This is a genomic window from Paenibacillus massiliensis subsp. panacisoli DSM 21345, assembly GCF_000426545.1.
Lineage (GTDB): Bacteria > Bacillota > Bacilli > Paenibacillales > Paenibacillaceae > Paenibacillus > Paenibacillus panacisoli.
Genome location: NZ_AUFO01000001.1, coordinates 230,686 through 288,356, shown reverse-complemented (window position 1 = coordinate 288,356; position 57,671 = coordinate 230,686). Strand labels below are relative to the sequence as shown.

General features: G+C 48.1%; 45 protein-coding genes, 1 tRNA gene, 1 pseudogene and 1 riboswitch (2 of these 48 only partly in view). Of the genes and pseudogenes, 17 read left to right on the top strand and 30 right to left on the bottom strand.

The genetic code is table 11. From position 1 onward, the window contains the following. On the top strand, positions 1 to 2,758 hold the 3' portion of the coding sequence (locus tag K331_RS0101245; protein ID WP_028588865.1) for a DNRLRE domain-containing protein. Its footprint begins 86 nt before the window's first position; the window shows 2,758 of its 2,844 coding nt (coding positions 87-2,844); the start codon falls outside the window, past its left edge; the stop codon is at positions 2,756 to 2,758. A 198-nt stretch (positions 2,759 to 2,956) separates the two neighbouring features. Next, positions 2,957 to 3,029: transfer RNA gene (locus K331_RS0101240), tRNA-Val, on the top strand. A gap of 102 nt (positions 3,030 to 3,131) precedes the next feature. Here the strand turns inward: K331_RS0101240 and K331_RS28660 are convergent. Then, positions 3,132 to 4,087, bottom strand: a pseudogene (locus tag K331_RS28660) (IS30 family transposase). A gap of 361 nt (positions 4,088 to 4,448) precedes the next feature. Between K331_RS28660 and K331_RS30825 the strand changes: the two are divergent. Beyond that, positions 4,449 to 5,357: a hypothetical protein gene (locus tag K331_RS30825; protein WP_051289524.1), complete on the top strand. Its 909-nt coding sequence runs from the start codon at positions 4,449 to 4,451 to the stop codon at positions 5,355 to 5,357. 343 nt (positions 5,358 to 5,700) lie between these two features. Here the strand turns inward: K331_RS30825 and K331_RS0101220 are convergent, their stop codons facing one another. From K331_RS0101220 to K331_RS0101195, 5 genes are all read right to left on the bottom strand, one after another. Further along, positions 5,701 to 5,976, bottom strand: a complete 276-nt coding sequence (locus tag K331_RS0101220) for an HPr family phosphocarrier protein (RefSeq protein WP_028588864.1) — start codon at positions 5,974 to 5,976, stop codon at positions 5,701 to 5,703. 190 nt (positions 5,977 to 6,166) lie between these two features. Continuing rightward, a complete protein-coding gene (locus K331_RS0101215) occupies positions 6,167 to 7,366 on the bottom strand; it encodes an MFS transporter (RefSeq protein ID WP_051289575.1) in 1,200 nt (399 codons plus the stop codon). Positions 7,367 to 7,439: 73 nt separating this feature from the next. Further along, on the bottom strand, positions 7,440 to 8,474 hold the full coding sequence (locus K331_RS0101210) for an ROK family protein (RefSeq protein WP_028588862.1): 1,035 nt from the start codon (positions 8,472 to 8,474) through the stop codon (positions 7,440 to 7,442). 390 nt (positions 8,475 to 8,864) lie between these two features. Beyond that, on the bottom strand, positions 8,865 to 8,966 hold the full coding sequence (locus K331_RS32415) for a YjcZ family sporulation protein (RefSeq protein ID WP_208115152.1): 102 nt from the start codon (positions 8,964 to 8,966) through the stop codon (positions 8,865 to 8,867). Positions 8,967 to 9,322: 356 nt separating this feature from the next. Continuing rightward, positions 9,323 to 9,961, bottom strand: coding sequence for a cell wall hydrolase (locus K331_RS0101195; protein ID WP_028588860.1), 639 nt, complete (start codon positions 9,959 to 9,961; stop codon positions 9,323 to 9,325). Between the two features lie 333 nt (positions 9,962 to 10,294). Here K331_RS0101195 and K331_RS0101190 point away from each other — a divergent pair, with 333 nt between their 5' ends. Next, positions 10,295 to 10,723, top strand: a complete 429-nt coding sequence (locus K331_RS0101190) for a MarR family winged helix-turn-helix transcriptional regulator (RefSeq protein WP_025677395.1) — start codon at positions 10,295 to 10,297, stop codon at positions 10,721 to 10,723. A gap of 251 nt (positions 10,724 to 10,974) precedes the next feature. Further along, entirely contained in the window at positions 10,975 to 11,562 is a 588-nt protein-coding gene (locus tag K331_RS0101185; protein ID WP_028588859.1) for an NAD(P)H-dependent oxidoreductase, read from the top strand. 207 nt (positions 11,563 to 11,769) lie between these two features. On the opposite strand, the gene K331_RS0101180 is transcribed toward K331_RS0101185, so the two are convergent. The 12 genes from K331_RS0101180 to K331_RS0101120 all read right to left on the bottom strand — a co-directional run bounded on the left by K331_RS0101180 (position 11,770) and on the right by K331_RS0101120 (position 28,021). After that, complete coding sequence (locus tag K331_RS0101180) at positions 11,770 to 12,147, bottom strand: (2Fe-2S) ferredoxin domain-containing protein (protein WP_028588858.1); 378 nt, start codon at positions 12,145 to 12,147, stop codon at positions 11,770 to 11,772. Positions 12,148 to 12,371: 224 nt separating this feature from the next. Further along, positions 12,372 to 12,568: riboswitch (cobalamin riboswitch) on the bottom strand. A 295-nt stretch (positions 12,569 to 12,863) separates the two neighbouring features. Continuing rightward, entirely contained in the window at positions 12,864 to 14,843 is a 1,980-nt protein-coding gene (locus tag K331_RS0101175; protein WP_028588857.1) for an ABC transporter ATP-binding protein, read from the bottom strand. Next, positions 14,815 to 16,572: an ABC transporter ATP-binding protein gene (locus tag K331_RS0101170; protein WP_028588856.1), complete on the bottom strand. Its 1,758-nt coding sequence runs from the start codon at positions 16,570 to 16,572 to the stop codon at positions 14,815 to 14,817. Before K331_RS0101170 ends, K331_RS0101175 begins: the two co-directional genes overlap by 29 nt. A gap of 1 nt (position 16,573) precedes the next feature. Continuing rightward, the gene (locus K331_RS30820) at positions 16,574 to 17,125 is read right to left on the bottom strand and encodes a PadR family transcriptional regulator (protein ID WP_051289522.1); all 552 of its coding nucleotides are present in this window, start codon (positions 17,123 to 17,125) and stop codon (positions 16,574 to 16,576) included. A 564-nt stretch (positions 17,126 to 17,689) separates the two neighbouring features. Then, the gene (locus K331_RS0101155; RefSeq protein WP_028588855.1) at positions 17,690 to 18,415 is read right to left on the bottom strand and encodes a LutC/YkgG family protein; all 726 of its coding nucleotides are present in this window, start codon (positions 18,413 to 18,415) and stop codon (positions 17,690 to 17,692) included. Beyond that, a complete protein-coding gene (locus tag K331_RS0101150; RefSeq protein ID WP_028588854.1) occupies positions 18,408 to 19,940 on the bottom strand; it encodes a LutB/LldF family L-lactate oxidation iron-sulfur protein in 1,533 nt (510 codons plus the stop codon). The genes K331_RS0101155 and K331_RS0101150 overlap by 8 nt, the downstream gene beginning before the upstream one ends. Then, positions 19,937 to 20,662: a (Fe-S)-binding protein gene (locus K331_RS0101145; RefSeq protein WP_028588853.1), complete on the bottom strand. Its 726-nt coding sequence runs from the start codon at positions 20,660 to 20,662 to the stop codon at positions 19,937 to 19,939. The genes K331_RS0101150 and K331_RS0101145 overlap by 4 nt, the downstream gene beginning before the upstream one ends. A 190-nt stretch (positions 20,663 to 20,852) precedes the next feature. Then, positions 20,853 to 21,611, bottom strand: a complete 759-nt coding sequence (locus K331_RS0101140; protein WP_028588852.1) for a DeoR/GlpR family DNA-binding transcription regulator — start codon at positions 21,609 to 21,611, stop codon at positions 20,853 to 20,855. A 5-nt stretch (positions 21,612 to 21,616) separates the two neighbouring features. Continuing rightward, positions 21,617 to 23,101 carry a rhamnulokinase gene (locus tag K331_RS0101135; RefSeq protein WP_028588851.1) on the bottom strand — a complete coding sequence of 495 codons (1,485 nt, stop codon included), beginning with the start codon at positions 23,099 to 23,101 and terminating at the stop codon, positions 21,617 to 21,619. After that, positions 23,098 to 24,318 carry an L-rhamnose isomerase gene (gene rhaI, locus K331_RS0101130; protein WP_028588850.1) on the bottom strand — a complete coding sequence of 407 codons (1,221 nt, stop codon included), beginning with the start codon at positions 24,316 to 24,318 and terminating at the stop codon, positions 23,098 to 23,100. The genes K331_RS0101135 and rhaI overlap by 4 nt, the downstream gene beginning before the upstream one ends. A gap of 276 nt (positions 24,319 to 24,594) precedes the next feature. Further along, on the bottom strand, positions 24,595 to 26,664 hold the full coding sequence (locus tag K331_RS0101125) for a bifunctional rhamnulose-1-phosphate aldolase/short-chain dehydrogenase (protein WP_028588849.1): 2,070 nt from the start codon (positions 26,662 to 26,664) through the stop codon (positions 24,595 to 24,597). A 205-nt stretch (positions 26,665 to 26,869) separates the two neighbouring features. Then, the gene (locus tag K331_RS0101120; protein WP_028588848.1) at positions 26,870 to 28,021 is read right to left on the bottom strand and encodes an iron-containing alcohol dehydrogenase; all 1,152 of its coding nucleotides are present in this window, start codon (positions 28,019 to 28,021) and stop codon (positions 26,870 to 26,872) included. Positions 28,022 to 28,305: 284 nt separating this feature from the next. Here K331_RS0101120 and K331_RS28635 point away from each other — a divergent pair, with 284 nt between their 5' ends. From K331_RS28635 to K331_RS0101100, 3 genes are all read left to right on the top strand, one after another. Beyond that, on the top strand, positions 28,306 to 28,548 hold the full coding sequence (locus K331_RS28635) for a hypothetical protein (protein ID WP_226383516.1): 243 nt from the start codon (positions 28,306 to 28,308) through the stop codon (positions 28,546 to 28,548). Between the two features lie 185 nt (positions 28,549 to 28,733). Then, positions 28,734 to 28,934, top strand: a complete 201-nt coding sequence (locus K331_RS0101110; RefSeq protein ID WP_028588847.1) for a hypothetical protein — start codon at positions 28,734 to 28,736, stop codon at positions 28,932 to 28,934. Positions 28,935 to 29,496: 562 nt separating this feature from the next. Continuing rightward, positions 29,497 to 29,799 (top strand): restriction endonuclease subunit S domain-containing protein, encoded by a 303-nt coding sequence (locus tag K331_RS0101100; RefSeq protein ID WP_018886871.1) that lies wholly within the window; start codon positions 29,497 to 29,499, stop codon positions 29,797 to 29,799. Between the two features lie 116 nt (positions 29,800 to 29,915). Here the strand turns inward: K331_RS0101100 and K331_RS0101095 are convergent, their stop codons facing one another. The 5 genes from K331_RS0101095 to K331_RS0101075 form a co-directional block, all read right to left on the bottom strand. Beyond that, positions 29,916 to 30,359 (bottom strand): hypothetical protein, encoded by a 444-nt coding sequence (locus K331_RS0101095; protein ID WP_133567291.1) that lies wholly within the window; start codon positions 30,357 to 30,359, stop codon positions 29,916 to 29,918. Further along, complete coding sequence (locus tag K331_RS0101090) at positions 30,356 to 31,024, bottom strand: uracil-DNA glycosylase (protein ID WP_028588846.1); 669 nt, start codon at positions 31,022 to 31,024, stop codon at positions 30,356 to 30,358. Before K331_RS0101090 ends, K331_RS0101095 begins: the two co-directional genes overlap by 4 nt. A gap of 196 nt (positions 31,025 to 31,220) precedes the next feature. Next, positions 31,221 to 32,393: an aminotransferase-like domain-containing protein gene (locus K331_RS0101085; protein ID WP_028588845.1), complete on the bottom strand. Its 1,173-nt coding sequence runs from the start codon at positions 32,391 to 32,393 to the stop codon at positions 31,221 to 31,223. Between the two features lie 352 nt (positions 32,394 to 32,745). Beyond that, entirely contained in the window at positions 32,746 to 33,909 is a 1,164-nt protein-coding gene (locus K331_RS0101080) for a glycosyl hydrolase family 28-related protein (RefSeq protein WP_028588844.1), read from the bottom strand. A 244-nt stretch (positions 33,910 to 34,153) separates the two neighbouring features. Next, positions 34,154 to 35,743 carry a sensor domain-containing diguanylate cyclase gene (locus K331_RS0101075; protein WP_028588843.1) on the bottom strand — a complete coding sequence of 530 codons (1,590 nt, stop codon included), beginning with the start codon at positions 35,741 to 35,743 and terminating at the stop codon, positions 34,154 to 34,156. Between the two features lie 269 nt (positions 35,744 to 36,012). Here K331_RS0101075 and K331_RS0101070 point away from each other — a divergent pair, with 269 nt between their 5' ends. Continuing rightward, positions 36,013 to 37,041 (top strand): CdaR family transcriptional regulator, encoded by a 1,029-nt coding sequence (locus K331_RS0101070; protein WP_028588842.1) that lies wholly within the window; start codon positions 36,013 to 36,015, stop codon positions 37,039 to 37,041. Positions 37,042 to 37,133: 92 nt separating this feature from the next. On the opposite strand, the gene K331_RS0101065 is transcribed toward K331_RS0101070, so the two are convergent. From K331_RS0101065 to K331_RS28630, 3 genes are all read right to left on the bottom strand, one after another. After that, positions 37,134 to 38,285 (bottom strand): glycerate kinase, encoded by a 1,152-nt coding sequence (locus K331_RS0101065; protein WP_028588841.1) that lies wholly within the window; start codon positions 38,283 to 38,285, stop codon positions 37,134 to 37,136. A gap of 214 nt (positions 38,286 to 38,499) precedes the next feature. Next, positions 38,500 to 39,795: a GntP family permease gene (locus tag K331_RS0101060; RefSeq protein WP_018886863.1), complete on the bottom strand. Its 1,296-nt coding sequence runs from the start codon at positions 39,793 to 39,795 to the stop codon at positions 38,500 to 38,502. A 147-nt stretch (positions 39,796 to 39,942) separates the two neighbouring features. Next, a complete protein-coding gene (locus K331_RS28630; RefSeq protein WP_036633857.1) occupies positions 39,943 to 40,527 on the bottom strand; it encodes a TetR/AcrR family transcriptional regulator in 585 nt (194 codons plus the stop codon). A gap of 292 nt (positions 40,528 to 40,819) precedes the next feature. On the opposite strand from K331_RS28630, the gene K331_RS0101050 reads away from it, so the two are divergent. Continuing rightward, positions 40,820 to 42,037, top strand: a complete 1,218-nt coding sequence (locus K331_RS0101050; RefSeq protein WP_028588840.1) for an MFS transporter — start codon at positions 40,820 to 40,822, stop codon at positions 42,035 to 42,037. A 224-nt stretch (positions 42,038 to 42,261) separates the two neighbouring features. Here K331_RS0101050 and K331_RS0101045 read toward each other — a convergent pair whose 3' ends face one another. Then, positions 42,262 to 44,367, bottom strand: a complete 2,106-nt coding sequence (locus tag K331_RS0101045) for an alpha-glucuronidase family glycosyl hydrolase (protein WP_036633854.1) — start codon at positions 44,365 to 44,367, stop codon at positions 42,262 to 42,264. Between the two features lie 767 nt (positions 44,368 to 45,134). Here K331_RS0101045 and K331_RS0101040 point away from each other — a divergent pair. Beyond that, positions 45,135 to 46,889 carry a M4 family metallopeptidase gene (locus K331_RS0101040; RefSeq protein WP_028588838.1) on the top strand — a complete coding sequence of 585 codons (1,755 nt, stop codon included), beginning with the start codon at positions 45,135 to 45,137 and terminating at the stop codon, positions 46,887 to 46,889. 351 nt (positions 46,890 to 47,240) lie between these two features. On the opposite strand, the gene K331_RS0101035 is transcribed toward K331_RS0101040, so the two are convergent. Further along, the gene (locus K331_RS0101035; protein WP_028588837.1) at positions 47,241 to 48,566 is read right to left on the bottom strand and encodes a 6-phospho-beta-glucosidase; all 1,326 of its coding nucleotides are present in this window, start codon (positions 48,564 to 48,566) and stop codon (positions 47,241 to 47,243) included. A gap of 163 nt (positions 48,567 to 48,729) precedes the next feature. On the opposite strand from K331_RS0101035, the gene K331_RS0101030 reads away from it, so the two are divergent. Together K331_RS0101030 and K331_RS0101025 are read left to right on the top strand one after the other, a co-directional pair. Then, entirely contained in the window at positions 48,730 to 49,698 is a 969-nt protein-coding gene (locus K331_RS0101030; protein WP_028588836.1) for a LacI family DNA-binding transcriptional regulator, read from the top strand. 389 nt (positions 49,699 to 50,087) lie between these two features. Further along, positions 50,088 to 51,635, top strand: coding sequence for an FAD-dependent oxidoreductase (locus tag K331_RS0101025; protein ID WP_028588835.1), 1,548 nt, complete (start codon positions 50,088 to 50,090; stop codon positions 51,633 to 51,635). Positions 51,636 to 51,797: 162 nt separating this feature from the next. Here K331_RS0101025 and K331_RS0101020 read toward each other — a convergent pair whose 3' ends face one another. Continuing rightward, positions 51,798 to 52,775 carry a carbohydrate kinase family protein gene (locus K331_RS0101020; RefSeq protein ID WP_028588834.1) on the bottom strand — a complete coding sequence of 326 codons (978 nt, stop codon included), beginning with the start codon at positions 52,773 to 52,775 and terminating at the stop codon, positions 51,798 to 51,800. A gap of 82 nt (positions 52,776 to 52,857) precedes the next feature. Continuing rightward, positions 52,858 to 53,841 carry a LacI family DNA-binding transcriptional regulator gene (locus K331_RS0101015; protein WP_028588833.1) on the bottom strand — a complete coding sequence of 328 codons (984 nt, stop codon included), beginning with the start codon at positions 53,839 to 53,841 and terminating at the stop codon, positions 52,858 to 52,860. Positions 53,842 to 54,044: 203 nt separating this feature from the next. Here K331_RS0101015 and K331_RS0101010 point away from each other — a divergent pair, with 203 nt between their 5' ends. The 4 genes in view from K331_RS0101010 to K331_RS0100995 are tightly spaced (at most 21 nt apart) and all read left to right on the top strand, a layout consistent with a single transcriptional unit that may run on beyond the window. After that, positions 54,045 to 54,986, top strand: a complete 942-nt coding sequence (locus K331_RS0101010) for an ABC transporter permease (protein WP_028588832.1) — start codon at positions 54,045 to 54,047, stop codon at positions 54,984 to 54,986. 11 nt (positions 54,987 to 54,997) lie between these two features. Beyond that, positions 54,998 to 55,879 carry a carbohydrate ABC transporter permease gene (locus tag K331_RS0101005; protein ID WP_028588831.1) on the top strand — a complete coding sequence of 294 codons (882 nt, stop codon included), beginning with the start codon at positions 54,998 to 55,000 and terminating at the stop codon, positions 55,877 to 55,879. Between the two features lie 21 nt (positions 55,880 to 55,900). Beyond that, complete coding sequence (locus K331_RS0101000; protein ID WP_028588830.1) at positions 55,901 to 57,511, top strand: ABC transporter substrate-binding protein; 1,611 nt, start codon at positions 55,901 to 55,903, stop codon at positions 57,509 to 57,511. A gap of 17 nt (positions 57,512 to 57,528) precedes the next feature. Further along, positions 57,529 to 57,671: the 5' end (the start) of a glycoside hydrolase family 32 protein gene (locus tag K331_RS0100995; RefSeq protein ID WP_028588829.1), read on the top strand. The gene runs 1,327 nt beyond the window's last position; the window shows 143 of its 1,470 coding nt (coding positions 1-143); its start codon is at positions 57,529 to 57,531; its stop codon lies off the right edge, out of view.

Genomic DNA, 57,671 nt, shown 5'->3' with positions numbered 1-57,671 from the left:
GTTAACATTAACTAATAAAAACATAAATACTAATCTTGCATTAAACAAGCCATACACAAAAACACAGAATGCAACATTTGTCAGTGGCGCTGCTGACACTAATAATAGGATGTTTACAGATGGGAATCGAAATAACTGGTTCCGCTATTTCACAACATCAGGCGAAGAAATTGTGGTTGACTTAGGAAGCATACAAAAAATTGGGGGAACAATGTTTTTCACAGGCATGTCTAGTGGTGCCCCAACCCCTAGTTATGTTGAAGTGCTTGGAAGTGTAAATGGTGTCGATTTTGTTAGTTTGGGTTACGAAGGAACAGGCACTAATGGTGTTCAATCATTTGTCTCTAGTTTTGCGTCTGAATCATATCGGTATGTAAAGTTCAATTTAATACGCACCACCCCTTATTCTATTACTGTTGGTGAGGGCGAGGTATACTCTGGTCAGGAATACTCCGAAACACGAGAAAAGATATATGATATTTCTCATTTGGGTATCCTTAGGACCAATAATGTATATTGGATGGAAGACACTCCACTTGGAACATCAGTCAAGGTAGAAGCATCCTTCTCTCATGATGGCGGTGTTACATGGGAGCCTCGGTACAGTCTAAGCAATGGAGGAACATTCCAACAGCCATTGGGGTTAGACCTTAGTAATACCCACCTTAAAATAAGAACCACGCTATCAACAAATAACATAAATGTGCCTGTTTTTAGTAATTTAACTTTACTCTTTGACAATGAAGTTAAGACTGATGAGAATAATATAGTCATTTCAAGAAGTTTTGTTTCACCTAATATCATTCATCCCAATATGACATCAGCAACAACACCTACTCCATATGTGATCACATCTTTTAATAATTACAATATTTCAGCCTTTCCACCGTGGAAAGCATTTGATGGTGTTGTGGGTACAGTCAACGCTGAATCGTGGATATATGGGGGAACGGGATGGATTACTATAGACTTGGGTGAAGACAATAATAAGCCAATCGCTAAATATGCCATTCATAGAATTAACACTGCTTCAGGTGCTCTTGATTGGACACTTGAGGGTAGCGTTGATAATACTACCTGGAATATTTTAGATCAGGTTGTAGGTGTAAACTACACTAATAATCAAGTAAGCCGTGTTATTGATTCAAATATATCAAACAGAAAAATAGCTTATCGTTATTACAGACTTAATATTACAAGGTCAGTAAGCAATAGTAGTAATGCTCTTGTAGAGTTACAATTGTTCGAGTTGGCTGATGGAAATGGATATCAGATAAGAAGTTCACTAAAAGTGCCTCATCGTATCTCTTTTCATAGTAAAATTCGCATTCCACCTCACAATAAGGCTACAGGAAAAATCGTGGTAACACCTCTTTCTAAATTTGCTATTTCATCAAAAGTTGTTATTAAAAAGCCACATGATCTAAGGTCTCGAATTAATATACCTGTGAGTAATCGAGCATCAGGTGTTATTGACATAGTAAGACCTCCAACAACCACAGTAGAACTTGCTCCTGTTAAAGATGCATTTGTCCGTGAAAGTATCCCTAAGCTAAACTATGGTACTGAGCAGGATTTATTCACTGGATTCAATACGAACTATAACGAGCGTTACCGTTCATTCTTAGGATTTGATATCAGTACTATTCCTGATAACTCGTTAATTAAAAGTGCTCACCTAAAGCTTTATCACGAAGCAAGTTCTTCTGAAGTCCAGAGGGTTGAGCTGTTTGAACTTGAATCAGACTGGACTGAAAGAGGAATAACATGGGATAATCAGCCTTCCCCAACCAGTAAGGTTATGGAAATGGATGTTGGGAATGTTGGGAGGTATTTATACTTTAACCTTACCGAACTGGTTACAAATTGGTATGAGGGAAGCAAGGATAATAATGGCATCCTAATTAAAGCTCAAAATGAACTTGATTTATTCTACAAACGATTTTATTCAAGAGAGAGCAGATATTTTCCTTTACTAGTTGTTGAATATGTAGATAAAATTATTTACTCTTTTGGCAGAGACGAACTCAGAATCAACAAGATTCAAGTAAAACAATTAAAATCCAGCGATACGCCTTCGAAACTTAATGTAAAGCAGGTATGGTTCGACTCAATCATTAACTCTCGCTTAAAAGTAAAGAAAATGGGATATTTGGATTCTCACCTATCTATTAAAAATCCAAATCTGTTATCAAATATTACTGTAAAGCGAGCAGATCGATATGATGTCCATTCAAAGCTAACTGTTAGAGTTAAGTCTGATAAGTACATAATAACAAGCATCAGAATATCTCGACCATTCCAATCTGGTACAATTAAGGTTGCTCGAAATAGTCAATATGCTATAGCATCCAAAATCAAAATCATCGGATCTACTACAGTAGGACTTCGTTCCAAGTTGATCGTAACCAAAGATAACATTAAAGGCAAAATCTCCGTTATCCATACCAGCAAACTAGTGTCCAAAATCAATGTTATTGCATCTAGAGAGCACTTCCTAAAAGGCAACATTGTTATTAAAAGAAGCAGTCAACTAGAAATCCCTTCACGGGTCAAAGTCTTCTATATGGCAAACTTGAAGTCTAAGATATCCGTCCATTCAGGCTTCCTTAAATCAAGAATTAAAGTGCCCTATCGAGCCAATCTAGATGTGACCAGTAAGATTAAGATAAGAGTAAGATCAGCTCGAGATCTGAAGAGTAAGATTAGAATTCATGATTCTTTTGAGAATGATTGGGGATATGTGTATATGCTATAAAGGTGAATAGATACCATAAAGTCACTCTTAAGCACAACCGTTACTCGGTGGTATTCAGCCGGGGAACGGTTGTGTTTTTCTGAGGCCTGCTTTGATTATAGAACGAAATGTATCTGTATCTGGCAGCCTAATTCAGTTAATAATACAGTTGACAACGTTGAGAATCTACGCTATTATGTTAATTATCGTTATATATCTGATCTGTTAGCTCAGCTGGGAGAGCACTATCTTGACAGGGTAGGGGTCAGTGGTTCGAGCCCACTACAGATCATTGCTGGAAACCCTTACTACGTAAGGGTTTTTTATTATTTTTACGCATATTATCCACTCTCAGATAGGGTTCTCAAGAACAATGATTTTCAACGACGGATTGTCAAGCCAAGTGCGACAGTTCCTCTGAAAAGGATTCATGAGCGGTTCCCCAGCCCAGACATTTACGTGGTCTGTGATGGATCAAGTGCAGAGCGTTTTCTAGAGCTTCATCCGTGATTTGCGCGAAATCCGTCCCCTTGGGGAAAAACTCTCGCAGGAGGCCATTGGCATTTCATTCGAGCCGCGTTGCCAGAAGGAATACGGATCTGCAAAATACACCTGCACCTCATGAATAGCTTCTAGGCTGGTGTAACAGGCGAGCTCCTTGCCACGGTCTGCGGTAGCAGTTGGAAACACATGGGCAGGGTACTGCGAAGCCGCTACCCTAAAGACAATCTCCATCGACAACGCGGTACGGTCTGGCATACGAATTGCTGTATACAAGCGGGTCTTTCGTTCAATGAACGTAGCTACGCAGCCCTTGCTTTTCCCACGGCCCGAGACCACCGTATCCAGCTCCCAATGGCCGAAGGTTTCCCGGTTACGAATCTCTTTCGGACGCTGAGAGCTGGGCTTTCCCACAGCAAACTTGTCGTGTGTCTCTGCTGGCTTGTGCTGCTTCCCTTTGTGCCTGAGGACAGCAAGCACGCCTTTCACCAGACGGCCTGTATACAGCCAGCGATAGATCGTTTTAAAACATACCATCGATTAACCCTCCTGACGCAATCGCTCTACGATCTGCTCCGGAGACTAGGTCGCCTGAAGCTTTTCTTCGATGCGACTCACCAGTTCTAGGCTCCACTTACCTCCGGGGACTGAAGCCTTACGGCGCTGGACATAGCTCTCTTGAGAGTTCTGTGCGCAGTACAGATGCTCTGCTACATTTCGGCGGAGTTCACAGCCAATGGTGGCATGATGTCTGCCAAGTTCCTTGGCAATCGCTCTGGTACTTTTCCCCTGCTGGTGGAGGATTTCTAGCTTGCTACGCTCGATTATGCTAAGATGTGTGTTGCTCATGGTGGGTTCTCCTTGTGTGAATGGGGTTGGGGAACTTTCATTCTACACGAATCCGGCCATGGGCTCTTTTGTATATTTATTTCCAGTAGGTGTCGCACTTCATATTACAATCAGTCCAACAAAAAAATTAATAATGCCAACAACTATTAAGAATGTTGCTATTAATGCGAAAATTATCTTTCTGAACTTCTTCATAGGCTACCTAACGTCCTCCTGTTATTTCAGCAAGTTATCGCTTGGAGTGTTTCCGATATTATTAACTACTATATATCTTTATTGGCTTATTTTGCAATTAAGATAGTAATATATTCCTAGGTCTGTTAAGCTATATAGGACTGTCATAAATTAGGGGGATATACCTTTGAAGAAACATATTTTTCTCTGTCTAGCCTCAGCTACAATTATCTTATCAGGCTGCGGCTCACAAAAAGCGAGCACTGAACCTTCAAATGCGGCTTCTGCTCCAATCTCGGCAGAGTCCTCAAATTCTGTCGTAGAGAAAGTACTCACCGACAATGAAAAAATGGCGCTGGAATACATTAATGTCTTTCTAAATGGCTCAGATCAAGAAGCCAGAGAGGCTTTTATTTCAAACAAGATCCATCCAGATGTGCAATCATTATTTCAACTGGTGGTAAATGTCCAAGTTCCTGAGGTTGATAAGCTGAACGATCCCAAGGTTATTGAATCAACTGAGTATACGGACGCTGAAGGCGGGAAAGACACAGCTATTCTTATCCAAGGAAAAAAAGGAACGAATCCAACCAGTGAGCTAATTGTCCTATTCAAAGACAATAAGATTACATGGGGTATTCACTCGAATGACGAGGACTTCGCTAAGCTAAGAAGTAGCTTTAAAGAACCGATACCCGAGACTGCAGACGAACCATCTCCGGAGAAAAAACTAAGCGAGATACGTAATTACATCGTTGCAGATCTTTGGAATGCTGGCTTTGTTGATGTAAGCTCGTACATACATACAGGCACCAGTAGCACAGGTCAAGACCTGGATGTAGAATTCACTGTGGATCTGTTAGGGAATTCCATGGCTAAGAAAGCCGAATATGATGAATATGTAAAAAACTTAGACGAGAAGTATGCTCAAGCTAAGAAAATATGGACAAAGCTCTCTGAGGAAGCGGATCGTTTATATCAACACATTCAAGATAACCCACCGAAGGCAAATGATCCCAACTCTAATTTTGACACTGGGAAATTCAAGCAGTACATGAGCGCCTTTACTGATGAAGTGGACAGTTTGAACAACTGACATAGGACATTACTAAAACAGCCCTGCCGACCATCGATGGTTAGCAGGGCTGCTTTGATTTCATGGGGTTGTCCATTTTTAACCTCCCCTATGTAAACGGACCCATTTGCCAGTCTAAGTGTAGAAGTACTTGAGGGACTTGCTTGTGCAATTTCCAAATGAACCGAGCCTATAAGAACTATAAAAACAAAAAAAAACACAAAACCTTTTTCAATACATTCCCAGCCTCTATTGAAAAAGCCAGCCCCAGACACGCCCTCCGGTATCACAACATTCTCCAATGAATATCGTGACCTCCAGAGTACGTAGCCTGTGACTGGCCCTTCGTCTCATATCCTACAATCTACACATACATCTCAGCATGACCTTCGAACTCTGGCAGCAAATACTCCAGCGCTTCCAGATCATCCATGCCGACTGTGATGAGACGTGCCGACGTACCAGCAGGGATTGCGATCAGCATCATCCCGAGCAGACTTTTCACATCTATAATTCGTTCACCGTTCTCATCTCTATATTGAAGTGTAATCCTTGCTGCAAAGCGGGAAGCATCCGTACAAATACGGATCATATCCTCTCTGTCCAGATCACCTTGAATGATAAACTCATGTACCCTCATAACTCATGTCTCCTTAGTTCTTTATGCGCTTCGTCAATGTGACTAATATTATATCGTCAGATAGGCGTTATAACATTAGTAACATATCACGATGGTACATCAGATGCAATCATTCAAGGAAGGAAATGATCCTCCATTTGTCCAATATCGTATGCGTTCAGAAGCACGAGGGTTATGTGGAAGCATTATACTAGATCAATTGCTGTCTGCGCTTCAAATACACATACAATATCACACCAGACACAGAGCAGATAGCCGCACACAAGCCGATGAAGCCGTACCCTGCCTGCAGTCCACGCAGCAAGCCAAGCTCCGTTGTCTCACCATACGCTGCTTTGAAGGCATCAATGACCCAACCAATCACATAGTTACCGATGACACTACCGATCCCCATGAGTGTAACCGTGAATGTAATTGCTGTATCGCTGCCATGAGGATATCTTTTGGCAATCAGCGCCATGACTGTCGGATAGATAATAGCAATACCTGCGCCGGATACCGCAAATAGGAAAGCCATCTCTTCTCCACCAGCAATCGCCACGAACGTGCAGATCGCCGAGAAAGCGGAAAACAGAATAAGCGAGAGGACGAACCCGATCCGGTCAGTCAGTGGCCCAAGCAATAACCTTCCCAGTGAAAAGGTCAGAAAGAAGGCTGACAGCATACCCGAGGCTTTGACCGTATCCCAAGCATAGGCCTTCTCCAGAAAGTTGACGAGCCAGCCTCCCACTGCCATTTCGGATACGACACCGAACGATAGGATCATAACTACAAGCCACAGAACAGGATCACGAGTAAGCTGCTTGAGCGATACCCGATCCTCATGTGGCAGATCATCACCAGGAAATGTACTTCGTAGTGCCGCAATAATCGGCAACAAACATAGTGATAGCGTAACCAGATACATGCCACGCCAGTCCAGCACATGCCCGAACACGGTCAAGGACATTACGCCGGTCGCCAGTAGCGGTGCAACGGTTGAACTAAGACCGTAGAAGAAATGAGAGAGATTCATCATCATCCCCGTATTCTTCACGAAAATTCGCGCGCCAAGGATGGCCAATGCGATCTCCAGCATGCCGTTCCCGATATACATAAAGAAATATGAAGAAGCAAAGAGCGGATATGTATGAGATAAGTAAATAAATACCCCTGACAAAATCATGGACGCAAAAGCAAGCACGCTCACTGCCTTGATTCCCCATTTGCGGACCAATATAGCCGTGAACGAGCAAGCAATCAGATATCCCAACGCATTCAGGGACAGTAACGTTCCCAGTTGCTTCTCATCAAGATGGAAGTCGAACTGGATACGTGGAATTGCGGGCCCTTTTACATTTTCAGAGATCCCAAAAACTATGAATCCCAAAAAGATGGTAGCCAGTTGCATGGCGTATAGCTTATTGAACTTTCGTGCCTGTGGTTCGGAATTCAAAATAAGTCCCTCCAGTTGTCCTTAGATATTACCATCTCTTCTCAATTCGCTCCATACGATACGTCAGACTTTCCAAGGCCACAGCAATGAGCCCGGCCACATATTCACTTGCAGTATCTCTACGAATGATGAGGTTCGGCATATGCTCCTGCGGGATCATAGTCAGGCAGTCTTGCGTGAGTTCATCCAGCATAGACTCGTCCATCGTGTCGCCAGTAATTACGATTGCAGCCGGATTGATAATCGCGATAATGGATACCAGCGTCTTTCCGACCAGCATGCGCAAGCCCTCTCTTGTATTAAGCAGACGTAGCTGCTCCTCCTTTGATACACCAAAGGGCAGAAAGGACACCTCACCTCCAAAATGGGTGCTACCCGAGAGCGGATGTCCCTCAATCATGAAGCCTGCCCCTGGAAAATGTGATTTTGGAAAAGTTACGACTGCAAAATTCGTCTCCTCTGCAAATTGCTGCTGATTGTACAGACCATACACGGTCAGGTTCATGTCGTTGCCAATGATCACTTCCACATCAGTGTACTGCTCCCTTAGCCGTGGACCTAGCGGCTGATCAACCAGCTCAGGGACATCACAAAGACCAATAACACCGTTATGCGCTACACCTGGAATGCCGATACCGATGGCCTGCACATGTTGATATTGATCCATTAGCTTATTGATTAGAGCTTCTACGATAGCTGGCGTAATGCTCTCCATAATGACACTCTGCTCATCTATAATCTCTCCATTCAGATTGGCCAAGGTATGCGAGATCGAGTGTATGCCACCTTCTGTACGGATGATTAGACAGAGGACACTGCCGTAGTCTGCGTTGAATTGATAACGGCTTGCAGGTCTTCCTCCGCTAGATTCATCTGGGCCAAGATCAATAATCTCCCCTGTCTGGAGCAATTCGTTCAGAATTGTGCCGCAGGTAGCGATGCTGAGCTTCGTCAGGCTGGCAACCGACGCTTTGGTACCCACACCAATGGAACGCAGCGTATTTTTGACCAGCTCCACATTAAGCCGCTTCATCTGCTGCGTATTATGCGAGATGGGATTCATATTACTGGGCAGCCTCCTTTCTTGAACTATTTCAGCCTTTCTCAGTTTCATTTAGTTTTTAAAAGTATTTTAATAAATGAAGTGTAGATGGTACCTTCAGAAAAGTCAATGCTTAATGATGATATCTAACGCCAATATGAAAAAAGCAGACCTCGCCTTAGAGGCGCTGCCTGCTTCAACAAATGCATTCAATCGTGCTGCCCGCTCCGATCCGGGATGTGCAGCCATTTCCTCAGATATCCTGAAGATTTTCACTGAAAGCTCCATTCCATCTGCTGGGACTGACTACACACCCCTAAGCTGCCGATTGCTGCGTGTATATTGCTATTCTGAAATTCGCTCAGCCATAGAACCATGACTGGCTATTCATCTAGCCCTCTCTGACAGTCCTTACACCCAGAAAGCCTTAGTGATGATAACGAGCAAAATGAACAGAACCAGAATGGCACCAACTGATGTCCATCCGCCATAGCCTTGGTTAACTTCTCCCACGTTAATTCCCCTCCTTTCTCTAGGGGCTTGATATAGATTATGTAGGATGCCGAGCCAAGGACAGGGCACTATGACAAAAAACAGCCTAATCAGGCATTGGCTCACGTGACCCGTAGCCACATAGTCCAAAGGCCGTACTCCTTGAGCAGGGCATTTGCTATCGCTGACTATTAATAAGAGACCGCCTCGCAGGCGATCCCTTGCTCTAATGCTTTTGCTATGTCGAACTAAACTCGCTTTGGGAGAGCTTTGAATCCATTACTATATTCGTTAACTACATTTAGTTAAATTAGCTTCATCGGCCACTTGGCAACATTATCACTCATTGATAATGGCAGACACTACACCTAGCCTCTTCAGTTCGTAAATGTATGCCGCCCCAGTGACATAACGGCTGGACGATTGATGCTCCACTCGGAAGTGGCAATCGCCGGATTGTAATAAAATAATGATCCATTCGTCGGGTCTACTCCGTTCAGGGCTTGCCTCGCTGCACGATAGGCGCTGTGGTTGGGAGCCAGACGATATTGACCATCCTGTACTGCCGTGAACTGTCGCGGCTGCAATATGACATCTGGAATTGAGCTTGGAAATAGATCCGATTGAACACGATTCAGAACAACCGCTCCCACTGCTACCTGCCCTTCGAACGACTCCCCTCTCGCTTCACCGTGAATGATGCGGGCCAATTGCTCCAATACTGTCTGCTTCACCTCACCATAGGAGTCCATTTTGGCCTGTGTTGCAGATCCCACGACACCATCTGCTGTCAGACGGTGATCCCGTTGAAATTGCTTGACGGCCGCCTCGGTCTTGACACCAAAGTAGCCTGTAAAGCCTGCATGAAAATATCCGAGCGCATGCAACTGCTCCTGCAGCTTCAATACATGCTCGCTCTGCATTCCTTTACTTAGTGCTTGGGCTTGCGCCGTATTGGGCATCACTAGCAGACTGCACAGACACAGAAGCGTCAACATGACGATCCATTTTTTCATGAGCTTATCTCCTCTTCTTCCTTTTGATACATTCGTGATCAGACTCATGCGCACATTCCTTCCAATTCGCATGAACCATCTGCCACATCCGTTGCAGTGTAACATATCCTTTTCCGCTGGATAACCTTCCATAGTCCTAACCTGCCTACTCCAATTTTCAGGAACAAGTTCCCAGCTTAACCTGCTTCGAAAATGGGTAAACAGCATGTCTTCGCCTCTTTAAATTCAGCAAACAACGATTTATATTTATAGGACTGTGGTTACATTTTTGTTACTTTATTCACGGGTCATAAAATACTTGCATTTACATAGATATCTATGTATCATGCAAATATGATACATTTTAATGCCGCATCCCTTATAGGGAAAACAAGAGATGCCATGAACAAGCTGATTGTAGCCGAGCTTGAGAAGCATCAGATCTTTGATATTGTCCCCTCTCATGGAGATATCCTGCTTCATCTCTACCAAGAGGATGGATTGTCTATCAAGACACTGGCTGACAGGATTCACCGTACCCAACCAACTGTGACAGTCCTGGTAGATAAGCTACAAAAGTTCGGCTACGTTCAGCGAATCAAGAGCCATCAGGATAGTCGTGTAACGTTAATTCATCTGACGGATAAGGGAAGAGAACTGGAGCCTGTATTTCGAGACATTTCAGACACCTTGAATCAAGCCATTTATGGCAGTCTAAGCCCGGCCGAGCAGGAGCAACTGGAAGTATGGCTAGGCGATATTTTGCAGCGTTTATCGACATAAGATGTGCGCTGTCTTTTTTTAACGAAATACATTGATGTCTATGCAATCAATGATTATCATGCGGCATAATGCACGCGCCACAGGCCATTCGTCGAAATGAGGTTGAACGATCATTGCGCAACAGAAGTTGCAAACAAGCACTTCAGGATTGAAGGCATTGGCCCATTTCAAGGCAGAGTCGCCATGTTGGATAGCTATGCAAAATGCTCATATAATATAGTACCTATATTCAATTTAATGGAGGAATCTAGATGAAACATGTAATCGTATTTGCACACCCGCACACTGACAGCTTTAACCGAGCCATTCTGAACACTACAGTTCAGGCCCTGGAGAGTAACGGGCATGAGGTCATCGTTCGTGACCTGTATGAACTGAATTTTGAGCCTGTACTGACTTCTGCAGACACAGCCGCGATGAGAGCAGGACAGACACCTGAGGATATTAAGACCGAGCAAGACTACATCACGGCAGCAGACGTCGTGACCTTCATTTATCCGATCTGGTGGACAGGGCTGCCAGCCATTCTGAAGGGATATGTAGATCGGGTATTTGCCTACGGCTACGCATATGCTTATGAAGAGGCAGGCATTGCCAAGCTGCTCAAGGGTAAACAAGGCCTTATCATTAATACGCACGGAACACCGAAGGAGGTATACGACTCCATTGGCATGACGGATGGTCTGAAGATTACGTCCACGAATGGTATTTTTGATTTTGTCGGTATTGAATCCGTGGACCACCTTCTCTTTGGTGGAATTGGTAGCCTGAGCGAGGAAGCCTATGCTGATATTTTGAGCCAGATTAAAAATCGTGTCAGCACACTGTTCCCTCAATAAGTGGAGCAGCTCAAGCTCATGAAGAAGCAATCTCCTCAGACTGCACTATCGGCATTAGCAGAGCTTGATCAGTTGCACTAACAGCTACAATTCATGAACAAGGAAACAATATAAAGAAAAAACAGGGCTCAGAGGTTAATCACTGTATCACATGTGATATGACTCTGGCCCTTTATCTTCTTACAGAAACATGGCAAGGCTTCCCCTCTACTTGGCAACAGCCTCGGCACTGAAGCGCTCGAATCTGTACTTGAGTAGTCGCTCAGGCAGAGCCTGCAAGCGTTCCTCGTCTCTGGAGGCAACCGCCCAGTCGATTAGAGCATCATAGTCCGCCTCTTCTTCTATCCGTCCAAGCCAGATCGGGCCTTCCGGTGTCTGGATGGACACGACATTCGCAATGTCACACGGGCCAAGACAGCCGGTAATCGTGAGCTGTACGGATTTCAGCAGCTTCTCTTCCTTCCATCTACTCTTCAGCCGATCCATGGGAATACCTGGCTTGCCCTTCTCCGTTCGTCCGCAGCAGCAGCCGTTGCAGACCATCACTTGTCCTAATACTCTTCGTTTCGTTGTCACCTGTTCCATTTGCCCATTCACTCCTGTCCAATTGATTCCCCTCAACACACAACAACACCCCTGCATCCTTATCGGATCAGGGGTGTGTACATACGGAAATAAGCCTGCCAATACTGAGCTACCACAACAGGAGCCTCAGCATTAGGCAATCCTTCCTCCGGCATCTGGCATAGCGGGGCTTTCCCACACCATCTACGAGATGCTATGTACACCGTTCCTTTCCTCGAAGGGGGTGCTGCTATCGACTTCAGGTAGGTCTTCTGGCTCCCGGATCAGTACACCGTCTCCTGTCTTCCCCAGCCTCAATGGCAGAGTGACTTGTCTTGGAGATGTGCTCCCCGGTTACAGCGGCGGGACCGCTAGGGATTCTCACCCTATTCCCTGTTACCCTTTGTGAGATCACAAAGGCACCTGAATTCTAAGTATGTTCTAGCTATACAAGCTATGCCAACATTCCACAAATCTTACTGTGAGCTGAATCTGTACAGACTGGCCATGAGCTTATTCTGCAATCAAGACGGCACAGTCGCTGTATAGCCAACAGCTAATGGTATTGACACTTCTCCTCATTATATAGAATGATTCCAGCCTTGACGAGCCCCATTTAGACTAAGAGCTCAAGGCTACCGCTTCTGACATGAATCATAACGCATTATGTTCATTCCAGCACTTCATTTACTCTTTAGACTGTGATAGTCCCAGTCTTCGCGAGCGCTCAAGACGCATTAGCTGACATTCGTAAATTGGCTGGTATAGAGCGATGCATAGAACCCCTTTCGCTCAAGCAGGTCTTGATGCGTACCCTGCTGAGCAACTCGGCCATCCTTCATAACCAGAATCAGATCTGCATCCTGAATAGTACTCAAGCGGTGGGCAATGACGAAGCTCGTTCGGCCTTCCATCAATGTCTTCATAGCATCCTGAATATACATTTCTGTACGCGTATCCACGCTACTCGTCGCTTCATCCAGTATCAGAATGGCAGGATCGGCCAGAATCGCTCTGGCAATCGTTAATAATTGACGTTGCCCTTGGCTCAGATTGCCTCCAGCTACCCCCAGATCGGTATCATAGCCGTCAGGCAGACGTGAGATAAAAGCATCAGCATTCGCTAGACGTGCGGCCTGTACCACCTCATCATCGCTCGCATTCAGTCGTCCAAAGCGGATGTTTTCCCGGATAGAGCCTGAGAAGACATGCGCATCCTGCAGCACCATGCCCAGTTGTCTGCGGAGACTGTTTTTGTCCATTTCGTCAATCGGTATATCATCAATACGAATACTGCCGCTGTCGATATCGTAGAAGCGTGTCAGCAGGTTGACGATCGTAGTCTTCCCAGCGCCGGTAGGTCCCACAAGAGCAATCTTTTGCCCTGCCTTCGCCTCAAAGGATACATCCGTCAGTATAGGATTGTCTGCACTATAGCTGAAGCACACCTTGCTGAAGACGACATCACCCCTTAGCTTACTGCTGCTGGTCAACTGGACCTGTTCTCTAGTCTGCGCAAGAGCATGGGATGGCCTACTCGCATGCTGGATCACACGGTCCTGATCTTGATGACTGTCATGATGCTCTTCCCGTTCGGTCTGTCGCTCATCATACTCGGTCTTCATATCCATAATCTCGAACACTCTTTCCGCCCCGGCCACTGCGGATTGGATCAGATTATACTGGTTGGCAAGCTCGGTTACAGGGCGACCGAATTGTTTGGAATAGTTCAGGAAGCTCACAATGACACCAACTGTAGTCCAATCGTGAAAGGCCATCCAGCCTCCAATAGCTGCAATCAGCGCAAAGGTAAAGTTATTCACCAGGTTCATCACGGGCCCGACCATGCCGGAATAGATCTGGGCTCGTTTACCAACTCTGTTGACCTGCTGACTAATGGTGCGAAAGCGAGTGATCTCGTCCTGCTCGCGCCCGTATTGCTTAACGACCTTCTGACCACCGACAATCTCCTCGATGTATCCGTTCAGCTCTCCAAGGTGGCGCTGCTGCTCTTTGAAATACTTTCGGGTTGCACGTGTAATCTGACGCGTAACCAGCAGCACCAGTGGAATGCTTAGCAGCGCCACGGCTGTAAGCGGAACATTCAAGAGCAGCATAATAACCAATGAGCCGATCAGCGTAATCACACTATTCAATAGCTGTGTAACGCTCTGATTCAGGGAGTTCGATATATTCTCAATATCATTTGTCGCCCTGCTCATCAGCTCACCATTACTTCGAGTGTCGAAGAACCGCACAGGCAACAGATGATACTTGGCGAAAAGGTCTCGACGCAGCTCCTTGACCGTTCCCTGGGAGACGCTGGACATGACATAGGCCTGAATCCAGGTGAGAGCACTACTCAGCAGGTACACCCCCAGGATCAGCAAACATATACGCACCAAGCCGTAATAATCACGTGGAATAATATAATCATCAATGGCTCGCCCGATGAAATATGGGCCTGCAAGTGTGGCCAAGGCTCCCAGCAGCGTAGCCGCATAGACCATGAATAGTCCCGCCCGCTGGCGGCCTAAATAGGTCCAGATGCGCTTTAGCGTAGCCATTGAATTCTCAGCACGAACTACGGGGACGGGACCTTGCCCGGGACCAGGGCCACCACCAGATCCTCTACCGGGAACGAACATCCTCTGGGCTGGTGGCAAGCCTGCCTGAGCTCTATTATCGCTAGCTTTGTGCTCCGTTGGCTGTGACATAGCCATGCCCCTCCTCCCTATGCTGTGATCGGTAGATGTCTTGATAGATCGAGCTTGTTTGCAGCAATTCTTCATGTGTCCCCTGCGCAGCAATTCGCCCATCCTCCAGCACGAGTATCAGGTCTGCTCCAGCCGCAGTAGACAGACGCTGCGCAATAACAATGCAGGTCGTATCCTTCATCAAGTCCTCAAGAGCTGCCTGGATACGCGCCTCTGTCGCCAGATCCACTGCACTCATGCTGTCATCAAGGATGAGAATGGACGGTCGCGTCAGGAGCGCACGGGCAATAGAGAGTCGTTGCTTCTGCCCCCCGGACAGGTTGACACCCCGCTGTCCAAGTTGCGTATCGTAGCCTTCAGGCATATTTGTAATAAAATCATGAGCTTGTGCCGCCTTTGCCGCCGTGATCACTTCCTCATCCGTTGCTTCCGGACGACCATAGCGAAGATTGTCACGGATCGTGCCGCTGAACAGAAGTACCTGCTGCATGACCATCCCGATACTCCCCCGTAGATGATCCAACTGCATACTCGGTAACGGTGTCCCATCGATCCGAATTTCACCTGCACTCACATCATAGAAGCGTGGAATGAGCCCGACGAGTGACGACTTCCCGGAGCCTGTTGCACCGACAATGGCTACAGTCTGGCCAGGGTCTACCGTGAAGCTTACGTCCTTAAGCACCTGTTCACTTCCTGCCTCATCGTAGGCAAAGGACACATGCTCAAATTCAAGTCGCCCTCTGTGGATCACAGCTGTTGCTGCATCCGGCTCCTCTGTAATCTCAGAGCTGGTCGCCAGTACTTCATTAACACGATCCGAAGATACCTTGGCTCTGGAGATAAAGGCCAGCATACCGCCCAGCATGAGCATCGACATCATCAGTTGTGTCATATAGTTAATGAAGGCGATCAAATTGCCGACAGCCAGCGTGCCTCCCCAGTGCTGCAGTCCGCCGAACCACAGGACCGCCACAATACTGGCATTTAGAACCAGAGTAAGGACAGGCAGATTCAGTGCAATCAGCCGTACCGCCTTGATTGCAGTCCCCGTGTACTCATTATTCACTTGATCGAAGCGGTCTTGCTCGTAATCTGCCCGAACGAAGGCCTTGATGACCCGAACACCGAGCAGACTCTCCTGTAGCACCGTATTGACCCCATCCAGCTTGGATTGCATGGCCGAGAATAAGGGAAACGAACGCTTGATGAGAAAAAACAGGATCAAAATCAGCACAGGCACCGATACCAGCAGTACCGAAGTCAAGCTCGGACTAATTGCAATCGCCATGATCAGACTTCCGATCAGCAGCATGGGAGTACGCACAAACATACGCAGGATCATCTGGGAAAAGTTCTGTAGCTGCACCACATCATTGGTTAGCCGGGTAATCAGTGAGCCGGTCTTCAGACGATCGAGATTACGGAATGACAACGACTGAATTTGTTCGAACAATCGAATGCGCAGGTCATTACCAAAATTCTGTGAGGCTATGGCAGCAAAAATATTACAACCCACACCCCCCAGCAGACCAATGAAGGCCACGCCTATCATCAGCAGTCCGTTCCGCTGAATGTGTGCGATATCTCCCTTCATAATTCCGTCGTCCACGATGCTCGCCATCAACAGAGGCTGCAATAGGTCCATCGACACCTCCAGCACCATTAACAAGGGCGCCAGAATGCAAAAAAGCCAATAAGGCTTCATGAACGATCTCAATTTCCACATACTAGCGTTCCTCTTTCTCTGCATTGGAGTCTTTATCGCTACGGGCAGGCTGCTGCTCCAGCCATTCCATCAGCTCCTGTCTCAGCTTGCCGAAGAGTCGGTTCAGCTCGGTCAGTCGCTCAGGCTCATCCCAGTAGTCGAGCTCGGCATCAGCGATACAGCGTACCAGCTTGCCGCTCTCTGTGTCTGGGTCCTTCCAATCCGAATCCTTACGATCCGTAATGCCTCGGAACTCCGGACGATTGGGTACATGACTCTCCGCGGGATGACACTGCTCATGCTCCAGAAGGAAGGCCGCCCCCGCTGCAGTTATAGAATAGACCTTCTTGTCATTTTGCTCCTCCATGCTGATTAACTCACGTTCCTGCAGCATTTGCAGCACTGGATAGATCGAGCCTGGACTTGGAATATAGCGTCCACCCGATCTGATTTCCAGTGATTTCATCATCTGATAGCCATGCATTGGCTCGGTGCGTAGCAGGTCCAGTAGAGCGTATTTAATTCTGCCCTTCCCGAAGAAGCGACGATTGGAATGCATATGTCCATGACGCAAGTAACTCACCTCATTTCAAATAATAGCTTAGGAGTAACCACTTAGTACCTTGACTAAATCAAACTGGAGCGGGAGTCGTTGCAAGCGAGGAGCCCTGTCGACCGTTGTTAAGCTTGCTGTTCTTTGATCGAAGAGAACACCGCGGTTGAACAGTAAGCTTCAAGGCGGACTCGTCGTTTCTCTAAGGCTTTCCCGCTTTCCGCTAACGACGACGCTCATCAGAACTTTCAATCTGTATCTGATTACGATATATCGTAAAGCTAATATAAGATTACTGTATACGATATATCGTTATAATGTCAATATATTCATATCTGGACTCATATCGCTGATGGCTGGGGATAAAAAGACGAGGATGACAACAGCCTACATCTACATCTACATCTACATCTACATTTACATCTACATTTACACCCATATCTACATCCACATGAAGACTCGACACCAACATCAAAAAAGCCGACTCAGTAATCACCACAGTGATCCCAAATCGGCTTGGTTGTTATCATATTCAGTCAAGATTCTAGGAGATCTCGTATCCTACGTTGAGTTGTATATTTCGTCTTAACCAACCAGTAGCACATGCACAATCCCTGGTCCATGTACCCCGATGGTCAGATCATTCTCAATATCAGAAGATCGGCTAGGCCCGGATATAAAATGTATACCGGCTGGCAGTTGCTCACGCCCGGCCTCATCAAATGTCGTAAGGACCTCTCCCAGCCGGGTCACCAATCGATCCACAGGAATGATGACAATTAACGCTGTCGGTAATAGGCTCACCGATCTCCCCTTATCCGCCGAGGATAATACCGTTACGGAGCCGGTGTAGGCGACGGCGTGATCTGCTACGACGATGCCGAAGTCAGCCTCAGCGGCTCGACTCATCCAGGCTGTGTCTTTCTCCGTATTCCATACGGAGATCTGGGAATGGGGCAAGCGCTCTTCCAGTTTCAAGGCAGCCAAGGTGTCCTGATGCTGTCTTACGATATAGTGTGCGTTCATCTGCTCCGCCAGCCTCTGAATGTATTCCCCCACCTCTGACCAATCAGTGAGCCGCTCAACCTGACCACCTACACTCAGGAAGTTGGATGTGAACTCAGCAATACGTTCCTCCTCGCTCCACTCGAATTCCCGCCAGAAGGCAGGTGAGCCTCGAAAAGGATGACGAGGGGGCTCCGTCACGCGCGGTCGACCGAGTCGGTCGGCAATGTGCTGCATGAACTGCTTCTGTCTGCTTCTGGATTGCTCCTCCATCCTCTGCAGCCATTCCTGATGCTCGCTATTCACGCTTGCCGCCTCCCTTCTTTGCTCGGGCTTGCTGGATACGATCCTGCTTAATCTGCTCCATGCGCCTTAACGTATCTTGCTGCATTGGCCGGGCGTGCTCACGCAACTCCTGCTCCAGTGTCTGCCAGCCCTGCCGGAACGAGCGATCCGCAAGTGATGGGGCGACACGATAGCTGTTCCAGCCCTGAAGCGGGCCCAGTCGCAGCGAGATGCCACCCTGCCGGACCAGCGGCTTCTGGCCGAGCTGACCCAGTCGAACAGCCGCAGTGAAGCGCCGGGAACTTGTCATGACAGCGGCAAAGCCCTTCATGCCGAGAGACTCCAGCTTGTTGCCGTGTCCCTGCTCCACCTTGCGCCGACGCAGGTATACCAGCATGTCATGAAGGGGGATCTTGACCGGACAAGCTTCATAGCAAGCTCCGCATAGACTGGAGGCGCTCGCGATATCATTCCATTCATTCACGTTGCCATTGAGTGCAGGCGTTAGCACCGCGCCGATCGGGCCGCTATATGTCCCGCCGTAGGCATGCCCACCGATATGGCGATATACAGGGCAGGCATTCAGGCAAGCACCACAGCGGATGCAATTTAGTAGCTCCTGAAACTCCGGGTTCCCCAGCTGCAGAGAGCGACCATTATCGACGATGATAATATGCATCTCTTCTGGCCCATCTGCATCATCAGTCCTGCGCGGCCCTGTAATACCTGACATATACATGGTCAGCTTTTGACCCGTAGCCGAACGAGGCAGCAGCGTCGCCATGACCTCCAAATCGGCCCAGGACGGTATGATCCGCTCCATGCCCATTAATGTAATCTGCGTCTTCGGTAGTGTCGAGACCATACGCGCGTTGCCTTCATTCTCGAACAACACCATAGAGCCCGTCTCTGCAATCGCGAAATTACAGCCCGTCATGCCAATATCGGCCTCCAGGAATTTCTCCCGCAGCTTTTTGCGTACAAATCCAGCCAGGATCGTCGTATCCGCCTCTAGCGTCTCCCCGGCCTCCTTCGAGAGTAGCTCGGCGATCTGATAGCGATTTTTGTGAATGGCCGGAATTACGATGTGGGAGGGAGGTTCATTAGCAAGCTGAATGATGTATTCACCAAGATCTGTCTCTATCGCTTCAATATCCACAGCTTCGAGCGCATGATTCAGATGCAGCTCCTCCGATACCATCGACTTCGACTTCACGACCGTTCGCGCTTGGCGACGCTTAGCTATATCAAGGGAAATTTGCACAGCCTCAGCCGCATGCTCGGCAAAATGGATATGAACCCCATTCGCTCGTGCCTGCTCTGTGAACAGATTCAAGTAATAATCCAGGTGAGCGATTGTATGCAGTCGGATTTGTCTGCCGCGCTCGCGCCATTCCTCCCAATGACCATGCTGCTCAGAGGCCATCTTCTTGCCATTGCGCAAACGTTCGGTCGTGAAGCGAACAGCCTTGCGCAGGAAATCATTATTTAGCGCTAACTCTGCGCGATCCTTCACATCCTCGGTCATCATTTTGCCTGTGCTCATGACTGCACCCCCTCATACAACAGCTCTGCAAGATGCATGACTCGCACCGGCTCATTGCGATAGCGCAGATGACCCGCAATATTCATCAGGCAGGCCATATCAAGACCTACCAGTACCTCCGCCTGAGATTCCAGGATATGATCACCCTTCTCCGTGACCATAGCTCCCGATATATCCGGCATCTTCACCGCGAAAGTACCACCAAAGCCACAACAATCCTCCGCAAAGGGCAGAGGTACCAGTTCCAGATCCTTGACGGAGCGGAGCAGCTCCAAGGGCTCGTCCTTTACTCCCAGCAGACGGCTGCCATGACAAGAGGGGTGATAGGTCACCTTATGTGGAAATACAGCCCCCAGATCCTTTACATCCAGCACTTTAATTAGAAACTGTGTGAATTCATAGGTCTTCCGTTCCAAGTCCCGCGCCTTCTCCAGCCATTCAGGCTCATCCTTGAACAGCTCTGGATAATGGTGCAGCATATAGGTGCACGAGCCGGAAGGAGATACAACAAAATCACTATCCTCGAAAGCACTTACAATAGTTCTTGCTGCTGTCCTTGCTTCGTCCCAATAGCCGCTATTGTAAGCGGGCTGACCACAGCATGTCTGCACTTGTGGGAACTCCAGCTGTACGCCGTAGCGCGCGAGTAGTCTGACCATCGCCTCGCCGACACGGGGATAGACTGCATCGCTCAAACAGGTAATAAACAGGGATACTTTCATCATCTCACCTCTCTCATCTGCTGCCGCCTCGTAGCCCTGATATAGCAGGAAGCCATGCCCATTACCGGACCTGGCTTCCTGTCAGTAGCCTGGACAGCTCTCCGAATTTAGCGCTGTCACCTGCTGAGCCAGGCTCCACGATACACGGAGTGACTCTAACAGCATAAGCAAGCGAACCCGGATAATGCCCCTATACTGTCGTAACGGTTATGGACCATTCCTTCAGCCCGGCAAGTATATCTTCGTGTATTCCTTGATCTGTAACAATGGTATTCACTCGCGAGAGATCGGTGACATGCGTCAACGCTTGCTGTCCGAATTTGCTGGAGTCCGCCAGCAGTATGACCTCGTCCGCAATTTCAACCATTTTTTGCTTGATTCTCGCCTGCAGCTCATTGGATTCACTTACGCCGCGCTGCAGATGAACGCCCTTACAGGACAAAAATACTTTATCCACGTAATACGTATCCAGGGAACGCTCCGCCAGCGGCCCAACGAAGGACAACGAGCGCTGTACCAGCAGTCCGCCTGTCGAGATCACATCAATTTTATCCTTGGTGCTTAGCTCAGTCGCTACACGAATTGAATTCGTAAGCACGGTCAGCGGCACATCCGGCAGCTTGGAAGCCATATACCAGGCTGTAGAGCTTGCATCCAGCAATATACGGTCCTTGGGACGGATCAGCTGGATCGCCGCTTCCGCGATACGACGCTTCTCTTCCGCATGCATGATTTCACGCTCGGAAAATGGAATCTCTGGCTGCTCCTCCTTGATGCTGACGGCTCCTCCATGGGAACGCCGCAGTCTTCCCGCCTCCTCAAGCCGATCCAGATCACGACGGATCGTCTCTTCGGTCACCTTGCACAGCTCACTTAACTCAGATACACGTATACTTCCTTTTTCATTGACCAGCTGTACGATCAGTTCATATCGCTCTGCAACCAGCATTCCACTCACTCCAACTCTGAAATTTGCAATCCGGCCATACCCACGAACCGTCCATAAGCATGCTCCCAGGCTTCAATGTCCCTAGGCTCATATTCCGTGACGGGAAAGGAATGACGGATCACACGACGCGCCTCCCAGATGTCGGAGAACACACCCTGTGCCATCCATTGTACCGCTAAATTGCCGATCGCGCTCCCCTCTGCCGGACCTGCCCATACGATTTTTCCAATCGAGTTCGCAGTCCACTGGCATAGCAGGGCATTGTGTATGCCACCACCGACCATATGCAGACCATTGAAGCGCTGCCCCGACACCCTCTCCGTCAGCTCCAGAATATAGCGATATTTCAAGGCCAGACTCTCCAAAATGCAGCGTACATAAGCTCCCGGTGTCTCCGGTGCAGCTTGCCCCGTCTGACTGCAGTACTGCTGAATGCGCGTGGTCATGCTACCCGCTGCCAGAAACAGATCATCATCCGGGTCGATCAAGGTAGCGAACGCAGGTGCCTGCTCCGCTAGCTGAACCAGCTCAGGGAAGGAGTATACGATCCCTTCACGATCCCACTCCCGCTTCAGCTCCTGCAAAATCCAGAGGCCCATAATATTCTTCAACAAGCGGTAGGTGCGACCCACACCACCTTCATTAGTGAAATTATAACGGAAGGCCGTCTCCGTAATCACTGGCTGCTCTACTTCTGTGCCCATGAGGGACCATGTGCCGCAGCTCAGATAGGCGAAGGAGCGTTCCAAAGCTGGCACAGCAGCTACCGCAGAGCCTGTATCATGCTCAGCTGCTGCAATGACTGGTATAGAGTCTATTCCTAGGTCACTTCCGATGCTGTGACGCAACTGACCGGCAGCAGCACCCGGGTCTACCACGGAGCCGAACCACGAATCAGGGATTCCCACCCGACCGAGCAGCTCCCGGTCCCAATCGCCAAGACGCGGATTATAGAGCTGCGTGCTAGTCGCATTGGTGAACTCATTAAGCATCTCACCCGTCAGGAAATACCGTAACAGATCCGGAATCATGAGAAAATGTGCGGCTTCATTAAGCATTGGTGAGCCTGCCTGTTGCATAGCCACCAGCTGATAGATGGTATTGAATGGCAGGAACTGAATCCCTGTCTTCTCAAAAATATGCTCGGCACCCGCCTGAGAGCACACCTGCTCCATCACTCCCTGCGTGTGGGGATCACGGTAATGATAGGGATTACCCAACAGTTCACCGTTCTTCCCGATCAGCCCAAAATCCACCGCCCAGGAATCAATGGCAAGACTCGCTGGCTGTACCTGCATATGCTTGGCCTTGAGCAATCCTTGTAGCAATTCGTGATACAGGCGCAATATATCCCAATGCAGACGGTCGCCGACCTTGACCGGGTCGTTGGAAAAGCGATGAATCTCCTCCACCTCGATGCGGTCGTCTGTCAGACGTCCGAGGATCGCTCGGCCGCTGCTTGCTCCCAGATCATAGGCGAGTACATTCACCAGCTGGCACCGCCCTTGCCTCTGGCAGTAATCTGCTGGGCATAGTCACTAGACAAATACGCCTTCATCGGATCTGCAGGCAATCCCTGCTCCTCGCGAACAGCTCGCAGTAACGGAGCCACATCGAATTCGAAGGCTTGACGGACAGCATCCTCGGCTGCAAGCACATCCCCGCGCTCCGCTGCTTCCGCTACCTCTGCATGATTAATCAGCAGCGCCTTCGCATATTGAGTCTGTACGTTCAATACAGAACGAATCATGGCCGGAATCTTCTGTTCAATATTATGGGATTGGTCGATCATATAGGCAATATTGCTCACGGTATCCTGAATCGCCTGATCCGAATCTCCAGCTGCATCCAGAATCTGATAGAAGATCAGGAACAGCTCATAAGGGTTGATCGCACCCACAATGAGGTCGTCATCAGCATATTTATAGCTGTTAAAATGGAATCCTCCCAGACGCTGTTCATCAATCAGGTAGGCTACGATATGCTCGATGTTCGCTCCCGGCAGGTGATGACCTGTATCAACGAGCACCTGTGCCTGTGGTCCAAGCTTGAGCGCGTAGTTGAAGGCCATGCCCCAGTCAGCAATGTCTGTATGATAGAAGGCTGGCTCAAATGCCTTATATTCGATCAGCATGCGCATCTGTGGAGTCAGTGCATTATACATGGTCTGGAGCGACTCCAGCATCCATTGCTTGCGCTTGCGAATATGCCCTTGTCCCGGATAATTCGTACCGTCCGCGAACCAAAGACTGATATCCCTGGACCCCGTCTCCTTGGCCACGTCTACGCACTCCAGCAGATGCTCGGTGGCCTTCTTGCGAATCGCTGCATCCGCATTCGTCACGCTACCCAGCATGTAATCATCTTCCTGGAACAAGTTCGGGTTGATCGCACCGATCTTGAGCCCCAGGCTCTCTGCATGACTGCGAAGCTGTCCATAATCGTCGACTTTATCCCAAGGAATATGGATCGCTACCGAGGAACACAGACCTGTTACCTTGTGTACCTGGGCTGCATCCTCCAGCTTCTCGAACGGATTGCGTGGCACCCCTGTCTTCTGGAATACCTTGAAACGGGTACCTGAATCTCCGTAGCCCCATGATGGAGTCTCGATCTGCAGCTGCTTCAGCTTCTTCTTCACTACATCCAGCTGAACTCCTCTAGCCTGCTGTATTTCTTCAAATAATTGATATGCCTTATCCGACATGCTGAAGTCCTCCTCTGATTATCGTTCTATATGACCCGGAGCAGCGGATGAAAAGAAATATTCGGAACTGATTCCTGTAACCATGATCCGTAACGTCCTTCATTTCCATCCGCCACTCCTGCATGTGTATGGCTTGTGTATGGGTTGTGTATGGCACAACGATTCATTACTACATAATCATTCATCATTTTTATGAATACGCTGAGAATAGCTTGATCGCCGGAATCCTGTAGTTATCTCACCGCTCAGGACGTGACTTACCGCTGAGTCGACAGATTAGCGCGTAAATGCCGCTGGTACACCGCCATCAATGGTCATCATACAGCCCGTCGTCTTCGCTGCTTTGGAGGAAGCGAAGAAAGCAACGCCCTCTGCGATATCTCTAGGATAGATGTTGACCAGAAGCGTCGTGCGTTTGCGATAGTGCTCCTCTAATTGGTCAGGCTCGATGCCATAGGCCGCAGCTCGTTCATTTCTCCAGTTGGAATTCCAGATCGCAGAGCCTTGCAGAATCGCATCTGGCAGAATCGTGTTGACCCGAATGCCAAGCTCTCCGCCTTCAGCTGCAATACAGCGTGCCAGATGTGCTTCCAGCGCTTTGGCAGAGCTGTAGGCAGTTACATTTTTGCCGGCAAATACGGAGTTTTTGGAGCCGATGAAGATCATGCTCCCGCCCAGCGCCTGCTCCTTCATAGTCTTGAAGGCCTCGCGTGCTACCAGAAAGTAGCCTGTACCGAGCACATTCATATTCAGGTTCCATTCTTTGAGAGATGTCTCATCAAATGGGCTGGAGGTGGCGAGTCCCGCATTGTTCACGAGGATATCCACACCGCCATAATGAAGTGCTGCTTCGGCATAGGCTGCTGTAACCTGCTCCTCATTCGTTACGTCCATCCGTACAGCCAGAGCACGATGCTCTCCAAATTGGGCATTGATCTCGTCGGCAACCTTTTGAGCGCCCTCGAGGTTCAGGTCAGCCAGCACTACATGTGCGCCTTCCTCGACCAGACGACGTGCCGTCTCACTACCGATTCCGCCTGCGCCGCCTGTGATCAGGGCCACCTTACGGGAGAATTCAGCTTCAGCTGGTGCCAAAGACAGCTTGTATAGCTCCAGCGGCCAGTATTCCACGTTGTACGACTCATTCTCGCTCAGCGATACGAAATTACCGAGCGCCGTCGCACCACGCATCACCGCAATGGCCCGATGATACAACGCTCCGCTGACCTTCGAGTTGCTCCAGTTCTTACCCGTATTGATCATGCCGATCCCCGGAATCAGAATGACGCGCGGAGCTGCCTCGAACATGACATCTCCTTCATGCTTGTTCCGCTCGAAGTAAGCCTTGTACTGCTCCTTGTATGCAGCAATTCCTTCGGCCAACAGCTTTCTCAGACCTTCTACGTCGCTAGCATCTGGAGTCCAGTTAATGAACAGCGGCACGACCTTCGTATGCACCAGATGATCCGGGCAAGCTGCTCCTACCTGCGACAGCTGCGGCGCATCCTTACCCGATACGAATTGCAGCACGTCGTCCGCATCGTCAAAGGTCAGCATCATCGTCTTCTCGTCGCTGACAGCTCCGCGGATGAATGGCATCAGGGACGCAGCAATACGGCTACGCTCTTCCGCTGGCAATGGCTTGCTCTTGGCTCCACCAAAGAGCTGCTCCTCATTTACACGTGCCTCGATATACGCCTCAGCCTTGTTGATCATCTCGATCGTCTTGGCGTAGCTTTCCTCAGCCGTATCGCCCCAAGTAACCAGACCGTGCTTCTCCATCAACACAAGCTCTGCCTGCGGGTTATTCCGTACCCCTTGAGCGATCATCTTCGATAATGTGAAGCCTGGACGGATGTAAGGCACCCATACGAAGCTATCTCCGAAAATCTCACGCGCGATCTCCTGGCCGTTATCCGCACAACACAAGCTGATGATCGCATCCGGATGTGTATGATCCACATGCTTGAACGGCAGGAACGCATGTAACAGCGTCTCGATAGAAGCACGAGGATGCTTCGGATCTACCATGCAATTCGCCAGATACGCAACCATATCCTCATCAGACATTTCATCTAGCTCGTATAGCGGACGGACATCCTCCATCCGAAGCCCTGTGAAATTGCCTTCCTTCATTGTAGCCAGATCAGAGCCGCTGCCCTTCACATACATGACTTCGATATCGCGACCGCGGAAATCCTGGATTACCGTCTTACTGGAGGTATTGCCTCCACCCCAGTTACATACCCGGCGGTCTGTCCCCAGCAGATTGGAGCGGTATACCAGCTGTGCCAGTCCCTCCTGGATCCCAGATGCCTTCTGTGCGTCCCACAAACTCTGTACCATACCCATACCTCCGAATATTTTTATTTGTTAGCGTTATCATGAACTTAAAAAGACTATATCATCTTTGTTTGTCTTTGAAAACACAAATAAACAAAAATATTCAAAGTGATTTTATTCTCAAACTCAAAATAAAACCGTAACAAACCTCACTATGGTTCGTTACGGCTTTATTTTTTTTCGTTTTCTCTGTTGTTCACTTGGTTAATTACAGAATTTTACGGAACATTGCAATAACTTCATCCTTGGTAGGTGTAAAAGGATTTCCCGGTGCACAGGCATCCTTCATTGCATTGTCAGCCAGCAGCTCCAGATCGACTTCATTCACACCCAGCTCAGACAATGTGGCTGGAATGCCCACCTCTTGTGACAAACGCTTGATGGACTCAATGACATAATCCGCACACTCCTGATCCGTCCGCTCTTCAACATTCAGGCCTATCGCTCTTGCAATCCCGCGGAAGCGGTGTGGCACATGCTTGGCATTCTCCTCCTCCACATAGGGCAGCAGCATCGCATTGCACACCCCGTGAGGCAGGTCATACACGCCGCCCAGCTGATGTGCCATCGCATGAACATAGCCAAGACCAGCATTATTGAACGCCATACCGCCAAGAAATACAGCATAGACCAGCTGCTCTCTGGCCTCTAGATCATGGCCATTCGCCACTGCACGCGGCAGGTATTGGAAGATGAGTTCCACCGCAGCCAGCGCCGTAGCATCTGTCACAGGATAAGCGCCTGGCGTGACCAGAGCTTCAACCGCATGCGTAAGCGCATCCATACCTGTCGCTGCTGTCAGATCTGCCGGCTTATCGACCATTAATTCCGGATCATTGACCGAGATGGATGCGAGGCTGTTCTTGTCCACCATGACCATCTTTACCTTGCGTTCCTCATCCGTAATGACATAGTTGATGGTGACCTCACTGGAGGTGCCTGCTGTCGTATTCACCGCGATAATCGGGAGTGATTTATGCGCAGATTTGTGAACGCCTTCATAATCTCTGATATGTCCGCCATTCGTTGCAATAATTCCTATGGCCTTAGCCGTATCCTGCGGTGAGCCTCCTCCAATGGAGATCAGCGAGTCGCAGCCTTCCGACTTCAGGAATTTAACACCATCATGCACATTTTTACAGGTAGGATTGGGTCTTACATCGCTATAGACTGCATAAGGGATCGCAGCTTCATCCAGAATCGTTAGTACCTTGCCGGCAATGCCACTCTTCAGCAGAAATGCATCCGTAACTACAAGTGGCTTGGAGAGCTTCATCTCCTTCAGGCTAGGTCCAATCTCCTGCAGGCAACCTTTACCCATCACATTCACGGGCGGAACGTAGAACACATGCGTACTCATGGTTATCCTCCTCTGACACGATTATAGGCCTTTGCGTATACAATGAGCCAATTCCCATCATAGACGGGCCCGTGCCGGATGACTGCGAACAAAATCATAGTCGGGTTAGCCATTCTGGGCTACTGTAAGTTGCCGATTCTACGCAATTAGGACAAGTGCACAGCGAAAAGAGGCCTTAAATCTCGCTTTTTTTGGGTAAAGGCATAGGAGTCTCTCCGTCTACGGACATATACTATCCTGAGTATCCAAAGTCCGCATAACTTACCCGGAAGCAGGTGATTGACTTGGCGAAAAAGGGGATTTCCGGCAAGAAAGCAGCTCCTTCACAATCGAACGGCTTACAGTTCCTGGACGATCTTTCGGCGGATGACCTGGCCATTCTCGGCTCCTTTTTTGGCGTACTAAGCGACATGTTCGATCTGCTGTCCTTAATCAAAATCAAGTATAGCAACGAGAAAGGGCCTATTAATGCGGATCTGTATGACATCACGCTGCTGGACGAATGGAATAGAAGGCGACAACGTTGAACATAACCCCTTCATTCACGTGGGGGCTCACGGTGGACAAGCTTGTTAGCGAGGCCTGGGGATGCGACTGGAATTATTTATAATCCTGATATGTAAAATTTGATTCATTGGCTCAATATCTATAAACAATGAATTGCTTTCCGTCGAAAATGATAGTATGAGCATCGGAAAGGAGGCACACAGTAATGCATGAGCATGATCATGAGCACAATCATCCCGTACTGGATCATCCCCAGGCAGTCATCCTCAAGCTGGTTGATGAGACCATCGTATTCGGATGGTTACGACCGCTACCAGGAACGGATCAATGGATACTGTATGACGATCATAATATGTATCAACTCTCTAATCAGGATATCAAGAGCGTTACCAAGGTTATCGTCTAAATCGTGGTGGGATATTGCTGAAGCTGAGCTAGTGCTACTGCAGTCCCCGAATCAGCCCGAATATGGCAATCCATAATACAATGCTGATGAGGATTCCCCAAAACATACCTTTAAAAAGCTTCATCTCACCAGTCAACCTTTCCTGAAATTTATGCAATTATAGCACGAATTCCTCTTAAATCTAAAATGCCTGGCCCTGACCTTACGCATCATGGATCACGCAGCCTTGCCAGTCGGGCCACACATACTTCTGCTCTACGATACATACATATGGCAGCCACAGGGCCTACAGCCTGCTTAGGTCCTGCATTCACTTCCTCCCTCTAACTTTGCTGTTCTGCTTGCAAGGATGATTGCAAGTAGTCCATTGGCGCGGTCCGCAGCCTCTCACACACGCTCTCGTTTCTTTTTTTGAAAATAAGAATATTAAAAAAATCACATTCCCATAAAAAAGTAATGAAAATTTTCCGAAAACATTGTATAATTAGTGACATAAAGATGAGAGACAGTTCGCTGTTCCGGGGGTTTTTACGGATTAACTAATTGAACGGAGGAATTCGATATGCCTACTATCGAGAAAGTGCAATATTTGAAATCATTACTTCCACGCGAGCAACAAGGAATTAGCCATTATGTGGAGCATGCTCTGGAATCCATTGATCAATTGGTAGAGGAGCACCGCAAATTTATCGCTGCCCAGGCACTATATGGAGAGAAAGTGGTCGGACGCGAGGAGGAGCTCTTCCGCACCACCATTTATGACATTAAGCAACAGCTGCTCGCTACGCTGGAGAAGACTGTAGAGGACTTCATGCATAAAGGCGACAAGAATTGGACCAACCATTACAAGGATGGCGTAGAGTAATTGTAGATCAGAGTAACCACACAGTAGCAACAGAGTCAACAAAAGCAGCATGGTGCCTATTCGGCCTCATGCTGCTTTTGTTATTGTATAGCAGGAACAACTTCAGATAACACATGCTAATTACCTTGCCCTCTTAAAGATCGCACCACAAATGTATAATGACGCTTGTCCAGCCTACGTCCATCCTGCAGCACCACTTCATTCGGTCCATGACTGCGTAGTCTGCAGGCATACGCCAGAATTCGATCTCCCTCCCAGATCGTCACGACCGATTGAAAATACACCGCATTATCAAATTGCAAGGATTCCTTCATGATATAACCCACCACATGCGGAGCCGCAACAGAAGGTAGACGACGTTCCTTTAACGGTGGGGCTGCCTGAATCGTCAGAATATCCTGAAAGGGGATCTGAAGCATACGCGGGGCAAGGACCACACTTTGCTGTGAATAATTGATATGCTCCAAGGTTCCCCGTAGCTTGCGCTTGCCCTCTGGTCCGCAGGACACGATGACATGGCGGCCGATCCAGTGGCGCATGTGCCCCCCTCCGTTCGTCATAGGTTCTGAAGCTCCCAGTTAATCGGTTGCTGCTGCTTGCTCAGCAGGAACTCATTCGTCCGCGAGAATGGACGGCTACCAAAGAATCCTCGATGTGCCGCGAAGGGACTGGGATGACTGGATTTAATGACCAGATGCTTGCTCTCGTTAATGAATTCACCTTTTTTTTGTGCATGACTGCCCCATAAGATGAATACTATTGGCTCCTCGCGCTCATTAAGCGCTGCAATGACGGCATCGGTGAACTGCTCCCAGCCTATGCCTTGATGGGATTGAGGCTGTCCTTGGCGTACCGTAAGTACATTGTTCAGCAGCAATACGCCTTCCTCTGCCCATGGAATGAGATAGCCGTGATCAGGAATAGACAGATCAAGGTCCGACTGCAGCTCTTTATATATATTTTTCAGTGAAGGTGGTACTCTGACGCCAGGCATAACCGAGAAGCTGAGCCCATGCGCCTGTCCTGGGCCGTGATATGGGTCCTGTCCCAGAATGACGGCTTTGGTACCCGAGAAGGAAGTCAGCTTAAGCGCAGAGAACAGATTCTCCTTGGACGGATATACCTGATGAAGCTTGTATTCTTTAGCGAGCGTATATCTCAGATCGTTAAAATAGGGTTTGTTTATTTCCTCATGCAATACCTCATCCCAATCGTTACCGAACACTTTCATTCTCCCCTAACCTGTTTAAAATCATGTACGTACGGGCTGTCCATGCGATCCAGCAGTTCTGGAGCCAAGCACAAAAGCCGACCCCGTGAGTCCGGAGCCGGCTTCGTTACTGGATACTCTCACAGGAAATACCGTTCAGCAAATAATCAATACTATACCATTTTTCGCCTGTACATACAACATCACAAGACTATATACGGCCCAGTATCTCAATTCCCTGTCGAATCTGTTCATCCGAAGGTGTCGAGAAATTCAGACGGAAGGCATTGCAGGAAGCTGTCGCATCGACCAGAAAGGCGGTACCAGGCACGACTGCTACGCCTCGTTCAGCGGCTGTCTTGCAGTAGTCCAGCATGGAGATCCCGGACGGCAGCTCACACCAGAGGAAAAGTCCTCCATCTGGTCTCGTGTACGTGACAGACTGCTGCATGTGAGCTTCCAGACTCTGCTCCATCAGGTCGCACTTGCGACGATAAATGTCCCGTATATTGGCGATATGGCCTGCATAATCGTATTCTGTCATGAATTTATGAGCCAGAATCTGAGGAAGCATCGCTGTATGCACGTCCTCCCCCTGCTTGGCGACCACCATCTTGGAGACTACCTCATCTGGGGCCAACACATAGCCGACACGAAGACCTGCCGACAATATTTTGGAGAATGAGCCCACATAGATGACCAGTCCCTCCTCGTCCATGGACTTGATGGTCGGAACATCCTCACCACGGAAGCGGAGCTCTCCGTATGGATTATCCTCCAGAATCATAACCCCGTAGCGTTGGGCCAGCTCATAGACCGCTTTGCGCTTTTCCAGTGATGTCGTGATGCCCGTCGGATTCTGAAAGCTAGGAATCAGGTAGATGAGCTTGACATTCTTCTCGGTCTGAAGCGCCTGCTCCAGCAAGCCGATATGGATGCCATCGGATTCCATAGGAACCCCTACCAGTCTCGCGCCAGAGGAACGAAATGTATTCAAGGACCCAATGAAGCTGGGACTTTCGCAAATAATGGTCTCTCCCTCATTGCAGAATACTTTACAAGCGAGCTCAATACCCTGCTGCGCGCCGGAGACGATCATCAGCTCGTCCATGTCTTTACCGCTGGCAAATCGGGTGTGCAAATGATTCTTCAGGACGTCGCGCAAAGGCGCGTAGCCTTCCGTAATTCCATATTGCAGAGCAGCTACTGGCATTTCTTCCAGAATGGACTGTGTATAGGCCCGGATCGCCTCGACCGGGAAAGTCTCAGGTGCGGGATTGCCCGCAGAGAACGGAATGACGTTCTGACCTGATGTGGCCTTGAGAATCTCGCGAATAATGGAGGGTTGCATAGCTGTGAAACGGTTGGAAAATGAATAATTCAATGGCCTCGTGCCTCCTGAGCATATGTATTGAAATTCCGTCCCTGTGTACGGCTAAAATTTATTATATTATACACCAGAGCATTTTGCATAAATCCAAAGAACGACTTCTAATCAGCAAGATATGGATCAGGGTGATTCTTCCTGTCCATATCTTGTATTCCAAAAGTGATTGAAATCGAATTATGCAAAATGCTAACCAAAGAAATTCACATCCAAGAGTTCTCCCCACCGAGCTTGACATACCCTATTCATTTCATGAAAAAAAGCCTTCCTAAGCAAGTACAAAGCTCAGGAAAGCGTTCTATGATTTCAGCTATCTTTAATAACTATCTTTAACAGCTACTTTAATTAGCTATCTCCTGTTGGTGTTACCGCTGACCGTGTTGCCACTGCCACCCTCCACACTGACGGAAGTCCCTGAAGTATCGGTGATATTATCCACAATGCGATTATTACTGGAGTTCGTCAGGCGAATGCCGAAGTTGCTGAAGCGGGAGTGTGTCTCCATCCGATTGCGGGAGATCTCATTCCCATTCGCGCCAGACAAACGAATTAGCTCGGGGCTGAGTGAAGCATCTGTCTGCTGAATAATGTTGCCCTTGATCGTATTGTCATTCGCCTCAATCAGCATCCCCTGAATACGAGAGTTCACAATCGTGTTATTCTCGAAGGTATTATTAGTAGCCCCTGTAAGTACGAAGATTCCGCGTGGATAGTTCACAATTCGGTTGTCTTTGATAATATTGTTCTCGCCACCATTGGGAATCCGGATGCCTCCATAGGTGTCTGATTGCTGTACACTGTTCACAATTTCATTATTCGTGACCGTAGCACGAGCTGCACGAGACAGATTGATTCCGCTACCACCGCTTGAGTTCGTAATCTTGTTACCTGTGATGGTCACATTTCTGAATTCACCCACAGGGAAGCTCTCATGTCCGGCTGCGATAGCATGTCCACTTGTGCGATCGAACACACTGTCTTGAATCGTTGAATCCTTGGTCCGACGAAGGAGTGCCCCTATTGTGGTGTCTCTGATCTCCATATTGGACAACGTCAAATTGCTGACATCCACATCAATGTTAATGCCCCCGACTTGTCCCAGACCACGAGCTGCACGGTTCGTGCGATCTCCATCAATCGTAAGCTTGGACACACTGACCTCCAGATTATTGGAGCCAGAGCGCAGCACCGGATTCCCCACCACGTAGCTGCTTACATTACCTGTCTTCTTAATAATCGTTCGCCCTATTCCATCCCCTACCAGATTCACACCAGCGTGGAAGCGAAGACCGTTATCGACGTAATAGGTGCCTGCGGGAATATAGACCGTACCCTTTTGCCCCTTGTCATAGAAATGCTTCATCGCGGCGTGAAATGCAGCCGACTGATCCTCCGTCACCCCCGCACGTGCCCCGAAGTCACGCACATTGACCTGCTCTGCTGCCTGAATCTCGCTTCCCGTTCCTGGAACATACCATGTAGCCGCCAACAGAGCTACACTTAATACGGCCATCCAACCTCGCCTCCAACGAATACCTGCCTTCATTTTGTGTCAACCCTCCATATTAAATTATTTTATTAGCAATCGCTTACATAGATAATTATAACAAATAATTAAATTTAGAACATTTATACAATTAATTATCATGGAGTTTATTACAAGCCACCTGTTCTCACAGACAAATAGCAGTGCCCCTACATATAGAAGGCACTGCTATGATTTCTAATCTTATAGCCCTTGGCCGATTTTCCGCTTTTTATTTTGCCAGCATCGTTCGGTTTCTACCTTGGGATTTTGCCAAATACATAGCTTGGTCAGCCTTGTTTAGAAGCTGCTCAGCAGACGCAGCATCATCAGGGCAATGCGCTACACCGAGAGATATCGTAATTCGTGAAGGAATCGGCGCTCCACTGCTCTCAATGTCTTTACGAATGATCTCTGCCAGCTCGAAAGCTTCCTCCTTAGCGCAATCCGGCAGCAGCACAATGAATTCCTCTCCGCCAAATCGGAAACACGCATCCGTCGGACGTACGTTGCTCAACACCTTATCACTCACATGCTTGAGCACTCGATCACCAACCAGATGACCATAGGTATCATTGATCAGCTTGAAGCGATCCACATCGAGCAGAATCAGCGAGAAGGAAGTGCCCGCTTCCAGCCATTGCTGCATCATTTGCTCCAGGGATCTGCGGTTCAGCAGCCCGGTCAAGCCATCTGTAGCAGCATCCTGCTCAAGCTGGTCCTGTTGCTTCTGGATATCCGCGACAGCCAGAAATACCGCCTTCGTCAGTAGATCAGCCTCTCTGTTCCAGTGTGATTTGGCCTCAGGCAATACCACCCTTTCCTTGCCGAGCTTGCTCATTAAATCTGCAAGATACACGAAAGGACGGGCCAATTGACGCGCAATCAGAATGACACCGATGAGCAAAATCATGAAAGGTAGGCTAGACACCAGAATTTGGGTGTACAAGTTGTCCATAAGCTCTTTTTGGATTCGCTCCAGCGGGGATACCGCCACCACTCCCCAGCCATTCGAATCCACATAGGAGTAGCCAGCGATCATCTGCCGACCGAGATGGTCCACTGTGAGCTGACGTCCACTTTTGCCCTCTAGCAGACTTTGCACGACCTCCTCCTGGGCCAGATCCGAACCAATCACCTGCTTGTCTGGATGATACAACACACGGCCATGAGCATCCACAATGTAATAATATGAACCGGAATCATCCACAGAATTGTTGCCAAAAATACTTGATAAAATATTGTCCTCCTGTAAATAAAGCGAGCCGCCAACGAATCCCGTATAATTGCTATTTTGATCAAATAAGGGCTGGCTCATGAACACAATAAGTCTGTGCGAGTTGGGTGTTACATAGGGAGACGAAATATAGGGCCGCTGGGAAAGCAAAGCATCTAGTGCATATTTCGTGGTGAGATGCCCTCCGATCCTCTGGGGATTATAGGGAGATATTCCACGGATCTGCCCGTTCTCATCTATACGATACAGGGAATTGAAAAAGTTGCTGGAATTGCGCATGAGATTCAGATAGTCAGCGAGCTGCTTGGCAGTCATGCCCTCCACATCTTTGAGTGAATTGGCACTATACTGCAGACTTCCCCTCATGGAGATGAATAAGGAATTCAATGTCTGGGCCTTGCCGCTGGCATTATTATAATTCAAGCGTAGGGTAGTCTCGATTAGCGAATTTTTCTTGGACACATAGGAGCCTGCCAGAAGGATCGTAGAGGTGAGCACTACGACAAGCGTCACAAGGCCGATTAGCAATGATGTGAGACTAAGCTTCTTGCGCTGGGGAAACATGGCCTTCATTGGACTAAACAAAAGACACCCTCCTAGGTTCGGGGAACCAACGTTTCATAAATACATCATACAACAAAAAACGACAGTCATCGACCATTATACTTTCTGTGATGGCTATAAGGAGTAGAAAATTTCGAGGAATACAATGTCTTCCTTGCCAGTTATGCGGCTCTCTTGTCTGTATTCATGTTGGAATATGGATGATGAAAAAGCTATAATGTTGTTCATATGCACAATTCATATGTTGACCGTGGCTACTATTAGATGAACCAGTGGAGGGGGGCCATTCCTTGTTCCAGCTTTCGGAGAATCAGGCACAGGATATTGTCGATAAGATGATGAAGGATATTCCTTACAACATTAACATTATGAATGCAAAAGGGATTATCGTGGGTAGCGGGACTCGGGAGCGGGTGGGCACCATCCATCAGGGTGCCGTTAAGGCTCTGTCCACCGGACACATGGTTGAGGTGTGGGAGGATGGGACCAACGAGAAGCAAGGAACCAACGAGCCGATTTTCATAGGAAATGTCTGTGTCGGAGTCATCGGAATTACGGGCAATCCTGATGAGGTGCGCCCTTTTTGCAGTATTGTTAGAACGACGGTCTCCCTGCTCATTGAACAGCGCACCATGCTGGAGCATCGTGCGGAGGAGGCAAATCGCAAGAAGGCCTTTGTGGAACTGCTGCTCTCCCATCATGGAGCCTATTCCCAGAAGCTGAGAAAAGAAGCCATAGCCTATCAGCTGGATCTCGTCATAAAGACAACGGTCCTGTATGTGAAAAGTTCCTCACTAGCTAGCGAGGACTCTATACTGCTACGATTCAAGACTGCCTTTCAGGTGGAAAAGGATACATGGCTCCTGCTAGTGCAGCAGTCTGAGGATGTGAATAAGCATATTCGAAGACTGCTCCTTGATCATCCAAGCACTCGGATCTCCAGGGGACGGCACGAAGCCAGTATTGCGAGTAGCTATGCTCAGGCTAAGGCTGCCATGTCCATCCTGTTCGCGCTATGGCCTTCGCAGCAGGTAACGACCTACGATGAAGTGGAGTTCCTCATCCAGTGGAGTCAGGCAAGGCTTGATGGCCCTGCCCATACCACTCACAAGCTGGAGGATACACCGGAGCTGCTGGACACACTTCGAAACTTCATTCATCACAATGGAAGCATGTCTCTGACCGCCGAATCCCTGAACATACATCGCAATACTTTACAATACCGACTGAAGCGAATTCATACCATCACCGGGCGAGATCCACGCGATCTACTACAGCTCACCGAGTTGATCTATGAGCTACTGCGGATGCATCAATAAGTAATGTAGCGATTGGAGGTCAAGCCAATGAGTCCACATGTCATCGTTAAATGATCTTCAATCCAGAGTTGAAGCAGTCAGTGAATCCTTTTCTAGCATAAGCTATCGCCGAATTGCAACACACGCGCAATATTTTCGGCTGTACGCTCTACATTTTCGGGACCCTCGGCCAGCAAATGCTCTAAAGCAGAAGCTCCAGGGACAATCCCAAAGATCGCATCAATGCCCTCATTATACAACGTCTCGATTCCGGCACCAACATAACCCGCCAGAGCAATGACCCTCTTGCCTTTAGCTTTGGCGGCTCTCGCTACGCCGTAGGGTGTCTTCCCGAATTTGGTCTGGAAGTCAATTCCGCCCTCGCCTGTGAATACGACATCAGCCGTAGCTATTTTATCACTAAGCCCCGTATATTCGATGACAATATCAATCCCTTTTTGTAATACCGCCTGCGTAAAAATCAACAGACCTGCACCAAGACCGCCTGCAGCACCCGCACCTGGTATATCCAATACATTCTTGCCCAGCTGGCGATTCACGACCTCTGCATAGTGAGCGAGATTGGCATCAAGCTGCTGCACCATGTCTGGTGTAGCGCCTTTCTGTGGACCAAATACAACCGAGGCCCCTGTAGGACCACAGAGCGGATTGGTCACATCACAAGCCACGATCAGCTGTACCTCCTGCAATCGTGGGTCCAGTCCAGAGAGGTCAATAGAAGACAGACGACCGAGACTTCCTCCACCCCATGGTAGCTCTTCCCCTGCAGCATCCAGAAAGCGGGCCCCTAGCGCTGCAGCCATCCCTGTGCCACCATCATTTGTCGCACTTCCACCAATCCCAATAATGATCTTGTGAACGCCACGATCCAAACATTCGCGTATCAGCTCGCCTGTACCGTAAGTGGTCGTAATTAGCGGATTACGAGCTGACTTTTCCACCAGATGGATACCACTGGCTGACGCCATCTCGACAGCAGCTGTCGTTCCATCTCCCATAATGCCATAGGAAGCCATTACCTTCTGTCCCAGCGGACCCGTCACCTCCGCATTCAGCAGCTGTCCATCTGAGGCATCTACCAAAGATTGTACCGTTCCCTCACCGCCATCTGCCATCGGCACATGAATATAATTGGCTTCCGGATACACTTTCCGTAGTCCCTTCTCCATGGCTACGCATACTTCCTTGGCGGTCATGCTCTCTTTAAAGGAATCAGGCGCCAGTACAAAATTCTTGTATTGCATTCTCTCTCACCCCATCATTAATGTAGACACATATCTATCGACAATCTCTGTATCTGTATAGCTTCACTCAATCATCATGTCATAGTTTTAGCACAGCTTACGCGGCTTAACGTAGTTGATTTAGCTTATTTAGCCAGTAACTTATTTAGCTTATAGCTGACTTAGCTTGGTTAGCTTGGTTAGCTCACTTGGCTACGTGGCTCACATCGCTTCACTACAGTAAGAAGCCGTATACTACGGTAGCGACAATCGTCATCGTTCCGCCCACAATCGCCTCATAAGGAACTACACCCATACGTTGCTTGATCGACATCTTCATGCTATCCGCAGTTACGTGAAAATAATTGCCCTGTGGCAGGGAATCAATAACTGTAGCACCTGTGTGCACCATTACGGATGCAGCTAGCGGTGGTGTCCCCATATTCAGGACAGCCTGTCCGAAGGAACCCGTAGCTAGAATTACACCAGTTGAAGTAGAAGCTGTGGCAGCCGCCATCAGAATACCCGAGATCGGCGCAAGGAATGTCCCGGCGATACCTGATCCCTCAATCAGAGCTACGACCTGCGTGGAGAGATCCGAAGCAGCGATGAGCCCAGCAATCCCGCCAGCACCGATCAGAATCAGTACGGTTGCCGTCATTTTATTGAGACCAGACGCACTATATTCCAGCATCTTGTTGCCCTTACCCATGGCCAGCAGCCCGATGATTCCCGCGATTGGCAGAATATACAGAGCATCGACCTTCATATTAGATAACAGCTCAATGCCAGACAGCGAGCCAATAGGATTAATCATTAGTAGCACGATAGCAACCAGCGGTGCCACAATCGCTCGCCCCAATGGTGGATAATCATTATTCTCGTTCTCGCTATATTGTGCTTCATCCCCCGACACCATGGTTCCCTTCTTCTTCAGCAACGAAGCCACAATGACTGTAACTGCGAGACCGAAGACTGCCGGCAGAAGCCCTGCGAGCATCACATGACTCAAGTCAAGCTCGAACCCACGAGCAGCAGCAATCGTATTGGGATTAGGTGAAATGATGTTGCCTGCCTTCCCTCCACCCGAGAGCGCTACCAGTAATGCCAGCTTCGAGATCCCCATTTTATTGCCGACAGACAAGGCAATGGGCGCCACAATCAGTACAGCGACAGGGATGAATACGCCTACAGCTGTAATTAGCATTGTAGCCAGCGCCAGTGCCAAAATGGCCTTGCTCCCGCCAAATTTCTTCACAATCGCCTGTGCAATCGTCTCAGCCGCACCGGATTCCATCATGACTCCAGCCAGCACGCCAGCCGCCAGAACCCGCAGTACGGTTCCGATTACACTTTGTGTACCGCTTACAAGAACACCTACGGTCTCCTCCAAATTTGCGCCACCGATTAATGCGCCTGTAATCGCTCCCAAAAATAGAGCATATACGGGGTTGAGCTTCTTCAGTATGAGAATGATTGCAAGCGCCAACCCTGCCAATGCACCATACCATCCAATCATTAATCCTTCCATTCCTTGCAGCCTCCTAGCTTGCTCTTGTTGAACACGCTTTCAGTATAAGAGTTTGCGCCACAAAAAAATATTGATGAAAAGACGAAATTGATTGTGCATTTGCACAACCAATTCTCATCCAGGTACATTAGAAGCTCTCTAATGAATCTATGCAAAATATTGATGAACACTACGGATCGTAAGATCAACCAGGCTGCGAACATACCCCTCGTCGAGCGGATCACCAGTAACCAGCAGACGATAAAAAATCGGGCCGTATACCAGATCAATAGTGACTCCCACATCAAGGTGCTCTGGCAGTTCTCCGCGCTCTATTCCTCTCTGTAGCAGCTGTCCTGCCTCTTGGCGACGGGGCTGGATATAACGCGAACGTAGCTCCGTTGCCAGGGCTGTGTCGAATTGTCCTCCCCCGATCAGCTCCGTAATAATCTGCCCTTCACGACTTGTCATAAACCGGACCAGATTGGATACATGCAGTAGTATATCCTCGGTGACCTTGCCTGTATCGGGAATCGGTAATCGGGCCGAAGCTGCATGCATAAAGCCATCCATCACCACCGCTGCTTTATTCGGCCACCATTTATAGATCGTTGCTTTACTCACCTGCGCCTGCTCCGCAATCTTCTCAATCGTTACTGCACCGAAGCCATGCTCCAGCAATAATTCGTATGACGTATTGAGAATTGCATGCTGCGTCTCCAGATTGCGCGGTCTTCCTCTTTTGCCGCTCATACTGTACATCCTCCTTCAATTCTTCGCCAGTCGCTGATCCAATAACGGACTCGATTTCGTGGTTAGCTCAACTTGCTCGGTGATAAGTAGATCTACTTGCTCGGTGATATTGGAATGCAGTTGTTCTCATTCGACTGTAGTCTCCCGCGGGGGGCGTAGTGGCTTCGATCCTAAAAATCATATGTGTAGTATATCAAAAAATCAGCCTATTTACAAAACGGAACGTTCAGTATATTATTTACTCATACAAATTAGTGAACTGACCGTTCATTAAATCAAGGAGGTTATTCTCATGATTAAAAAACGTCCCCCCCAAGAAGCAACGCTCACTAACGGCCTGATCTTCCTGCTGGCAGCCGCATGTGGGCTCATCGTCGCCAATCTCTATTATTCCCAGACACTTGTTGGTCCGATCAGTGCAGCAACAGGCTTAAGTGCCGAGACTGCCGGATTCATCGTAACTATTACCCAGATCGGATATGTCATAGGACTTCTGTTCATCGTGCCACTCAGTGATCTATTCGAGAATCGCCGTCTTGTCATCATCGCCCTAATCGCTGCTGTATTTGCTCTGATCGGTGCAGCTCTGGCTCCGAACGCAGAGTTGTTCCTCGCCTTCTCGCTGCTGCTCGGCTTAGGCAGTGTTGTGGCTCAGATATTAGTACCTTTCGCTACCTATCTGGCATCTGAAGAACAACGAGGACGTGTCGTTGGCAATGTAATGAGTGGGTTACTGCTCGGGATTATGTTCGCACGGCCTGTCGCCAGCTTCGTAGCGGATGTCTGGGGCTGGCAGTCCGTATTCTGGATCTCGGCCGTAGCCATTGCCGTGCTCGCTATCCTCTTGTCCCGTGCCCTGCCTACCCGCAAGCCGTCACCATCCCTGAGCTATAAGGGGCTGATCGCATCACTCTGGACCTTACTGAAGACACAGCCAGCCCTGCGTCGTCGTGCAGCCTATCAGGCCTCTCTATTCGGGGCATTCAGTCTGTTCTGGACAGCAGTTCCCCTGTATCTGACGGACCACTTCCGCCTGTCGCAGCAGGGGATCGCATGGTTCGCACTAGCTGGAGTAGCGGGAGCGATCGCTGCCCCTATAGCCGGAAGGCTCGCAGACAAAGGATGGACCCAGCCATTGACCGGATTGGCATTCATCATCGCCATTCTGTCATTCCTTGTCGCCTACCTGAATCAAGGAAGCTCCACGTTTGCCCTTGCACTGCTTGTCGTTGCTGCTATTACGCTGGACATGGCCGTGTCCGGTAACCTCGTGCTCGGACAGCGTACCATCTATTCTCTAGGCAATGAGACCAGAGGCCGACTGAATGGGCTGTTCATGGCCATCTTTTTCTTGGGCGGAGCTGCTGGTTCTTTTCTTGGAGGATGGTCTTACGCACATGGCGGCTGGGGACCTACAGCCCTTATAGGCGTGGCAATGCCATTCATCGCACTGCTCTACTATCTCACGGAGCTGACTCCCAAGCTCGTTCGAGGGATCAAAGGTAGCTAATTGCTGGAGCCATACTTCAACGAAAAATAAGCCTGCACAAGTAGTGCAGGCTTCCTTTTTACTACCTATAGTTATCTTACATAATACGTTATCATTACATACTAAAGCTATAATTACATACCAAGGCTATAATTACAGACTACATACTGAAATCATATTCAGTCAAGGTGCTACCTAGACGACAATCCTCCCGCACGTTCGTAGCTATTGCCACATAGACAGGCTTAATAGATTATTCGCCGCTCGCGGTCCTCAATACCACTCTTACGGTAGAAATACGTATTAATTTGGTCCCTCCATTCCTTGGCATGCTCCGCTTGCTCCTCCAGCCTAGCCTCCACCTGCTCAAAATAAGTCTGCTTCATGCGTCCCTGTAGCTCCCGCCAAGTGGACAGCAGTGCTGCTGCTCTGTCCGCACCTGCGAAATGAGTATCATAGATATGCTGAATGACGGTTGTGCCTGACTTCAAGCGGTGTTCATAGGGAACATGGTGGAAAAATAACAGCAGCTCATCTGGACATTGCTCCAGTGACTCGTAACGCTCAGCATTCGTCCCCATATACTGTGAGCTATAGCCGCTACCAGAATGGACTGTGCGGTCAACTCCAATCCCTTTGCTATCTGCGTAGTGATATGTGCCCCACTTCGAGTATTCATATCCGTCCACGTTGGGACCATAATGATGATCCGGATTCACCATCCAGCCTACTCCGAGCGGGGAGGTATACGACTCGTAGATCGGCCACGAATCCATCAGCATCTGCGTGATGGCACTGACTACGAGTTCATCCAGGCCAAAGACTAGCTTCACCCATTCCTCCGCAATGGCCTCTGCACTCAAGTCAGGATTCCAGGCAAGCCGTCCATAGCCATACAGATTCGCCTGTGCCAGCAAATGCCCGGTCCAGTTCCAGTCTGCGCCTACGTTGGTCACGGCTGCTATCCCATTTCGTGCCCGCTCCCACAACGACCCATCCACCACATGCTTCACTGGAGCATATTTGCCTTGTGCACACGTATCGAATTCCAGAATCTCCTTCCACTGCGGTACCAGATAGCAGACATGTCGCTGCTGCCCGGTATATTCCTGGGTAATCTGAAACTCCAATATTTGATGAGTATGCTCCATGCCACCGAGCAGCGGCGACACAGGCTCCCGCACCTGAAAATCCAGCGGTCCATTCTTAATCTGCAGCACGACATTATCGTGGAACTGACCGTCCAGCGGCTTAAAATGATCATACGCCGCCCGGGCTCGATCTGTTGAGCGATCCCGCCAATCCTGTTTGCAATTGTATACAAAGCAGCGCCAGATAACGATACCGCCGTATGGCTGGAGCGCCTCTGCCAGCATATTCGCCCCATCCGCGTGATTGCGTCCATAAGTGAACGGACCAGGGCGATTCTCTGAGTCTGCCTTGACCACAACACCGCCAAAGTCCGGGATGAATGCATAGATTTCTGCAGCCTTTTCCGTCCACCACCGTCGGACTGCATCATTCAAGGGATCTGCCGTCTCAGGGCCACCCAACTCCAGCGGACTGGCAAAGTTAATGCTCAGATATAGCTGAATACCATAGATTCGGAACACCTCCGCAAGCTTCGCAACATCTGGAAGATAACGCGGAGTGATCAGCTGTGTCTCCTGCTGATGGACATTCACATTATTGATACAAATCGCATTGATGCCGATAGAGGACATTAATCTGGCATAATCGCGTAATCGTTCCTGATTGGCCGTGAACTGATGCTGCTCGTACAGAAAGGACGGACCTGCATAGCCCCGCTCAATACTGCCATCCATGTTGTCCCAATGATCGAGCATTCTCAGACCGTTGACCGGGACAACCGCCTCATCAAGCGTATTCAATGGTCGTCCTGTTCCCATATGACGTAATAAATGATACACACCATACAGCACCCCGACAGGCCCAGCAGCTCCAATGGCAATGCAGCGCTCAGCATGACATGTACGGATGACAAAGCCTTCTGCTCCAGTAGATTCACGATCGGTTGAGGTAAATAACTCCGCCGGGTAACTGGAATCTTTCCCAAACATTCCGCCGAAAGTTCCCAGCGCAATATGCGGCTGATCCGTTGTAGCGGTGCTTATCTCGGTATGAACATCCAGCATGGATGTAATACCCCGCTGCAGCTCTATAGCCGCGGCCTCTATGGTCGCATGCGGCTCGCTGACATAGATTGCACCACACCAGGGGCGATATTGAGCCGCAGTAGCGATAGGCAGCGACGATTCGTAGCTTAACCAAGCATCATAGCCATGTGCCTTCATGTGCTCTAATGGCTCGGAAACAGGGTTAGTCATCATATGTACCCTCCTCAGGATTACCAGATTGATAGCGTAATAACGTTGCTCAGACGTTCGATAAGAGCATGGTTCATGGCTCGGCATATCAGGGTCAGGATTTCACATTTTTCGAAACGCTTTCACAAATCCAGTCACAAAGAAGCTCCTTGTATAGAGCCTCCTTGTATGTTGATTATTACTGTTATTCATTTCTATTTTTCATTTCCGTTGTCTAATTCTGTTATCCATTTCGCAAACATTCAGATATGCTAATCCTATCACTACCCCTGCGGTAGAACCATGGCCAAATCGAACGACTATTTAGCCAAATCAAGCCTGTTACATGATTAGGAAATGAGCCCTCCTTTTTCTTCCATAGCATATTTCGACTCATGCCACTTCTCCTTATAACGGATTTTTTACAAAAAATTTCAAAAAACCTCTTTTCGAAACTATAATTCTATGATACTATCAGTTTCAGATTCGAAGGGTTTACAAATAATTACTTTTATGTATCAACGAACCTTAACCCCTTCTTCATCCCAGCTCCGCACCCATCCGATCCTTGAAGGGAGGAGTGCCCGGCTTACTTGCCACGACTCTTACTCCTGTATTCAGATTCACAACTCTTCTGCACCTTAGTTATTCCTCTTCATGCGTTACTTCACTTTTCTTCCCGTACCTGCTAAAGCTGCTTCGTTTTAGAGTGACCGTCTAGCATTACTGATGCTAGATCGGCAGATTAGAGACAACTAATTTTCTTTTGGGAGAGTGTATAAACCATGCAAATGAAAAAAACGACTGCACTTATAGCAGGAGGTACGCTGCTGTTCAGCGCCCTTGCATCAGGTGCGGGTGCTGCGCCTTCAGGCGACAGCCCATTTGAGTTAACGCCAGCCTTTGTAGCCGAGGTTGCCAATGCCCCGAAATCCGCTTCTAATGAGGAGAAAGTGTGGAACTATCTTCAGAACTCCTCCAAATCACTCGGCTTGAACAGCACAGATGTACAGAAGCAGCTGAAAATCATTAATCATGAGAAGGATAGCAACGGATTGAATCATTATCGTCTGCAGCAATACATTGATGGCATCCCGGTCTATGGCGCAGTACAGACTGTACATTTGGATAAAAATGAGCAGGTTACTTCCCTTCTCGGCGCCACGATCACCAAATCCAATCAAAATATCCCTGGCGGGACAAGCCCCAAAATCAGCGCAACAGATGCCGTGTATATTGCAGAAGCTGAAGCTTCAGAGCGTATATCCAAGGAGCTTAAGCTGATTGATAAGGAACAGGCAAGCGAAGATACGGTCGCCAAGGAAGTCGTGTCGGATGAAGCTGTATCGAAGGAAGCCATCACGAAGGATGCTGTAACAAATGATGCGGTAACGAATGACGTCTACGCCGAAGCGAGTGAAAATGATGGGAAAATTTCACTTTCAGACCCTGACGTCGCCGAACATGCTGTGAAGCCTACTGCAAAGCTGTACATTTATCCTGAAAAGGATTCTGCACGACTTGTATATATGACAGAGGTCAACCTGCTTGAGCCTGTTCTACTTCGCACACGCTACTTCATTGATGCCCTGGACGGAAGTATTGTGTACCAGTACGATATCTTGAGCATGGCCACAGGTACAGGAAAGGGTGTACTAGGTGATACCAAGTCGTTCACAACCACACAGTCCGGCAGTACTTATCAATTGCGAGACAATACCCGTGGTAACGGAATCCTGACCTATACAGCTAATAAAAGAACCATATTTCCTGGTACATTGCTAACCGATTCAGATAACGTCTGGACGGATGGAGCTGCTGTCGATGCTCATGCCTACGCTGCCAAGGTATACGATTACTACCTCACTAAATTCAACCGCAACAGTCTGGATGGAAGAGGATTCCAGCTCCGCTCCACAGTCCATTACGGCAACGCCTATAATAACGCGGGCTGGAATGGCGTTGGGATGGTGTATGGCGATGGTGATGGTGTCATGTTCCGTCCGTTATCCGGAGATCCTGACGTTGTCGGACACGAGCTGACTCACGGCGTGACCGAATTCACGGCGAACCTAGAGTATGTCAATGAATCTGGCGCACTTAACGAAGCCTTCTCCGATATTATTGGCAACGACATTCAGCGCACGAACTGGTTGATTGGCGACGAAATCTATACGCCTAATATTCCTGGAGATGCCCTGAGATCCATGTCTAACCCAACGCTCTATAATCAGCCTGATCATTATAGAAATCGCTATACAGGCACATCAGATTACGGTGGAGTTCATATCAACAGCGGCATTATCAATAAAGCCTATTACTTGACAGCAGCGGGTGGAACGTTCAGCGGAGTCACCGTACCTGGAATCGGTCGTGACGATGCTGTGAGAATCTACTACAACGCCCTTGTCTACTATCTGACTCCAACCTCGAACTTCTCAGCAGCACGGACTGCACTTGTGCAATCGGCCCGTGACCTGTACGGTGCGAATTCAGCTCAAGCCAGATCGGTTGCTCTCGCATTCGATGCTGTCGGGGTTAACTAAAGCATGAACTGAACTGATCTTGAACTGATCTTGAACTGATCTTGAACTGATCTTGAACTGATCTTGAACTGATCTTGAACTGATCTTGAACTTATCACGAACTTATTAACGAATCATGAATTATGCAATAACCAAGCATTTGTCAAAAAGTGTATAAAAACAGCCTGTAACCTATGGGTTCCGGCTAGGAATCTACAGGCTTACAGGCTGTCTTCTATTTCACTTTCTCTATTGTAGGCGGCATTGCAGTTTCTCTACTGTAAACAGGATAGCAGATGCATTTATCCCTTGTGTTCTATTTACAGAGATGCGTATTGTTCATAATATTTTCGTAATGAGGAATTGCGTTCATCATTTGGACTGAAACTGTGGCAAATGCTGTTGATGCGCCTCCAGCATTTCATCCAATAATGCCTTGGCTAAGTCCCCGCTTTGCACCAGTGGATTGAGCGTAAATGCCTGCAATGCGGTACCATAATCCCCAGTAACAGCCGCTTCAATCGTAAGCTCCTCCATAGCCTTCATCACCTGAAGCAAGCCCCGCTGCGCCGGAGGGAAGGAACCAAAATGAACAGGTTCGGCACCATGAGCCGTAATCATGCTGGTGATTTCGATAGCACTTTCCTTAGGCAGATCCGGGATCGCACCGTTATTGCGTGTGCTGACGACCATAAGCGTTCCTTTATTGTTATAAATAGAGTTAATGATCTCACAGGCAGCATCACTGTAATAAGCTCCACCCCGTTGCTCCAATTCCTTAGGCTTGTAATCCAGATTCGGATCCTTGTAGAGCTCGAACAGACTTTCCTCCAGACGCTTGACGACTTGGCCGCGTGTGCCTTCTTTTTGCGCCTCCTCCAGCTCTTCCTTCAGCATCGCATCTGTCATGTAGTAGTACCGATGGTATGGACAAGGCAGCATTTTCAATTGAACAAGCTGCTCGTGCAGGAAACGCATGTTTCTAATATTCTCCACCATCTTCTCAGGCTCGGCATCAGGACCATACATCTTGTCGATCGCTTCTCCTGTAAGCTCCTGTCCAGCTTGATCATAGATCTTGTGCCAGTGCAGGTGATTAATGCCCGCGAATTTGAAGAACAGCTCTTCCTCCGCTTTGCCCAGCACGGCCGCTTCGGTCTTCGTAGCCATGATCGGGACGTTGCATAAGCCGATGACCCGTTCCCACTGTCCATAACGGAGCACTGCCTCGGTAACCATCCCTGCCGGATTGGTGAAGTTGATCAGCCAGGCGTTCGGACACAGCTCCTTCATATCCTCCACAATTTGTAGAATCACAGGAATCGTACGGAAGGCCTTGAACATCCCCCCTGCTCCATTCGTCTCCTGCCCAATTTGCCCATGCTTCAGTGGAATCATCTCATCCTTAATACGAGCGTCCATCTGACCTACACGGAATTGCGTGGTGACAAAATCTGCATTCTGCAGTGCTTCACGACGATTCAACGTCAAATGAACCTCGCAATCAATCCCTGCTGCCTTGACCATGCGTTGTGCCATCGCCCCTACAATTTCCAGCTTTTCCTTACCCTCTTCAATATCAACAAGCCATAATTCCCGAATAGGAAGTTCTTGATAGCGCTTAATAAAACCTTCAATAAGCTCCGGAGTGTAGCTGGAGCCGCCGCCAATGGTTACGATCTTTATTCCGTTTTTCATAGGTCACCCTCCTGAAATGGTATTGAATCTCTCTACACTCCCAATGTAATGTATGTAATGCATTACAGGTCAAGCACTAAATTCAACTTCATGAAATAACGGTATGATCTGCTTTGTAGCCGCTTCCCGAACTGTGTTATGCTTGATGCTGAGGTGAACACAGATGCCAAACATTCAACAAATCGCCCGCATGGCAGGTGTATCAACAGCAACCGTCTCACGGGTCTTGAATAACTACCCCTATGTAAGTGAGACCACACGTCAAAAGGTACTCATGATCATGGAGCAGCTGGACTATGTCCCCAACGGAAATGCGATTACGCTGAAAAAAGGAGCCACCCATCTTATCGGGATCATTTCCGTCACCTTCAGTCCGCTGCTTATTAGCTTCCTTGATGCGTTTAATCTGGCGGCGGAGAAATACGGATTTAACATTACGCTATTCATTACTAATGGAGACGCAGGCAAAGAGCATGTGGCCCTAGAGATGCTAAAGCGCAAGCAATTGGATGCGCTCGTATTTGTGCTGCGGACAAATGAATGGGAGGTCATTGAATCCTATACGAAATACGGGCCTATTGTGACCTGGCAGCGGCTTGAGAATGAGCGTATTCCATCCGTATTTATGGATCAGTATGACGCCTACGCGACAGGACTGGAGCATCTGTACGCCAAGGGATATCGCAATATTCTCAATGTCTATCCGATGTCTACAGGTCTGAATACGCTGGAGCGTAGACGTGCTTACGCTGATTTTGCACATCGACGTCAGATCACAGCAGATGATTTCCCTCTCTTTCAGGACAAGACCTCCACTCGAGACGGTGAAGAGCTCGCCTCATGGTGGATAGCACAGACGCATCGGCCCGATGCTATATTCTGCGCAACGGATGAGGTGGCCGCGGGCTGCATAACCGCTCTGCACCGGATGAGAATATCCGCTCCAGGAGAAGTGGGAATTATGGGCTTCAACAATACGGAGGTGGCGCATCTGCTTGATCTGACTACCATTCATTATCCCGTTCAGCAGCAGGCAGAGAATGCATTCGTCATCATACACAACATGCTGAATGACAGACAGGAAGCTGTGGCTCCCCTGGAGTATCGCCTGATTGAACGGCATTCAACATAAAAGACATAATACCGATGATATAAACTTTGTGGCCTACCGGAAATGAAGATAGCATGCAGCATTCTCGTTAATCATGAGCTTGGCATACCGACACGATGGAGTAACCAGCGTCTCCGTATATTCAGGCATGCATTCAGTTGTTCATTGGACATGGTCACATTATTCATCTCCTCAGATGCTTGTAGAATCAGAATCTCTTCTTGCCTGCATCGTAACAAAGTTCCCTTGGAAAATTCTATTAAATTTCTCGCGAAATAGAAGCTACCCGTGATATGACGTTTCTTGCCTCCATTAAAGTCGCTCGTCCTCAGGGTGCCTCCTCCCGTTTAAAAATGCTGAAATCGCCAATCCTATCCAGTAAGTACATACAATAATTTGGAGGGATACAAGTGACTTTTCCAGAACCGCTGTGGCGAGATTCCATCGATTTACCAGCGTTCAAGGCATTAGAAGAAGATGTGCAGGTGGATGCTGTGATTGTAGGCGGCGGAATGGCAGGTATCACAACGGCTTACCTGCTAGCCAAGGAAGGCGTCAAGGTCGCATTGCTGGAAGCCGACACGCTGCTAAACGGCACAACAGGGCACACTACGGCCAAGATCACTGCACAGCATGATCTGATTTACGATGAGCTGATCCAACATTTCGGAGCTACCAAGGCCAGACATTACTACGAGGCTAATATGGCAGCCAAGCAATTTATCGAGCACACGATTCGGGAGCAGCAGATTAATTGCGAGCTCCTTACGCAAGATGCATATTTGTATGCGACGACTGAGCAATCTGCACATAAGCTAGAGACGGAGTACAAGGCTTATGATCAACTGGGTATTACAGGCGAATTGGTCGACAGTATCCCCTTTGACCTCAAGATATACAAAGCGCTTAAGATGGACAACCAGGCACAGTTCCATCCTCTGAAATATTTGAAGCACCTGGTACAACAGTTCGTAGAGGCTGGCGGTCTTATTTTCGAGCACACCACGGCAGTCAATGTAAAAGAAGATGGTGAACAGATCGCCGTCCTTACCCGTAATGGACCGAATGTAACGGGAAGTCATGTTATTGCTTGCTCCCACTTCCCCTTCTACGAGGGAACTGGGCTGTATTCGGCAAGAATGCATGCCGATCGCTCGTATGTCCTTGCATGCAAGACCAAGAAGCCCTATCCGGGCGGGATGTACCTGAGTATCGATCAGCCAAGCCGGTCACTTCGGTCAGTACAGCATGGCAATGATACGCTGGTGCTCATCGGAGGCGACAGCCATAAAGCCGGGCAAGGAGAGGATACGGAGACACACTACCAGGCACTGGAGAGCTTCACTCAGGAGGTGCTGGGACTGGAGAGCATCGTATTTCGCTGGTCAACTCAGGATCTGGTGACGCTGGACAAGCTGCCCTATGTTGGTCCGATTACCTCCTCCCAGCCGCGGGTCCTGATCGCAACCGGTTTCCGTAAATGGGGAATGACGAATAGTACAGCAGCTGCTCAGCTTCTCAAGGATCTAGTCTTGGGTAAAGACAACCCTTATACCGATCTGTATACGCCGTTGCGCTTCACCCCCGATCCGAGTCTCAAGACTTTGGTCAAGGAAAATGCGAATGTCGTCAAGCATCTGATCAAAGGGAAGCTGGAGACGTCGGAGATTATGCCGCAGGATCTGGCAAAAGATCAAGGGGCCGTCATTACGCTGCATGGGGAACGAAAAGGAGCCTACCGTGATCAGGAAGGACAGCTTCACATTGTCGATACGACCTGTACGCATGTTGGCTGTGAGGTGAACTGGAATGCCGGAGACCGGACATGGGATTGTCCTTGTCATGGATCGAGGTTCTCCTATACGGGGGATGTTATCGAAGGCCCGGCAGAGAAACCATTGCAGCGAACGCATTATGATATGCTGGACAATCTAACTAGCCCGGAATCAGGTTATTAGGACCTTGAACATATTAAGTGATTAATGTGAGTGCCGTGCCTCCATCACCGGTCTGCTGCTGATGCTGATTTGACCAATTCATTAGCCACATGACGGATGTATTCAGCCGTTATGTGGCTATAATTTAATATCTCAGAGTTTTCAAGTGCAAAAGTTGAGTTACTAAATTGGATAGTTATGTCTCAAAAATTCATTCACTTCGTTTAACGTTGGAAGTGATGAAATGGCGCCAACCTTTGTGCAGACTATCGCAGCTACTTTATTTGCAAATTGAACATGATCCTTTAAAATTTCAAACGTTAATTCCTCTTCATGATTTACCATGCTAATTTGATAGAGTAGTGCTCCAACAAAAGCATCCCCAGCACCCGTTGAGTCAATTGATCGAACGGGATAGCTTGGAACCTGAACTGCGTTCACTTCGTCGGAAATATATGTACCTGCCTTACCGAGCGTTACAGCAACACGCTTTGCACCCCATCGATGCAAGGAATCCACTGCAGCTTCTCTCTCCGTTAAGCCTGTAATTATTTGAAGCTCCTCCTCGCTCACCTTAACCAAGTCAGACATGGCGATTCCTCGCTTTGAAAACACAATAAATTCCTCGATACGTTCAAGCCACAAATCCACCCGATAATTAGGGTCAAAGGAGACAAAGCAATCATGTTTACTAGCCTCCTCCATGGCATCAAAATAAGTCTGCCTGAATGGCTCATCCATCATGGCAGTCGCCGATCCGAAGTGAATAATCGCTGCTTGACACAGTTTATTCCAATCCATGTCCTCTAAACTAATATTAGCGTCAGCACCGCGATGGAATACAAAATCGCGCTCACCATTCTTGTCTAAAGAGACAAAAGCTATCGTAGTTGGAGCTGACTGGTCAAATCTAAGCATGCTCGTGTCGACATGATATCGATCCAGTGTCTGCTTTAAGAAGTGTCCGAAAGGATCATCCCCCACCTTCCCTGCAAACAAAGAATGCCCGCCTAAACGAGCTATAGCTGCACTGACATTTGCAGGTGCTCCTCCCGCCTGCTTCTTGAAATTGTCACCGTCTATCAGACTTGTTCCAATATCCATACAGAAAAAATCGATGAGTACTTCTCCTAAACAAATGACCTTACCTTTTTCTTTAATCACTGGATTCACCTCTCCAAAGAACTTTAACCGCACAGTAATTTCAATATGTCAACCGGTTGTCATAACATTAAAAAACCACCTAAGTGGTTTCTCTTTCCAAGAGTGTAACAGGAAGATAACGTTCCTCGGCTTCATGATCCGCTTCCCCATCTATTTTCTCCAGCAATATCCGGATAGATTCCTGCGCAATTTCTTCTATGGGCTGGCGTATGGTAGATAACTCAGGTAGAAATGCCTGTACATTTTCCGAGCCATCGTATCCGATGACCTTGATATCTTCTGGGACACGTATTCCTTGTCGTTTAGCATACTGCAAAAAAGTGGCTGCGATTAAATCATCACTGGCAAATACGCCATCCAATCCTGGATTCTCCTGAACTATTTGATCAAATAAGTCGATGTAAGCTTTTTGATTAAATGACTTGTGATTTTCGTATACTTTTGCAGCCATACCATGTTCCCTCATGACGTCCTCGTAGGCTTGCCGTCTCAGGTTCGCTGGCGTCTCCAACTCAATTGGCCCGTTAATGTGAATGATGTTGGTGCACCCACGACGAAGCAGCAGTTCTGTCGCGAGCTTTCCACCTGCATAGTTATCGGACCCGACAACAGGAACTGAGGGTGACAGGTAACGGTCAACTGCAACGACCGCCAGCTTATTTTGACTGTAGTCGCTAATCCCTCTATTGTGAGAGCTCACTATGACTCCATCTACCTGATTACGCATTAACATTTCGATATATCGTCTCTCGTTATCCTCACTTCCAAGGCTATTACACAGAAGCACTTTATAGCCCTTTGCTGAACAAATGCTCTCGATGTGAAAAGCCAATTCACTAAAAAACGGATTATTAATTGTCGGTACGATTAGTCCGATCAGATTCGTCTTTTTATTAAACAGCGATCTAGCAACATCGTTAGGAAAATAATTCAGTTCCCTCATTGCACCAAAAACGGCAGCTTTCGTTTCCTCGCTAATATAACCTCTATTGTTCATCACACGTGATACAGTTGTTTTTGAAACGCCTGCTCTTTCTGCGACATCTCCAATCTTCGGATTCAAATTCATTCACACCGTCCTATTGTCAAAATTCCTCAAGTATTCGTTACGCTAATCATAACCTATTCCTTTACCATTAAACCACAATTACCGCTTTTATGAAACCGGTTGACATATGTTATCCGGTTGACATATAATTGCTCTCGAATCAGGGTCTTCTTTATCAAAGGTGACTACAACTTGGAAGCGCAATCTTGGGAGGAGCTATGAACTTGAAAAACACAACCGTTATAGCGACACAAAAAAACAGTTGGATTCATTATGTATTCAGAAATTATATCCTTTACTTATTTTTGCTTCCCGCTTTGATCCTGACCATCATCTTCAAATATGTGCCCATGTATGGTTCCATCATCGCATTTAAGAACTTTAGTCCAATGAAAGGCATTTGGGGGAGTGATTGGGTAGGTTTTGAGCATTTTTCTCGTTTTCTGACGTCACCTAACTTTTACGACATATTTCTGAACACGTTTAAATTAAGCGCTTACGGGTTGATTCTAGGATTTCCTATTCCAATCGTGCTGGCTCTTATGCTGAATTTACTGAAAGGGCAAAAACTTAAAAAGAATGTCCAGTTGATCCTATATGCTCCCAACTTCATATCAGTTGTAGTTATTACGGGGATGCTATTCGTCTTTTTATCACCAACGGGACTTGTCAATTCTATGGTTACTCTATTTACCGATAAGCCCCTCTCTTTTATGTCAGATCCCGCATACTTCCGTACCATCTATATACTATCCGGGATATGGCAAAGTGCTGGGTGGTCGTCAATCATCTACGTGGCAGCGCTTTCCAATGTTGATCCGCAACTGCATGATGCAGCTACTGTGGATGGAGCCTCCCTGCTTAAGCGCATTTGGCATATCGACCTTCCTGCCCTGAAGCCAGTTATGGCGGTGCTATTTATATTATCTGCAGGCGGTATCATGTCCATTGGTTATGAGAAAGCTTTCCTGATGCAGACACCATTAAATTCCCCTACCTCAGAAATTATTGCTACCTACGTGTACAAGGTAGGGCTACAATCCGGTGATTATGCTTATTCCACAGCTATAGGTCTTTTCAACTCCGTAATTAACGTGATTCTGCTGGTGTTCGTTAATGCGGTTGTAAAGAAGCTGAATGAAGGCGAAGGCCTGTATTAGAAGGAGGACCCATGAATCTTCAATTATCGAAAAAAGACCGTGTACTGCTTGGGGTCAATTATGTCATCCTTGCTCTTTTCGTATTAATCATCCTTTTTCCACTGCTCTATGTCCTGCTCGCCTCTTTTCTCAACCCCAACGTGCTCATCACGAAGGGTCTGGCGATCAGCCCATCGGATTGGAGCCTGGTGGGCTACCAGAAGATATTAGGCAACGAAGCTATGATTAGAGGTTTCTTCAACTCCTTGCTCTACTCGGCTGCCTTTGCTGCTGCAACTGTGATCGTATCCGTGCTGGCAGCTTATCCATTGTCTATCGAAGGATTTGTCGGTAAAAGATTCTTTATGATCTTATTTCTAATTACGATGTTTTTCAGTGGCGGACTGATCCCTACCTTTCTAGTTGTAAAGGATTTGGGTATGCTGGATACCATTTGGTCTATCATTTTGCCTAGTGCTGTCAGCGTATTCAATATTATATTGGCCCGCACCTATTTTATGGGTCTTCCGAAAGAGCTATTCCAAGCAGCCCAGATCGATGGAGCATCAGAGCTCGGCATCTTTTTCAAAATCGTCCTTCCACTCTCCAAACCAATCGTGTTTGTACTCGCGCTATATGCTTTCGTTGGACAGTGGAATTCCTATTTTGATGCCATGATCTATTTGGAGAGTAACCGGCTATACCCTCTTCAGCTTGTTCTTCGGTCCATCCTCGTCCAAAACCAGGTGGACCCAGGTATGATTTCAGACGCGCTCGCCCAAGCAGAACTTAAAAAACTGTCAGAAATGATCAAGTATTCTTCCATTATTGTCTCAAGTTTGCCACTTATGATTATGTATCCTTTCTTCCAGAAATATTTCGAGAAGGGTGTTCTTGTAGGCTCTATCAAATAACCATAGGCAAGGAGAATTCATATGAAAATAAACTTTAAACCTGTTGCTCTCTTCGCTTTATCTGTAGCTGTCCTTACGGGGTGCGGAGGCAATGCAGGCTCGTCCGCTTCTCCAGAATACAATCTGCAGAACGTCACATTCCCCCTTCAAGAGAAAGTAACGCTGAATTTCATAACCCAAAGCTCGCCGCTCGCCCCCTCAGACCCGAATGAGAAGCTGATCTATCAAAGACTGGAGGAGCACACGGGGGTCCACATTAATTGGAAGAACTATACCTCTGATTCATTTACCGAGAAAAGAAACCTGGCTATCGCAAGTGGTGATTTGCCTGATGCCATTATGGACGCTGGATATACCGACTATGAATTATTGCAGCTTGGAAGCGATGGAACCATTGTCCCGGTGGAAGAGCTTATCGAACAGTATATGCCTAATTTGAAAAAGGTGCTGGAAGAAGCACCTGAATACAAAGCGATGATTACTGCACCTGATGGTCATATTTATGCCTTCCCCTGGATTGAGGAGCTTGGCTCTGGCAAGGAGAGCATCCATTCCGTTAACGGTATGGCCTGGATCAACATGGAGTGGCTAAATAAGCTGGGTCTAGACATGCCTTCGACAACCGAGGAACTGAAGAATGCACTGCTTGCCTTCAAGGAAAGTGATCCGAATGGTAACGGTGAGGCGGATGAGATTCCAATGTCCTTCATTATGAACAACGGTAACGAGGATATGAACTTTCTGTTTGGGTCCTTTGGATTCGGTGACAACGGGGATCATACAGTCGTGACCAATGACGGCCAAGTGCTGTTTACCGCAGACCAGGATGGATATAAGGAGGCGATCAAATATTTCCATGAATTGTATGCATTGAACTTAATTGATGAAGAGTCCTTTGAGCAGGACTACAATACTTACTTAGCCAAAGGACAGGATCATCGCTACGGCCTTTACTTTCAGTGGGACAAAGCTAACATCACAGGCAACAATGACAAATACGAGCTCCTTCCACCTCTGGCTGGACCGGACGGGAAGAGTAACGTAACACGAACGAACAATTTCGGATTCAGTCGTGGCAAGATGGTGATTACGAGCACGAATAAAAATCTGGAGTTAACTGCGAAGTGGATTGATCAGCTCTACGAGCCCATCCAATCTGTACAGAACAATTGGGGAACATACGGTGATGAAACGCAACAGAATATTTTCAAGCTCGACGAGAACAAGAACATGCTAACTCATCTCCCCCTTGAAGGAAGCGCACCTGTTGAGCTACGACAGAAAACGAATATTGGCGGTCCACTAGCCATCCTGGATGAATATTACGGAGTGTATACGACTAAGCCTGACGATGCTTCCTGGAGGCTTGACCTTATGAAGGAGAAGCTTGTTCCACATATGAAGGCTGATCACAATTATCCGCCGATCTTCTTCTCTCTTGAAGATCAAAAGCAGTTGTCCACGATCGAAACGGACTTATTTGCCTATGTGAACCGCAAACGGGCGGAATGGATTAAAAATGGCAATGTCGATGCGGAATGGAATGAATATTTGCAAGAGCTTAATAGACTTGGTCTGGATAGATGGCTGGCTATTAAACAAAAGGGATATGACAGTTATAAAAATTCTTAATTGATGGAGGTCACCTCATGAGTAGTATAGAAATAGCGAAATATAGACCAGCATGGCACTTTTCTCCGAAGGAAAACTGGATGAATGATCCTAATGGGCTTGTCTATTTTGAGGGAGAGTATCACTTATTTTACCAGTATCATCCGTACGGAACGACATG

What these genes read in the sequence shown, in the direction of transcription:
- K331_RS0101095 (WP_133567291.1), bottom strand. Translation starts at nt 30,359, where the DNA reads ATGACGAACGGAGGGGGGCACATGCGCCACTGGATCGGCCGCCATGTC.
- K331_RS28630 (WP_036633857.1), bottom strand. Translation starts at nt 40,527, where the DNA reads ATGAGCGGCAAAAGAGGAAGACCGCGCAATCTGGAGACGCAGCATGCA.
- K331_RS0101080 (WP_028588844.1), bottom strand. Translation starts at nt 33,909, where the DNA reads ATGGCCGTATTAAGTGTAGCTCTGTTGGCGGCTACATGGTATGTTCCA.
- K331_RS0101000 (WP_028588830.1), top strand. Translation starts at nt 55,901, where the DNA reads ATGAAAATAAACTTTAAACCTGTTGCTCTCTTCGCTTTATCTGTAGCT.
- K331_RS0101140 (WP_028588852.1), bottom strand. Translation starts at nt 21,611, where the DNA reads ATGCTGGTTGCAGAGCGATATGAACTGATCGTACAGCTGGTCAATGAA.
- K331_RS0101220 (WP_028588864.1), bottom strand. Translation starts at nt 5,976, where the DNA reads ATGAGGGTACATGAGTTTATCATTCAAGGTGATCTGGACAGAGAGGAT.
- K331_RS0101100 (WP_018886871.1), top strand. Translation starts at nt 29,497, where the DNA reads ATGCCTACTATCGAGAAAGTGCAATATTTGAAATCATTACTTCCACGC.
- K331_RS0101180 (WP_028588858.1), bottom strand. Translation starts at nt 12,147, where the DNA reads ATGGAACAGGTGACAACGAAACGAAGAGTATTAGGACAAGTGATGGTC.
- K331_RS0101045 (WP_036633854.1), bottom strand. Translation starts at nt 44,367, where the DNA reads ATGATGACTAACCCTGTTTCCGAGCCATTAGAGCACATGAAGGCACAT.
- K331_RS0101210 (WP_028588862.1), bottom strand. Translation starts at nt 8,474, where the DNA reads ATGAATCCCATCTCGCATAATACGCAGCAGATGAAGCGGCTTAATGTG.
- K331_RS0101030 (WP_028588836.1), top strand. Translation starts at nt 48,730, where the DNA reads ATGCCAAACATTCAACAAATCGCCCGCATGGCAGGTGTATCAACAGCA.
- K331_RS0101185 (WP_028588859.1), top strand. Translation starts at nt 10,975, where the DNA reads ATGAAACATGTAATCGTATTTGCACACCCGCACACTGACAGCTTTAAC.
- K331_RS0101005 (WP_028588831.1), top strand. Translation starts at nt 54,998, where the DNA reads ATGAATCTTCAATTATCGAAAAAAGACCGTGTACTGCTTGGGGTCAAT.
- rhaI (WP_028588850.1), bottom strand. Translation starts at nt 24,318, where the DNA reads ATGTCGGATAAGGCATATCAATTATTTGAAGAAATACAGCAGGCTAGA.
- K331_RS0101010 (WP_028588832.1), top strand. Translation starts at nt 54,045, where the DNA reads ATGAACTTGAAAAACACAACCGTTATAGCGACACAAAAAAACAGTTGG.
- K331_RS0101190 (WP_025677395.1), top strand. Translation starts at nt 10,295, where the DNA reads ATGATACATTTTAATGCCGCATCCCTTATAGGGAAAACAAGAGATGCC.
- K331_RS0101125 (WP_028588849.1), bottom strand. Translation starts at nt 26,664, where the DNA reads ATGGTACAGAGTTTGTGGGACGCACAGAAGGCATCTGGGATCCAGGAG.
- K331_RS0101040 (WP_028588838.1), top strand. Translation starts at nt 45,135, where the DNA reads ATGAAAAAAACGACTGCACTTATAGCAGGAGGTACGCTGCTGTTCAGC.
- K331_RS0101170 (WP_028588856.1), bottom strand. Translation starts at nt 16,572, where the DNA reads ATGTGGAAATTGAGATCGTTCATGAAGCCTTATTGGCTTTTTTGCATT.
- K331_RS0101120 (WP_028588848.1), bottom strand. Translation starts at nt 28,021, where the DNA reads ATGAGTACGCATGTGTTCTACGTTCCGCCCGTGAATGTGATGGGTAAA.
- K331_RS0101150 (WP_028588854.1), bottom strand. Translation starts at nt 19,940, where the DNA reads ATGAGCACAGGCAAAATGATGACCGAGGATGTGAAGGATCGCGCAGAG.
- K331_RS0101195 (WP_028588860.1), bottom strand. Translation starts at nt 9,961, where the DNA reads ATGAAAAAATGGATCGTCATGTTGACGCTTCTGTGTCTGTGCAGTCTG.
- K331_RS0101060 (WP_018886863.1), bottom strand. Translation starts at nt 39,795, where the DNA reads ATGGAAGGATTAATGATTGGATGGTATGGTGCATTGGCAGGGTTGGCG.
- K331_RS0101065 (WP_028588841.1), bottom strand. Translation starts at nt 38,285, where the DNA reads ATGCAATACAAGAATTTTGTACTGGCGCCTGATTCCTTTAAAGAGAGC.
- K331_RS0101050 (WP_028588840.1), top strand. Translation starts at nt 40,820, where the DNA reads ATGATTAAAAAACGTCCCCCCCAAGAAGCAACGCTCACTAACGGCCTG.
- K331_RS0101145 (WP_028588853.1), bottom strand. Translation starts at nt 20,662, where the DNA reads ATGAAAGTATCCCTGTTTATTACCTGTTTGAGCGATGCAGTCTATCCC.
- K331_RS0101110 (WP_028588847.1), top strand. Translation starts at nt 28,734, where the DNA reads ATGCATGAGCATGATCATGAGCACAATCATCCCGTACTGGATCATCCC.
- K331_RS0101215 (WP_051289575.1), bottom strand. Translation starts at nt 7,366, where the DNA reads ATGCAACTGGCTACCATCTTTTTGGGATTCATAGTTTTTGGGATCTCT.
- K331_RS0101175 (WP_028588857.1), bottom strand. Translation starts at nt 14,843, where the DNA reads ATGTCACAGCCAACGGAGCACAAAGCTAGCGATAATAGAGCTCAGGCA.
- K331_RS0101035 (WP_028588837.1), bottom strand. Translation starts at nt 48,566, where the DNA reads ATGAAAAACGGAATAAAGATCGTAACCATTGGCGGCGGCTCCAGCTAC.